This is a genomic window from Rhodococcus sp. 852002-51564_SCH6189132-a (assembly GCF_001665495.1).
Classification (GTDB): domain Bacteria; phylum Actinomycetota; class Actinomycetes; order Mycobacteriales; family Mycobacteriaceae; genus Rhodococcus; species Rhodococcus pyridinivorans.
Genome location: NZ_LZMJ01000039.1, coordinates 1 through 44,043 on the forward strand (window position 1 = coordinate 1; position 44,043 = coordinate 44,043).

At 69.0% G+C, this 44,043-nt stretch carries 39 protein-coding genes, 1 tRNA gene, 1 other RNA gene and 2 pseudogenes; 24 read left to right on the top strand and 19 right to left on the bottom strand.

From position 1 onward, the window contains the following. Window positions 1–141 precede the first annotated feature (141 nt). The 3 genes and pseudogenes from A5767_RS09770 to A5767_RS09780 all read right to left on the bottom strand — a co-directional run. Complete coding sequence (locus A5767_RS09770) at window positions 142–2,289, bottom strand: 3-hydroxyacyl-CoA dehydrogenase NAD-binding domain-containing protein (RefSeq protein WP_197483228.1); 2,148 nt, start codon at window positions 2,287–2,289, stop codon at window positions 142–144. Between the two features lie 23 nt (window positions 2,290–2,312). Next, window positions 2,313–3,527, bottom strand: coding sequence for an acetyl-CoA C-acetyltransferase (locus A5767_RS09775; protein WP_064852190.1), 1,215 nt, complete (start codon window positions 3,525–3,527; stop codon window positions 2,313–2,315). A 591-nt stretch (window positions 3,528–4,118) separates the two neighbouring features. Continuing rightward, a pseudogene (locus A5767_RS09780) lies at window positions 4,119–5,113 on the bottom strand (FAD-dependent oxidoreductase); the annotation flags it as partial. 16 nt (window positions 5,114–5,129) lie between these two features. Here A5767_RS09780 and A5767_RS09785 point away from each other — a divergent pair. Further along, the gene (locus A5767_RS09785) at window positions 5,130–5,846 is read left to right on the top strand and encodes a GntR family transcriptional regulator (protein ID WP_019290267.1); all 717 of its coding nucleotides are present in this window, start codon (window positions 5,130–5,132) and stop codon (window positions 5,844–5,846) included. An 8-nt stretch (window positions 5,847–5,854) separates the two neighbouring features. On the opposite strand, the gene A5767_RS09790 is transcribed toward A5767_RS09785, so the two are convergent. From A5767_RS09790 to A5767_RS09800, 3 genes are all read right to left on the bottom strand, one after another. Further along, window positions 5,855–6,505, bottom strand: coding sequence for a response regulator (locus A5767_RS09790; protein ID WP_019290268.1), 651 nt, complete (start codon window positions 6,503–6,505; stop codon window positions 5,855–5,857). Then, window positions 6,502–8,433, bottom strand: coding sequence for a sensor histidine kinase (locus A5767_RS09795; protein ID WP_064852191.1), 1,932 nt, complete (start codon window positions 8,431–8,433; stop codon window positions 6,502–6,504). The genes A5767_RS09790 and A5767_RS09795 overlap by 4 nt, the downstream gene beginning before the upstream one ends. Window positions 8,434–8,503: 70 nt before the next feature. Next, window positions 8,504–9,199, bottom strand: a complete 696-nt coding sequence (locus A5767_RS09800; RefSeq protein WP_064852192.1) for a hypothetical protein — start codon at window positions 9,197–9,199, stop codon at window positions 8,504–8,506. A 622-nt stretch (window positions 9,200–9,821) separates the two neighbouring features. Here A5767_RS09800 and A5767_RS09805 point away from each other — a divergent pair. Then, window positions 9,822–11,420 (top strand): FUSC family protein, encoded by a 1,599-nt coding sequence (locus tag A5767_RS09805; RefSeq protein WP_033097930.1) that lies wholly within the window; start codon window positions 9,822–9,824, stop codon window positions 11,418–11,420. Window positions 11,421–11,460: 40 nt separating this feature from the next. Here the strand turns inward: A5767_RS09805 and A5767_RS09810 are convergent, their stop codons facing one another. Continuing rightward, a complete protein-coding gene (locus A5767_RS09810) occupies window positions 11,461–13,059 on the bottom strand; it encodes a hypothetical protein (protein ID WP_064852193.1) in 1,599 nt (532 codons plus the stop codon). Window positions 13,060–13,385: 326 nt separating this feature from the next. On the opposite strand from A5767_RS09810, the gene A5767_RS09815 reads away from it, so the two are divergent. Then, the gene (locus tag A5767_RS09815) at window positions 13,386–14,858 is read left to right on the top strand and encodes an MFS transporter (RefSeq protein WP_082937649.1); all 1,473 of its coding nucleotides are present in this window, start codon (window positions 13,386–13,388) and stop codon (window positions 14,856–14,858) included. Here A5767_RS09815 and A5767_RS09820 read toward each other — a convergent pair. Then, the gene (locus A5767_RS09820) at window positions 14,845–16,497 is read right to left on the bottom strand and encodes a PucR family transcriptional regulator (RefSeq protein ID WP_064852194.1); all 1,653 of its coding nucleotides are present in this window, start codon (window positions 16,495–16,497) and stop codon (window positions 14,845–14,847) included. The two genes, A5767_RS09815 and A5767_RS09820, sit on opposite strands and share 14 nt — an antisense overlap. Window positions 16,498–16,825: 328 nt before the next feature. On the opposite strand from A5767_RS09820, the gene A5767_RS09825 reads away from it, so the two are divergent. The 8 genes from A5767_RS09825 (at window position 16,826) to A5767_RS09860 (ending at window position 23,617) form a co-directional block, all read left to right on the top strand. Continuing rightward, window positions 16,826–17,275, top strand: a complete 450-nt coding sequence (locus tag A5767_RS09825; protein ID WP_006552488.1) for a GlcG/HbpS family heme-binding protein — start codon at window positions 16,826–16,828, stop codon at window positions 17,273–17,275. Window positions 17,276–17,316: 41 nt separating this feature from the next. Beyond that, window positions 17,317–18,036: a TenA family transcriptional regulator gene (locus A5767_RS09830; protein WP_064852195.1), complete on the top strand. Its 720-nt coding sequence runs from the start codon at window positions 17,317–17,319 to the stop codon at window positions 18,034–18,036. Between the two features lie 84 nt (window positions 18,037–18,120). Continuing rightward, window positions 18,121–18,507 (top strand): Rieske (2Fe-2S) protein, encoded by a 387-nt coding sequence (locus tag A5767_RS09835; protein ID WP_051121625.1) that lies wholly within the window; start codon window positions 18,121–18,123, stop codon window positions 18,505–18,507. Then, complete coding sequence (locus A5767_RS09840; protein WP_064852209.1) at window positions 18,504–19,727, top strand: NAD(P)/FAD-dependent oxidoreductase; 1,224 nt, start codon at window positions 18,504–18,506, stop codon at window positions 19,725–19,727. Before A5767_RS09835 ends, A5767_RS09840 begins: the two co-directional genes overlap by 4 nt. Continuing rightward, complete coding sequence (locus tag A5767_RS09845) at window positions 19,724–21,178, top strand: aldehyde dehydrogenase family protein (protein ID WP_064852196.1); 1,455 nt, start codon at window positions 19,724–19,726, stop codon at window positions 21,176–21,178. Before A5767_RS09840 ends, A5767_RS09845 begins: the two co-directional genes overlap by 4 nt. Window positions 21,179–21,217: 39 nt before the next feature. After that, on the top strand, window positions 21,218–21,574 hold the full coding sequence (locus A5767_RS09850) for a Rieske (2Fe-2S) protein (RefSeq protein WP_006552493.1): 357 nt from the start codon (window positions 21,218–21,220) through the stop codon (window positions 21,572–21,574). Further along, the gene (locus A5767_RS09855) at window positions 21,571–23,169 is read left to right on the top strand and encodes a gamma-glutamyltransferase family protein (RefSeq protein WP_064852197.1); all 1,599 of its coding nucleotides are present in this window, start codon (window positions 21,571–21,573) and stop codon (window positions 23,167–23,169) included. The genes A5767_RS09850 and A5767_RS09855 overlap by 4 nt, the downstream gene beginning before the upstream one ends. A 28-nt stretch (window positions 23,170–23,197) precedes the next feature. Beyond that, on the top strand, window positions 23,198–23,617 hold the full coding sequence (locus A5767_RS09860; protein WP_006552495.1) for a RidA family protein: 420 nt from the start codon (window positions 23,198–23,200) through the stop codon (window positions 23,615–23,617). A 79-nt stretch (window positions 23,618–23,696) separates the two neighbouring features. Here the strand turns inward: A5767_RS09860 and A5767_RS09865 are convergent, their stop codons facing one another. Further along, window positions 23,697–24,275: a DUF2231 domain-containing protein gene (locus tag A5767_RS09865; protein WP_033097936.1), complete on the bottom strand. Its 579-nt coding sequence runs from the start codon at window positions 24,273–24,275 to the stop codon at window positions 23,697–23,699. Window positions 24,276–24,405: 130 nt separating this feature from the next. Between A5767_RS09865 and A5767_RS24145 the strand changes: the two genes are divergently transcribed. From A5767_RS24145 to A5767_RS23700, 3 genes and pseudogenes are all read left to right on the top strand, one after another. Continuing rightward, window positions 24,406–24,585, top strand: coding sequence for a DUF1016 N-terminal domain-containing protein (locus A5767_RS24145; protein WP_235367226.1), 180 nt, complete (start codon window positions 24,406–24,408; stop codon window positions 24,583–24,585). Window positions 24,586–24,620: 35 nt separating this feature from the next. Next, a pseudogene (locus A5767_RS24150) lies at window positions 24,621–24,686 on the top strand (hypothetical protein); the annotation flags it as partial. Window positions 24,687–24,925: 239 nt separating this feature from the next. Then, window positions 24,926–25,186: a PDDEXK nuclease domain-containing protein gene (locus A5767_RS23700; protein WP_138841422.1), complete on the top strand. Its 261-nt coding sequence runs from the start codon at window positions 24,926–24,928 to the stop codon at window positions 25,184–25,186. Window positions 25,187–25,219: 33 nt separating this feature from the next. Here the strand turns inward: A5767_RS23700 and A5767_RS09880 are convergent, their stop codons facing one another. Next, complete coding sequence (locus tag A5767_RS09880; protein WP_064852210.1) at window positions 25,220–27,514, bottom strand: DNA polymerase III subunit gamma and tau; 2,295 nt, start codon at window positions 27,512–27,514, stop codon at window positions 25,220–25,222. 131 nt (window positions 27,515–27,645) lie between these two features. Between A5767_RS09880 and A5767_RS22590 the strand changes: the two genes are divergently transcribed. Further along, window positions 27,646–28,290: a PadR family transcriptional regulator gene (locus A5767_RS22590; protein ID WP_082937651.1), complete on the top strand. Its 645-nt coding sequence runs from the start codon at window positions 27,646–27,648 to the stop codon at window positions 28,288–28,290. 4 nt (window positions 28,291–28,294) lie between these two features. Here A5767_RS22590 and A5767_RS09895 read toward each other — a convergent pair whose 3' ends face one another. Next, window positions 28,295–28,984 (bottom strand): GntR family transcriptional regulator, encoded by a 690-nt coding sequence (locus A5767_RS09895; RefSeq protein WP_006552499.1) that lies wholly within the window; start codon window positions 28,982–28,984, stop codon window positions 28,295–28,297. A gap of 124 nt (window positions 28,985–29,108) precedes the next feature. Between A5767_RS09895 and A5767_RS09900 the strand changes: the two genes are divergently transcribed. From A5767_RS09900 to A5767_RS09910, 3 genes are read left to right on the top strand one after another with little or no spacing between them, the layout of a single operon-like run. Continuing rightward, window positions 29,109–30,005 carry a sulfurtransferase gene (locus tag A5767_RS09900; protein ID WP_064852200.1) on the top strand — a complete coding sequence of 299 codons (897 nt, stop codon included), beginning with the start codon at window positions 29,109–29,111 and terminating at the stop codon, window positions 30,003–30,005. A 59-nt stretch (window positions 30,006–30,064) separates the two neighbouring features. Beyond that, entirely contained in the window at window positions 30,065–30,910 is an 846-nt protein-coding gene (thiM, locus tag A5767_RS09905; protein ID WP_064852201.1) for a hydroxyethylthiazole kinase, read from the top strand. Next, entirely contained in the window at window positions 30,910–32,016 is a 1,107-nt protein-coding gene (locus tag A5767_RS09910) for an LLM class flavin-dependent oxidoreductase (RefSeq protein WP_064852202.1), read from the top strand. The genes thiM and A5767_RS09910 overlap by 1 nt, the downstream gene beginning before the upstream one ends. A gap of 21 nt (window positions 32,017–32,037) precedes the next feature. On the opposite strand, the gene A5767_RS09915 is transcribed toward A5767_RS09910, so the two are convergent. The 5 genes from A5767_RS09915 to ffs all read right to left on the bottom strand — a co-directional run bounded on the left by A5767_RS09915 (window position 32,038) and on the right by ffs (window position 36,580). Then, a complete protein-coding gene (locus A5767_RS09915; RefSeq protein ID WP_006552503.1) occupies window positions 32,038–32,814 on the bottom strand; it encodes a trypsin-like peptidase domain-containing protein in 777 nt (258 codons plus the stop codon). Continuing rightward, window positions 32,811–33,383 carry an HhH-GPD-type base excision DNA repair protein gene (locus A5767_RS09920; RefSeq protein WP_006552504.1) on the bottom strand — a complete coding sequence of 191 codons (573 nt, stop codon included), beginning with the start codon at window positions 33,381–33,383 and terminating at the stop codon, window positions 32,811–32,813. Before A5767_RS09920 ends, A5767_RS09915 begins: the two co-directional genes overlap by 4 nt. Before the next feature lie 22 nt (window positions 33,384–33,405). Beyond that, window positions 33,406–34,755, bottom strand: coding sequence for a hypothetical protein (locus A5767_RS09925; protein ID WP_231912051.1), 1,350 nt, complete (start codon window positions 34,753–34,755; stop codon window positions 33,406–33,408). 390 nt (window positions 34,756–35,145) lie between these two features. Next, window positions 35,146–36,438, bottom strand: a complete 1,293-nt coding sequence (locus A5767_RS09930) for an aminotransferase class I/II-fold pyridoxal phosphate-dependent enzyme (protein WP_033097939.1) — start codon at window positions 36,436–36,438, stop codon at window positions 35,146–35,148. A gap of 47 nt (window positions 36,439–36,485) precedes the next feature. Further along, window positions 36,486–36,580, bottom strand: an RNA gene (gene ffs / locus A5767_RS09935) — signal recognition particle sRNA small type. Window positions 36,581–36,697: 117 nt separating this feature from the next. Here ffs and A5767_RS09940 point away from each other — a divergent pair. Both A5767_RS09940 and A5767_RS09945 read left to right on the top strand, forming a co-directional pair. Continuing rightward, window positions 36,698–36,785, top strand: a tRNA-Ser gene (locus A5767_RS09940). 85 nt (window positions 36,786–36,870) lie between these two features. Beyond that, window positions 36,871–37,134 carry a hypothetical protein gene (locus A5767_RS09945; protein WP_006552507.1) on the top strand — a complete coding sequence of 88 codons (264 nt, stop codon included), beginning with the start codon at window positions 36,871–36,873 and terminating at the stop codon, window positions 37,132–37,134. Between the two features lie 23 nt (window positions 37,135–37,157). Here the strand turns inward: A5767_RS09945 and A5767_RS09950 are convergent, their stop codons facing one another. Then, a complete protein-coding gene (locus A5767_RS09950) occupies window positions 37,158–38,213 on the bottom strand; it encodes a GmrSD restriction endonuclease domain-containing protein (protein ID WP_082937652.1) in 1,056 nt (351 codons plus the stop codon). 139 nt (window positions 38,214–38,352) lie between these two features. Between A5767_RS09950 and A5767_RS09955 the strand changes: the two genes are divergently transcribed. Continuing rightward, window positions 38,353–39,018, top strand: a complete 666-nt coding sequence (locus tag A5767_RS09955) for a YoaK family protein (protein ID WP_064852204.1) — start codon at window positions 38,353–38,355, stop codon at window positions 39,016–39,018. Window positions 39,019–39,071: 53 nt separating this feature from the next. After that, window positions 39,072–39,656, top strand: coding sequence for a TetR/AcrR family transcriptional regulator (locus A5767_RS09960; protein ID WP_024102753.1), 585 nt, complete (start codon window positions 39,072–39,074; stop codon window positions 39,654–39,656). 53 nt (window positions 39,657–39,709) lie between these two features. Here the strand turns inward: A5767_RS09960 and A5767_RS09965 are convergent, their stop codons facing one another. Together A5767_RS09965 and A5767_RS09970 are read right to left on the bottom strand one after the other, a co-directional pair. Then, entirely contained in the window at window positions 39,710–40,447 is a 738-nt protein-coding gene (locus A5767_RS09965; protein WP_006552511.1) for a 3-hydroxybutyrate dehydrogenase, read from the bottom strand. Beyond that, window positions 40,444–41,832 carry an MFS transporter gene (locus A5767_RS09970; RefSeq protein WP_064852205.1) on the bottom strand — a complete coding sequence of 463 codons (1,389 nt, stop codon included), beginning with the start codon at window positions 41,830–41,832 and terminating at the stop codon, window positions 40,444–40,446. The genes A5767_RS09965 and A5767_RS09970 overlap by 4 nt, the downstream gene beginning before the upstream one ends. A gap of 123 nt (window positions 41,833–41,955) precedes the next feature. Between A5767_RS09970 and A5767_RS09975 the strand changes: the two genes are divergently transcribed. Together A5767_RS09975 and gluQRS are read left to right on the top strand one after the other, a co-directional pair. Then, window positions 41,956–42,855 carry a LysR family transcriptional regulator gene (locus tag A5767_RS09975; RefSeq protein WP_064852206.1) on the top strand — a complete coding sequence of 300 codons (900 nt, stop codon included), beginning with the start codon at window positions 41,956–41,958 and terminating at the stop codon, window positions 42,853–42,855. Window positions 42,856–42,864: 9 nt separating this feature from the next. Continuing rightward, the gene (gene gluQRS, locus A5767_RS09980) at window positions 42,865–43,797 is read left to right on the top strand and encodes a tRNA glutamyl-Q(34) synthetase GluQRS (protein WP_019290296.1); all 933 of its coding nucleotides are present in this window, start codon (window positions 42,865–42,867) and stop codon (window positions 43,795–43,797) included. Window positions 43,798–44,043: the final 246 nt, after the last annotated feature.

Consider the following 44,043-nt stretch of genomic DNA (forward strand, 5'->3'; position numbering starts at 1 on the left):
ACCCACAACCCCCCGCCCCCGCCGCGCCCCCGGGGGGGGGCCCCCCCCCCCCCCCCCGCGCCCAAAAAACACCCCCGCCCCACGGCCCGGGCCCCCCCCCGCGGGGGGGGGGGCCCCCCTTCCGTGCAACCGTCGTGTGCGTCAGCTGCGCAGCGACGCCGGCGGGTTGAAGCGCTCGCCGTACTTGGCGGCGAGTTCCTCGGCGCGCTTGACGAAGCCTTCCTTGCCACCCGGGTAGCCGACGATGTACTGAGCGACACCACCGGTCCAGGCCGGGAAGCCGATGCCGAAGATCGAGCCGATGTTGGCGTCGGCGGTGGTCTCGAGAACACCCTCGTCGAAGCACTTCTGGGTCTCGATCGCCTCGGCGAAGAGCATGCGGTCGATCAGATCCTGCAGCGGCACATCGAGGGTCGCCTCGGTCTTGAAGTGATCGCGCACACCCTGCCAGATGCCCTGACGCTTGCCGTTCTCGTCGTACTCGTAGAAGCCGGCCTTCTCGAGACGACCCGGACGACCCTGCTCGACCATCCAGTCGACCACGTCGAGTGCGGGATGACGCGTGGTGCCGAGCTTGGTGTCGCCCTGCTTGGCGGCCTCCTCGGATTCCTTCGCGATCTTCTGCATGAGCTTCATGTTCAGCTCGTCGGTCAGCTGCAGCGGCGGAGCCGGGTAACCCGCCTGCGAACCGGCCTGCTCGATGGTCGCGGGCTCGATGCCCTCGCCGAGCATGGCGATGGCCTCGTTGACGAAGGTGCCGATCACACGCGAGGTGAAGAAGCCGCGACTGTCGTTGACGACGATCGGAGTCTTGCGGATCGCGAGCGTGTAGTCGAACACGCGGGCCAGGGCCTCGTCGGAGGTCTTCTCACCCTTGATGATCTCGACCAGCGGCATCTTGTCGACCGGCGAGAAGAAGTGGATACCGATGAAGTCCTCGGGACGCTTGACGCCGGTCGCGAGACCGGTGATGGGCAGCGTCGAGGTGTTCGAGCCGAGCAGCGCGTCGGGATCGACGATGTCTTCGATCTCCTGGAACACCTTGTGCTTGAGCTCGGTGTTCTCGAACACGGCCTCGATGACGAAGTCGACGCCCGCGAAGTCGGCGGGGTCGGCCGTCGGCGTGATGCGGTCGAGCAGAGCCTTCGACTTCTCCTCGGTGGTCTTGCCACGCGAGAGGGCCTTGGCCTCGATCTTCTCCGAGTAGTTCTTGCCACGTTCGGCGGCCTCGAGGGTGACGTCCTTGAGGACGACGTCGAAACCGGCCTTGGCGGAGACGTAGGCGATGCCGGCGCCCATCATGCCCGCGCCGAGAACGCCGACCTTCTTGATCTCGCGCTTCGGCACGTCCTTAGGACGCGAAGCGCCCGAGTTGATGGACTGCATGTCGAAGAAGAACGCCTGGATCATGTTCTTCGCGACCTGGCCGGTGGCGAGTTCGACGAAGTACCGCGACTCGATGGTCGACGCATTGTCGAAGTCCACCTGCGAGCCCTCGACGGCGGCGGCCATGATGGCGCGCGGAGCCGGCATCGGGGCGCCCTTGATCTGCTTGCGCAGGTTCGCGGGGAAGGCCGGAAGGTTCGCGGCGAGGGCCGGGCTGGAAGGGGTGCCGCCGGGGATCTTGTAGCCCTTGACATCCCACGGCTGGATGCCGCCCTCGGGGTTGGCCTTGATCCATTCCTTGGCGGCCGGAACGAGTTCCTCGACGCTACCCACGACGTCGTGGACCAGGCCGATCTCCTTGGCCTTGACCGCGTTGTACTTGTTGCCCTGCAGCAGAACCGAGAGCAGCGCCGTCTGGATGCCGAGCAGGCGCACGGTGCGGGTGATGCCACCGCCACCGGGGAGCAGGCCGAGGCTGACCTCGGGCAGACCGATCTGCACGCCCTTGACATCGGCAGCGATGCGGCGATGCGTCGCGAGGGCGATTTCGAGGCCGCCACCGAGAGCCGCGCCGTTGATGGCGGCGACGACGGGCTTACCGAGGGTCTCGAGACGACGCAGGTCGGCCTTGATGCCCTGAACCTCGTCGAACGCGACCTGCGCGTCGTCGGGGCCGATTGCGATGATGTTGCGCAGGTCGCCGCCGGCGAAGAAGGTCTTCTTCGCGGAGGTGATCACCACACCGGTGATGGAGTCCTGCTCCTCGTACAAACGGTCGACGGTGGCCTTCATCGACGCCTTGTACAGCTCGTTCATCGTGTTGGCGCCCTGGTTCGGATCGTCGAGTGTCAGCACAACGATGCCGTCGGCGTCCTTATCCCAGGAAATCATGTTGTCGCTCACTGTTTTTCGAATTCCTTCCGGTGTCAGACGCGCTCGATGATGGTGGCCACACCCATGCCGCCACCGATGCACAGGGTGACGAGGGCGCGCTTGGCTCCGCGGCGCTCGAGCTCGTCGATCATGGTGCCGGTGATCATGGCGCCGGTGGCGCCGAGCGGGTGGCCCATCGCGATGGCGCCGCCGTTGACGTTGAGCTTCTCGTCCGGGATGTTCAGGTCCTTCTGGAACTTCAGGACGACGGAGGCGAACGCCTCGTTGATCTCGAACAGGTCGATGTCGTCGACCGTCAGGCCCGCCGAAGCGAGAGCCTTGTGCGCGGCCGGCGTGGGGCCGGTGAGCATGATCGTCGAGTCGGCACCGGAGGTGGCCGTGGCGACGACGCGGGCACGCGGGGTCAGACCGAGGTCCTTGCCGGCCTGCTCGGAACCGACGAGCACGAGTGCCGCGCCGTCGACGATGCCCGAGCTGTTGCCGCCGTGGTGGACGTGATCGATCTTCTCGACGAAGTGGTACTTCTGCTGCGCCACGGCGTCGAAGCCGCCCATCTCACCGATGGTCGCGAACGACGGCTGCAGCTTGGCCAGACCCTCGAGGGTCGTGTCCGGACGCATGTGCTCGTCCTGATCGAGGATGGTCAGGCCGTTCTGGTCCTTGACCGGCACGACCGACTTGGAGAAGTAGCCGCCCGACCAGGCTGCCGCCGCGAGCTGCTGCGAACGCAGTGCGTAGGCGTCGACGTCCTCGCGGGTGAAGCCCTCGATGGTCGCGATGAGATCGGCGGAGATGCCCTGGGGAACCAGGTAGCTGTCGTAGTTGGTGGCGGGATCGAGCATCCACGCGCCACCGTCGGAGCCCATGGAGACACGCGACATGGACTCGACGCCGCCGGCGAGAACGAGCTCGTCCCAGCCGGAGCGGACCTTCTGCGCAGCCATGTTGACGGCCTCGAGGCCCGACGCGCAGAACCGGTTGATCTGCACGCCGCCCGTGGTGGCCGGCAGGTTCGCGATGGTGACAGCGGTGCGGGCGATGTCGGCACCCTGATCGCCGACGGGGCTGACGACACCGAGGATCAGGTCGGAGATACGGTTCTCGTCGAGATCGGGGAATCGAACACGCAGCTCGTCGATCAGGCCCGTAACCAGGGAGATCGGCTTGACGGAGTGCAAAGAGCCCGTCTTCTTGCCTCGGCCGCGTGGTGTTCGGATGGCTTCATAGATGAATGCCTCGGTGGTCACAGTGCGCAGGTTCCTTCCCGTGCTTGCGGAGCGACAGCACCCACGGCCCTGCAGAGGGCCGCCGTGCCCAACCTCTCCTACGATAGAAGCGGGCACCCCTCGGCCGTAAGGACCGAAGCGATCGGTGTCCGTGACCGAACCGAACGTCCGCAAACCCCTTACGGGACCACCGCCGCCCGCAGGCGCGGCGCCGCATACAGGACTTCTCGCAGCGCATCGAGGGGGACGGGGGTGCCGACGAGCCCGCGAGCACGAGGCGCCCGCCCACATCGAGGCGCGACACCAGCGACGCGATCGCATCCGCCGAACCCGAGAAGTCGAGACGGACGTCGTCGGTACCCGTGCGCAGCAGGGCGGTGAGGATCATGTCGGGGTAGGGGCATCCGCGACCGGCGCCGGCGGGTGTGAGAGCGAGGTCGTGCCAGCCGAGTACATCGAGCAGCCTGACCTGGGTGGATCGGCTGAATCCTGTGGTGAGTACGACTTTCACGCCGGCCTCACGCAGCTGCGTGATCGCCTTGCCGGTGCCCGTGCCGGGGGCGGCGGCGACGTCGCCCTGGTCGACGAATCGGGGCGTCCGGTTCCGGGATGTCAGAGGCCGAGCAGGTCGGCGGTCTCCTCGCCGAGATAGAGGCCGAGGGTCATACCGCGGCCACCCGGGCCGGCGACGACCCATACGTCTTCGTCGGCCTCCGCGCGGTGCACGAGCGCGTGGGGTCGATGCACTGGCTGTACACCCCGGCCCAGCGCCGGACGACGCGCGGCAGTCGGCGGCCGAGGAACTCCTCCGTCACTGCGACGAGGTGGTCGTAGGGTTCTTCGTCGACGTCGAAGTCGAACGGTTCGTCGTAGGCGTGGGTGTCGCCGGCGGTGAGGCCGCCGTGCAGACGCTGGACGCACAGCAACTGCATGCGATGCTGCGCGGCGACGGGTCGTTGCTCCTCGGAGGCGGTGAGCTCGTCGAGGGCGGTACCGGCGAATCCCGGGTAGTAGCGCAGGCTGTCGCCGTCGGCGATCGACGTGGTGAGGTCTTCGCCGAGCGGTGCGGTCTGCATCATCTGCAGCCGGACCCTGCGCAATGGCAGGTCGCGGGCGAGGCCACCGAGTGTCGCGCCGGGACAGACGAGAACGAGGTCGGTCTCGTGCACGGTGCCGTGGTCGTCGCGCACCTGCACGGTCCCGCGGGCCGTGCGGGAGACGTCCCGGGCCTCTGTGGACAGCAGGAACCGGTAGCGGCCCGAGATGGCGAGATGTTGCCGGATCGCCGGGAGCGCGATGCGGGATTCGACGGCAGCGTCCGTGCTGCATTGCAGTGCCGCGAGGAAGTTACCGCGTAGCGCGGGGTTACGGCGGCGCGTCTCGTCCGCATCGAGCAGGGCGAATCCCCGTCGCTGCGCGTCGTCGCGTGCGACCGCTTCCTCCGCGACGGCGACCTCGGCGGCGGTGCGCGGCAGCGTCAGCGAACCGTTCGCGCGGAAACCGACGTCGGGAACGCGGGCGCCGAGGTCCTCCCACAGCTCGCGGGACCGCAGGGTTAGGGCCGGTTCGTCGAACTCCCGGTGAAACAGTTGGTATAGACCGGAATTCGGTTACGCTGGATGTGTGGCCACCGTCGTTCGCGAAGCGCGCACTCTCAAGCACCAGATCGTGCGCCGCCAGGTCGAGTGCCTCCTCGACCAGCTCAGCGTGGGAGATCAGGTCCCCTCCGAACGCGATCTCGCCACCCGGTTCGACGTCGCCCGCGAAACCGTCCGCCAGGCACTGCGAGAACTGCTCGTCGACGGCCGCATCGAACGGCGGGGCCGCAGCACCGTCGTCGCCGGCCCGAAGATCGTCCAGCCCCTCGTCATCGGTTCCTATACCGAAGCCGCCCTGCTCGAAGGGCGCAGCGCTGGGCGTGTGCTCGTCGCGTGGACCGACCTCGTCGCCGACGACGAACTGGCCTGCCGCCTCGGTCTCGAACCCGGCGATCCCGTCCTCGAACTCGAACGTGTCCTGCTCGCCGACGGAGTGCATGTCGGACTCGAACGCACGCGCCTTCCCGCACACCGCTTTCCGGATCTGCGCCGGACGCTCGATCCGTCGTCGTCGCTGTACGCCGCGATCCGTTCCTACGGGATCACGTTCGCGCGGGCGGTCGAGCGGATCGAGACCACGCTGCCGGATGCGCGCGAGGCGGCGCTGCTCGACGCCGACACCCGCACACCGATGCTGCTGCTCGAGCGGATCTCCTACGACGAGAACGACGTCCCGATCGAGCATCGCCGGTCGCTCTACCGCGGCGACCGGATGTCGTTCGTCACGACCGTCACTCCCTGAGCAGCAGGTCAGTCGACGCCCAGGCCTGCTTCCCGCGCACGGACGATCGCGCTCGCCCGGTCGGCTGCACCGATCTTGCCGAGGATGTTGGACACGTGGTTGCGCACCGTCTTCTGGCTGAGCACGAGTCGGCGGGAGATCGCGGCGTTGTCGAGTCCGCGGGCCACGAGGTCGAGGATCTCCCGCTCCCGTCCGGTCAGATACGGGAAGACCGCCGACGTGTTGCGGGAGGTCGCGACCGCCGCAAGGGCTTTCGCCGCGACCGCCGCACCGACGATCATCTCACCGTCGGCCACGGCCCGGATCGCCCGTTCGACCCCCGACGGATCGGCCCCTTTGACGAGATAACCCGAGGCACCGGCACGGATGGAGGCGATGAGGATGTCCTCGTCCTCGTGCATCGTGACCATCAGGATGCGGGTGCCCGGCGACTTCCGGAGGATGCTGCGGGCCGCGTCGATCCCCGATCCGTCGCCGAGTTCGATGTCCATGAGCACGACGTCGACATCGCCGGTCACGACCTCGAGGGCCTCCCCCACCGAACTCGCCTGGCACACGACGTCGATCCCGTCGAGAGTGCCCAGCAGTGCCGCCATACCGAGGCGGAAGACGGGATGGTCGTCGACGACCGCAACGCGTATCGCTCCGTTGTCGCTCATGATTCGGACCAGGGTAGCCGCGCCCGCACCACGACACCGCACGGGTCGCCGGGTTCGATGCCCACCGTTCCGCCGACCTCCCGGGCCCGTTCCCGCATGCTCTGCGTCCCCACACCGATTCGTGCGTCGGTCGCGAGTCCTCGTCCGTCGTCGACGATGTCGAGGGCCAGCACGTCGCCCTCCGCCGCGACCCGCACCGTGCATTCGTCGGCACCGGAATGCCGTCGCGCGTTGATGACCGCCTCGGAGGCGATGCCGTAGGCGGCCCACGCGATCGGCCCGGACATCCCGGCGGGGAGGTCGGACCGCAGGTCGACGCGGAATCCCGCGCGGGCGTGGGTGATCACGAGTTCATCGAGTGCGGCGGTGAGGCCGAGTTCGTCGAGAACCGGGGGCAGCAGACTGCGCGAGAGCTCGCGGACACCGTCGACTTGCCGATCGAGTTCGCGGAGCAGCTCGTCGACGAGTCCGGCCGCGGCGTCCGGGTCGGTGGTGACGAGATTGCGTGCGCCCTGCAGGCCGAGCCGCACCCCGGCGAGCGACGGGCCGAGACCGTCGTGCAGTTCGCGGCGGATGGTGCGGCGTTCCTCGAGTCTCACCTCGGTGAGGCGGCGACGCGCGTTTTCGAGGTCCTCCGCCGACCGCAGTACGACGAGCCCGGCGTCGACGACGGTCGCGAGTTCGGTGAGCGCCCGCCGGCTGCGTGCCCCGAGCGATTCGCCCGGAGGTGCGGTGACGGCGAGGGCGGCGTCGCCGTTACCGACCGGAACCTCCTCGACGGGTCCGGTCGCGGTCCCCCAGCGTGCGATCACGTCGCCGCCGCGGCGCACCTCGACCGATTCGAGACGCAGTGCGGTGCCGATTCCGGCGGCGAGTTCGCCCAACAGCAGGTCGGGCGAATCGGCACCGGCGAAGTGCCGCCCGAGGATCCGGACGGCGCGTGCCGGGTCGACGCCGTCGCCGTAGACGAGGCGGTGCACCTTCCGGCCGAGCCACATCCGCACCGGCTGCACGGCCAGGGCGACGGCGGTGGCGGCGACCGCCTGGGCGAAGACCGATTCGTTCGGGAGCACCAGCGACACCGCGACCGTCACCGCGAGATAGGAGGTGACGAGCACGGCGGTGAGACTGCCGGCGAGCGCGGCGCGACCCACCGCGAGGTCGATGCCCCAGAGTCGTTGGCGCAGCACGACGGCAAGGATCGCGACGGGATAGAAGGCCTGCGTCGCGAGGTGGAGCAGCGGTGTGAGCATCCACGGCACGTCCGGGACCGCCAACGGGATGTACGAGGCTGTCATCAGGGCACTGCCGAGCGCGAGCCATCCCGTCCCGGATCGTTCGCCCGCCGAGGCGTGACGGCGACGCCACTCGACGTGCCCGGAGGTCAGGAAACCCACGGCCACAACGGGTCCGACGAACCAGATGTCGGCGATGTCGGTGAAGGTGCGCGCCCAGAAGAACCAGGCGATCGTCAGGACACCGACGCCGATCCCGGCCCGCACCGCGGGATCGGCCGGGCGGTCGCGGACGAGCCACGGCACCACCAGGAACAACGCGAGTGTCCCGGGGATCCAGGTGGTGTTCTGCAGCGGACCGAGGAATCCGACGGGCAGTTCGGGGCGGACGAGGGCGAGCTGGGTCCAGCTGTAGGACATCGCTGCCACACCGACGCCGATCGACGCGACGGCCAGCAGGATCGGCACGGCGTGGATCCGGCGGGCGAGGATCACCCCGGCGACCGTCCCGTAGACGGCGGCTCCGACGACGTCGACGAGGAAGAACAGCTGGTCGGAATCGAGCGCGGGCCGTGCCGCGACGAACACGACGACGGCCGCCACGGCGAGCAGCCAGGAGACGACGGCCACGACTGCGGCGGGTACCGGAGCCCCGGTACCCGCCGATCCGGTCGTCGTGACGGTGTCCTTCATGGTGCGGTGAGTATGCACCGCCGTGTCCTTGACGCGGCAGGTATACGCCGCTGGGCCGCTCGCAGTGGCACTAACGTGCACGCCGGTCCGCGAGGGCGAAGCCGACTCCGGCCACCAGCACCCACACCGGGCCGGTGAAGCCGGCCATGTACTGCAGTGGGGAGATGCCGAGGAGCAGTGTCAGACCACCGAGAACGATGCTCGCCCAACCGATCCACCGGGGCGCCGCGCGGTGATGCAGGACCGCGACCGCGACCGCGACGCCGCTGACACCGGCACCGACCCACAGCCATGGGATGGTGCCCATCCAATGCGAGGCGAAGACCGCCACCTCGGGCACCATCTGATCGGTGTTGCCGAGGCCGAACAGCAACTCGGTGTCGAGTCCGGTGCCCATGAGGGTCGCGACCGAGGTGAGCACGAGACCGAATGCCGCGACCGTCGGCACGAGGCTGAATTCCGGAGTGCCTGCGCGCAGTCGGCGCTGCAGTCCGGCGGCGAAGACGAGCAGCAGCGTCGTCGACACCATCAGCGTCAGGTGCATGACGAGCATGGGCGTGCGCTGCCCGGCGAACTCGGTCATGATCGCCACCGCGTTGCCGGCGGTGCGCTCGTTGTATGCCGCGCTCATCGCCATGCTCGCCTGGATGCCCACGACGCCGGCGAGGCCGGCGACCGCACCCGTCCACGCCCAGAGCGAACCGAGGCCACGACGATCGGGAGCGATCGGCGCGAGGGGTTCGGTCTCGGTGCCGAGAGTGTTCATGAAGGTCCCTTCGGATCGATGCGACGCCCTGCGCGTCGTAAAGGAACGATCCGGTGCCCGATGTCCCGGGTGGAAGGGACGACTGTCCCGACCTTCCGGGATCGCCGCCGGCGTCCCTCGTCGGGCAGACGTCGTGCACCTACCACAACCGAGGGGAGGTTGTGTGCGATTCTCCCGACGGAAACGCACACAACCCCCCCCACGACCGAGGATGCCGACGCGGATATTTCCGTGGGCTGCCGGATCCGCGTCGCCCCGAATTCACTCAGGGATTTCGGGTGCGGCGCTCGTCCGCCGAATGAAGAGCGGCGACGGACGCGAAGGCCGCAGCCAGTACCAGTAACAACAACACAACATTGAGTGCCATGGAATGTCCTTTCACGGGGCCGGGTGAATTTCTCCCGACTTCGAAACAGGCGCTCCCCTCTTCTATCCTATTTACGAGAAGTATGCGAGTCGACGCATTTTCCACCGGCGAATTCGATACGTTCGTAATTCGCACGCCGCGGAATTCCGGGTCGGATATTTCGTGGGAAGTACGGCGGATCAGCCCAGTGACCTGCGCCTCATGTGCGCCTGCCGGCGGTAAGCAGTGCCCCGTCGGTTCCTAGGGTGGTACGACGTGGCGGAAGCGAGCGGAGATCATCGGGTCGTCGACCTTCCGCTGCCCACCCCCGCCCCGTTGCGGACGGCGATGCTGTCGGTTCCCCGGCAAGGACGCCGGTGGCCCGGCGCCGCGCGCGCAGCCGCCACGGTCGCGGTGCCCGGTCTCGTGGGCGTCGCTCTCGGATTCGGCGCCGTCTCCGCCATCGCCACACTCGGCGCTTTCGCCGTCGTCTACGGCGAGCAACGCCCCTATCGCGTCCGTGCCCGAGCGGTCGCCGTCATCGGGACGGTGCTCGTGACACTGGCGACGATCGGTGCCCTCGCAGGTTCGGTCGTCCACCACGAACTGGCCGCGGGCGGGTCGGCGTGGTGGTACCTGGTGGTCGTCGCGGCGATGACCGCGACCGTCGCGGTGTGCGCCTTCGTCGTCGACGCCCTGCGGATGGGTGCGCCCGGCGCCTTCCTGATGTTGCTGTCCCTCGAGATCGCATCCGCTCTCCCCGCGCTGGGAGTGTCCGTCCCGACGGTCTCGGCGTGGACCGCGATCGGCGCCGGAACGGCCGTCGTGGCCTCCATGTCCGGTGCCCCGTTCCGGCCGCGAACCCCGGAACGCACCGCCGTGGCCGCGGCGGTCGCTGCCGTCGACGCGGTCTTCGAGGAGAACTCACCCGGCAATCGCCGCGCCGCGGTCCACGATCTGCACGCGGCCTGGCAGTGCCTGCACGACGCCGGACTCATCGATTCGGGGCATCCGCTGGAGCAGACGCTGCGCGCGGCGCACCTCCGATGCGCGGAGACACTGGACGAGCGTCCGCGGGACGAGGCAGTTCCCGAGGACGATCTGCGACTGCGGACCCCGCTGCGACGCCCCTCCGTGCGGTACCGCCTCGCGCGCGCCGCGCACCTGCGCAGCCGGTCGGCGACGATCGCGGTGCGCCTGCTCGTCGCGGGACCTCTCGCCGGGACGATCGCCATCGCGCTGGGCGTCGGACGTCCCGACTGGGCGGTCATCACGGCCGCGATGATCCTGCATCAGGGACCGGATCGGATCCTCGGCTCCTACCGGGCGGCGCACCGCTTCCTCGGCACCGTGCTCGGACTCGTCCTGGTGGCCTGCCTGACGCCTTTCCATCCCGGTGGTGTCGCCCTCGTCGTGGTGCTGGCCGCGGTGATGGCCGGCACGGAAATGTTCCTGGTGCGGAACTACGGCCTGGCGATGGTCTTCATCACCCCACTCGTCGTCGTCCTCGGCGGGTTGGGTGCCCCCGGCGATCTGGTGACGGTCGCGCGCGACCGCTTCCTCGAGACCGTTGTCGGCGTCCTCGTCGCGCTCGCGGTGCTGTGGGGCGTACTTCCCCGGGCCCACCGTCGCGTCCTCGACTTCGCCGACGGCCGCGTCCGCGACGCCGTCACGAGGATCGCCGCGTCGACGGACGTCCGCGAGCTGCCCGAACTGCGCCGCGACCTCGAGTTCGACCTCCACGCCTCCACCACCGCGGCCGTCATCGCCGCGCACACCGAGCCGGCGTGGACCCGGGAACGCTGGATCGAGCACCGCCGTCTCCACGAACTCGGCTACCGGATCCTGACCCTCCCGGAACGACCGGGCCCCTGAAGCAGGGACCCGGTCGCTTCCGTCGGAATACGCGCCGTCGTCAGAACACCAGGACTGCGAAGACGGTCGAGAGGATCAGCCCCGCCATCACCGGCAGGAAGCACTTGCGAGCGAGATCGAGCACGGGCACCCGGGCGAAACCGGCCACCGCGACCAGCGAGGACCAGGCGATGATGACGCCGCCACCGGCCCAGATGTTGCCCATCTGACCGATCGCCGCGAGCGTCGAGGGGTCGACGTCGACGGCCGGTCCGAGAGCACCCGACAGCGCACCGGTGAGGGGCAGTCCGCTGAATCCGGACCCGTCGAGCCCGGCGACGAGGCCGATGAGCAGGATGCCGAAGGACGTGATGAAGGCGTTCTGCGGAAGGTGCGACTGCACCGTGGTCACGAGGTCGAACAGGATAGCCGGGCCTGCGGCGTCGGCGGAGATGCCGAGGATCGGTCCCGCGAACTCCGGATTGCCGATGAAGAAGAAGCCGGCGATCGGGAGGACGCAGCCCATGGCCTTGAAGGCGAAGACCAGGCCGTCGACGAGATGGTCCGAGGTGGTCTCGAGGAAACCTCCGCGGTCGGTCGACGCTGCGGCGGCGAACAGGATCAGCGCTGCGATCCCACCCACGATCGCGGCGGCGTCACCACCCTGCAGTGGCGGCACGACCTCGGTGAACTTGCCCAGCATCAAGTAGACGATGAACGCGAGGTAGGCGAGCGGCACGAGCATCGCGAACGCCTTCGCGGTACCGCGGCGTTCCTTCTCCGCCGCGGAGTCGGGGTCGGCGATCGGGTCGGACGGCGCCACGAGCACCGCCGTGGCCGTCGCCGCCTGCTCTCCGCCGCCGCTGGGGCCACCGGCGGGTTCCGGCCGACGCGGAGGACGGGAGCCACCCCCGTCGCCCGAGGAGTCGTCACGGGTCTCGCCGATGCCGCGGTCGGCTGTGTCACCGATGCCGCGGTCGGCTGCGGCCTCCCACTCGACGAGGAGGTCGGGGGACGGTGCACGCCAATGCCGCTTCTGCACGAGGTAGGTGATCAGCAGAGCCGTGCCGCCGACGATCAGGGACAGGACCATGGCTTTGTCCGCCACGGCGTCGGCCTCGACGCCGGCCGCCGATGCGGAGATACCGGGCGCCACCTTGATGATGTAGTCCGAGGACAGCGCCATGCCCTGGCCGCAGATCGCGATGACCATGCCCACCGACAGCGGGGACATGCCCGCGCGGATCGCGACGGGGATGAGCACCGCGCCGACGAGGGGCACGGCCGGGGTGGGCCAGAAGAACAGGGAGATCACGTAGGTGACCGCGGCGAGGACGAGGAAGCTGCTGGTGCCCGCACGCATGACCCGCCGGAACGGCGCGACCATCATCCGGTCGGCGCCGAGCTGGCGCAGCGCGCCGAGCATGGCCGTGACCATCGCGATGATGAGGAAGATGTTGAACAGTTCCTTCGCCGCGACGAGGCTCGCATTGAAGATGGCCGACAGTCCCGTGACGATGCTGCCGGAGAACGTCAGTGCGGTCAGGAAGGTTGCGACGACTGCAGGAACGACGATGTTCTTCCGCAGGGCCATGGTGGCCAGGATGACGAGGATGCCGGCCAGGTAGACCCAGTGCGCGGCGGTGAGTTGTACGTCCAAGGCGATTCCTTCGACAGGGGGTGGAACGAGTCGGGCTGTGTTCGTGGACGGTGAATGGGAACTCGATGTATTGGGGGAACTTTCCGCTACGGCCCGTGCTCGGTCAACGAGAACGGTGCACAGTGCCCGCCACGCTAGTTGTGCACTGTGTTCCACTTTTGCGATTTCGTGACGACGAAGCGCTCCGGTGTGAAATATTGCTACGAACATGTGTCGCGCGCCCCGCGCCGCCCTCACGACGTCGTCGAATATGCACCCTGCACCGGCTCACGCGGATCCGATGTGCACCTTCACTCCGCGATGGCGATGCATCCGACGGTAGCGCAGTGCGAAAGTGGTTCGACGGTACGAACCGTGCCGCGCAGTTCCCCGAGGTTCCGGAGAGTTCGATGACCACTCGCACCGATACACCGGCAGCGCCGGCAGCCGAGACGGATACGGGCACTCCCCTGGCCCTGTCCGCCCTGCTCGCCGGAACCCTCGTCGGGACATTGAGCAACAACATCATCAATGTCCCACTGCCACAGATACTTTCCGACTTCGACGCGAGCCTCGAAGACGGCGCACTCCTGGCCGTCGGCTTCCTTCTCACTTTTGCTGCGACAATGCCCCTTGCAGGGTACATCGGTGACCGATACGGTCGGCGTCGCGTCTACTGCGGTGCCCTGCTCGGCACCGCGATCTGTGCGGCCGGAGCGGCGACGGCGCCGACCCTCGAGATCCTCGTGGTCTGGCGCGCCCTCGGCGGAGTCGCGGCGGCTGCATTCGCGCCTGCTGTCATGGGGTTGATCGCGTGGCTGTTCGGCGCGCATCGACGCGCACGCGCGGTGGGCGCGTGGGCCACCGTGAACGGACTCGGTCAGGCCATCGGCCCCACCCTCGGCGGTTTCGTTGCGGGACATTGGGGTTGGCGATGGGTATTCGTCCCGATGATCCCGATTGCACTGATCGGTCTTGCCGGGACGTTGCGCTGGATCCCGATCTTCCCCGGCCGCCGGATGACCCTCGACGTGCCCGGTGCGATCGCACTGACCCTCGGTTCCGCCGGAGTCGTGCTGGGACTGAGCATGTTCGGACAAGCAGGTGTTCCCACGTCCGTCGCGGGGATCGCCCTGGCGGTCTCGATCGTCGTACTGGTCGGTTTCGTCGTGCACTGCTTACGCGCGGACGTGCCGTTCGTCGACGTCCGACTGTTGGTCGAGAGCAGATTCGCGCGGAGCGCGGCCGCCGCCTTCGCGCAGATGTTCTGCCTGGGCGCCGCTCTGCTGGCGGTGCCGCTGCGGTTGCACGCGACGGGCGCGTCGACGGCCACGGCCGGGGCGATCCTGTTCGCACTGCCCGCAGTCATGGCGGTCCTCGCACCGGTGGTCGGCCGCACTGTCGATCGCGTCGGCGGACGGCGCATGTTGCGGGCGGGACTGGTGGTGCTGCTCGTCGGTCAGATCGCGCTTGCCGTCGTCCTCTCGGCGGACGAACCGCGGCTGTGGCTCGTCGCGACCGTCCTGGCGATCACCGGTGCCGGCATCGCCGCCGTGCAGACCCCCGCGGCGGCCGGCTCGACGCGGTCCCCGGCGGGCGAGCGCGGGACGGGCCTGGGGGTGTTCAACCTGATCCGCTTCGGCGGCTCCGCCGTCGGGGCCGCGTGGGTGACCGTCGCGCTCGGTTCGTGGACGGTCGGACCGCTCTTCGCGGTGTGCGCCGTGGTCGTGTGCGCGGGGTTCGCCGCGTCGTTCCTGGGGGCCGACCCCGAGGATCACGCACCGACCGGCTCCGAGTCGACCGCTCTCAGCGGTAGTTGATCTCGTTCTCGACCGAGGTGCGCAACCGGTCGAGAAGCTCGAGGCGGACGGCGAGCCAGGCCGTGAACTGGTTCTCCGGCAGCCGGACGTCCATCCCCATCGCACGGGAGATCCGGTCCAGCTTCGACAGCATCGTGTTGCGGTGGACCGACAGCTCCCGCGCCGCCGCGTTGACGTTCCCGCCGGCCGCGAGATAGGCCAGCAGGGTGTCGTACAGGTCGGTGCCGGGCTTGAGCGTCCCGAATACGTCGCCGACGAATCTGCGGCTGCGATCGGTCTCGGCGACCAGCTCGAGCACACCGTAACCCCGCAGGTCGCGGTAGGCCACCGAACCCGACATCCCGAGCCGCTGCCCGATGCCGAGCGCCACGCGGGCCTGCCGGTAGCTCTCCCGGATCTGGTCCGCGCCGACGGCCGGAGCGCCGTGGGCGACGGGCACCGGACGCACGCGCCGGCGGGACAGGTCCTGCGACACCGCGTCGGCGTATTCGGCGATCTCGAGTTCGACGTCGCTCGGGTCGCGGTAGCGGAGCGACCGCACCACCACCAGGACGTCGCCGATCACCGTGACATACGAGCGCACCGACGGGTGGGGCAGGACGCTCGCGGCGTACCGGGCCAACCGCAACAGTCCACCGGATTCGTCGCCACCCGGACCGGCCGGGTTCTCCCCGTAACCGGGCGCGACGAAGACCGCGAACGACGAGGTGAGATCGATGTCGTGGTACTCGGCGCGCGCCTGCATGTCGTGCTGGCTGGTGAAACTGCCGTGCACCAGCGCCTGCACGAAATCGCCGCGGGCCCGTTCCTCGGCCTCGTCGACACTGCGTTGCCGCAGCATCTCCGATCCGATGATCGCCGTCGCCTGTTCGGTGACGACCGCGTGCTGGGCCAGCTCGTGCGGTCCGGGAGACGCGCCCGAGGCGAGCACGACCACCCAGCCCTCGAACCGTTTGCCGAGCCGGATGGTGCTGGCCGTGCACGTCCAGGGTGTGCCTCCGACGACCTCCTCCAGCACGCGGGTGTCGTGGGGGGCGTGACGTTCCGCGGCCGTCACCGTCGACAGCTGCTTGTGCAGTAGCTCCGAGATCTCTTCCGCCCGAACGGCATCCACGCCGTGGAAGGCGACGGCCTGACCACGTGCATCGAGTGCGATCGCCGGATGCTGTGCGAGCGCCGAGACCTCCTTGACGAGCAGGGTCAGTCCCGCGCCGCGGTGCAGCAGACCGGCGAGCGTCGAGTGCACGTGCGCGGAATAGCGCATGACGTGCACTTCCTGCATCAGCGACCGCTCGGCGAGCAACCGGTTGAGTGCCGCGAATCCGACGGGCAGGTCGAGTTCGATCACCACCAGTCCTGCCGGCCAGGACATTCCGGCGGGCACCGCGCCGTCGACGACCAGGGCCGCCGCGTCGCGGGCCGCGAGCGCGGACAGGGCGTGCGCGCTGTCGGCCAGTGCCTCCGGCCGCATGTACACGGCGACGCCGGTGAGATCATCGAATCGGCCGACGACCTCGCCGAACGGCAGCACCCAGGTGAGCGCCCGGTCGAGATCGGCCTCCCGATCCACGACCCGGGCGCCCTCCATGAGCGGTTCGTCGAGCAGCCCTCGGACTGTCAGACGCGGGCTCGATTCCATGGGGACCTGCTTCCATCGGGAGCATCGGCGGGCTGTGAGGGGGTGGGCCCGTCGACACCGTGGCGGTGTGCACTTTCTACACCAGATACCAGAGTCATGCGTCCCAGACGCATGTGCACTGTGTACACCGAATCCCGAAAACGACGGTGATCCTGACTGTCCCCATCGGCGCACGGCCCTGTTAGAAATGAGCCACGCCGGACACACCGCTCCACCGCTCCGGCACCCGCCGACACTTCAGCGACGCGACATCGGCGGGACGCACACGGATCCCGACGCGGACCAGGAATCGTCCGACTCTCCGACCCGACTCCGAAAGTGGAGACCAATGCATCGAATCCACCGCATCACCCTCGACGACGCACTCCCCCTGCTGGCCGCCGGCCGCGCGAAGGCCGAGGAGATCGGCGTGAAGCAGACCCTCTGCGTCTGCGACGAGAGCGCGAACGTCATTGCTCTGCACCGGCTTCCCGGCGCCCGCCTCACCGGCGTCGAGATCGCCATGGCGAAGGCGTTCACCGCCGCCGGCCACGAGCGCGCCACCCACCTGTTCAACGAGGGTCCCAACGGACCCGCACTCCCCGGCAACGAAGCGTTCGGCATCAGCCACATGCTCCCCGGGAAGTTCGCGATCTTCGTCGGCGGCTTCCCCCTCGTCTACGACGGACAGATCGTCGGCGCCGTCGGCATCAGCGGCGGCAACGGCGAGCAGGACAAGGCGGTCGGCGCCGCCATGATCGCCGAATTCGAAGCCCTGACCTCCGCGATCAACGCCTGATCACATCCCCCCGCACGACCTCCTCATCGAAAGGCATCATCATGACCGAACTGCTCGGACGCGACGAATTCCGCGCCGCACTCGAAGACGCCATCAAGGGACGCGAAGCGAAGAACGCATCGTTCAGCAAGGCGTGGGCCGAGGGCAAGCTCGAGAAGCACCACTTCGCCCGGTGGGCCGAGAACCACTACCACTACGTCGGCCCCTTCGCCGACTACCTGGCGAACATCTACTCCAACACCCCCGATCACTTCACCGACGCCAAGGACTTCACCCTCCAGAACATGTACGAGGAGGAGCTGGCCGACATCCGGCACACCGACCTGCTCATCAAGTTCGCCGAGGCGTGCGGCACCACCAAGGAGCGCGTCGAGGATCCGAACAACATGAACGCGGTCACCCGCGGACTGCAGGCCTGGTGCTACGCGGTGTCGCAGCGCGAACACTTCGTCGTCGCCACCGCGGCCCTGGTCGTGGGCCTCGAATCGCAGGTGCCGAGCATCTACAAGAAGCAGATCGTCCCGCTCCGCGAGGTGTACGGCTTCACCGAGGACGAGATCGAGTTCTTCGACCTGCACATCACCTCGGACGTGGTGCACGGTGAGCGCGGCTACCAGATCGTCCTCGACTGCGCCGACACCCCGCAGCTGCAGCAGCGCTGCCTGCAGCTCGTTCGCTGGGGAGCGGAGATGCGTTTCTCGTACACGAAGGGCCTGTACGACGCGTACGTCGCCCCCGATCTGGAGCTGGCGTCCGCCTGATCCGATGCGCGGGAGCGGAAGTCGCTCGCGGCTTCCGCTCCCGGTCTCGCACACGAGCGAAGGAGAAGCATGTCCACCGAAATCATGGGCAGCGGGACCGCCGGCACCGACACCGCCGCGGAGTCCCCGACCTGGGTCGCCGTCGCCACGGTGAAAGAGGTGACCCGCCGCCGCAAACTCCGCGTGGAGGTCGACGGCCTCGCGATCGCACTGTTCCATGCGAACGACCGCATCTACGCCTTCGCCGACCTGTGCATCCACCAGGACCGTTCGCTCGCGAAGGGCACGCTCCTGCACGGCCGGGTCATCTGCCCCGGCCACCAGTGGCGCTTCGATCTCGAGACCGGATACGAAGAGGACCAGGACCTCTGCCAGCCGGTCTATCCCGTCCTCGTGCGCGACGAGACCGTCCTCGTCGACCCCACCCCGCGTCCGGCACCGGCCGCATCCGGAAAGGAGTGCTCGGCATGACCGTTCGCACCGTAGTCACAGTGGGCGCCGGCCAGGTCGCCGCCGTCGCCGCACGCACCCTGCGCCGCCGCGGCTTCGACGGACGCATCGTGCTGCTCGGCGACGAGCAGCACGCCCCCTACCAGCGCCCACCCCTGTCGAAGGAATTCCTCGCAGGCCGCGAAGGAGTCGACTCCCTCGCACTGATGACCCGGAAATGGCTCGACGCCAACGACATCGACATCCGAACGGGTGTGTCGGTTCAGCGCATCGACACCGCGACCCGCACCGTCGAGTTCGACGGCGGCGAGATCGCCGCCGACGCGATCGTCCTCGCCACGGGCGGACGCCCCCGCACCCTCACCACCACCGGATCCCGGCCCGATCTCGTCCACTACCTGCGCACCCTCGACGACGCGACCGCCCTCGCAGCCCGCCTGACCCCGGGTTCGAGTCTCGCGATCGTCGGCGGCGGCTTCATCGGACTCGAGATCGCGGCGACCGCAAGATCTCTCGGCGTGACGGTGACGGTCCTCGAACAGGCCGAACACCTCCTCGGAGGCATCCTCGGCGAGCAGGTCGGCCGGCACTGCGCCGAACTGCACCACCGCAACGGTGTCGACCTGCGCGCCGGCACGGGCGTCGCCTCGGTGACCACCTCCGATGATGGCGTGCGGATCGAGACCACCACCGGGATCGTCGAGGCCGACGCCGTGGTCGTCGGCATCGGCATCGTCCCCAACACCGACATCGCGGCGGCGAGCGGACTCGCCGTCGACGGCGGGATCGTGGTCGACGCCACCGGGCGCACCTCGGTCGAGAACATCTACGCGGCAGGCGATGTCGCGAAGCGGTTCTCTCCGCGCGAAGGCCGGCACGTGCGCGTCGAACACTTCGACAACGCGAACCGCCAAGCCGCGGTCGTCGCCGACGCGATCGTCGGGCGGCAGTCGCTCTCCGACGACCCGCACTGGTTCTGGTCCGATCAGTACGACACCAACATCCAATTCGCCGGATCATCTTCCGGAACAACCGAACTCGCCGTCCGCGGTGACACCGACAGCGGAGAGTTCTCGGTCTTCTACCTCGCCGGCGACGTTCTGACCGCTGCCTTCGCGATGGACCGCGGCGAGGACATCATGGCGGCCCGCGAACTCATCGGCCGCAGGGTCGACGCAGCGCTGCTCGCCGACGAGGACACCGATCTGTGGGAGATGTACGAGGAGGTCGAGCCCGCATGACGATCACCGGACTGAACCACATCGACGGCAACTGGGTACCGGCCGCCTCCGGCGCGGTCTTCGAACGCCGCAACCCCGCCGACGAGACCGATCTGATCGGCACCTTCCCGGACTCCGACGCCATCGACGTCCGCAACGCCGTCGATGCTCTCGACAAGGCCGCGCCCGAATGGGCCGCCGCCCCGCCCGAACGCCGCGCCGCGATCCTCGAAGCAGCCGCCGACCACCTCGCCGCACACTCGGCCGAACTCGTCGACGAACTGATCCGCGAAGAGGGCAAGACCCGCGCCGAGGCGTCGATGGAGGTGACTCGCACCCCCATGAACCTGCGCTTCTACGCAGGTGAGGCACTGCGCGCCACCGGTGCGACCTTCCCGGCACCGGGCTCCACGACCATCTACACCGTGCGCGAACCGATCGGGATCGTCGGTGCGATCACGCCGTGGAACTTCCCCCTCAACATCCCCTCCCGCAAGCTCGGGCCCGCGCTCGCCGCCGGCAACACGGTGCTGTTCAAGCCGTCCGAGATCACCCCACTGATGGGACAGCGACTCGTCGAGGCCCTACTCGCCGGCGGTCTGCCGGCGGGCGCGATCGCACTCGTCCAGGGCGACGGCAAGGCCGGTGCGGCCGTGTCCGGCGACGAACGGGTCGCGGCCGTGACCTTCACCGGGTCCACCGAGGTCGGACGCGCCATCCACCGCAGCGTCGGCCCCGACCGGCGCGTGCAGCTGGAGATGGGCGGCAAGAACCCCGTCGTTGTCCTGGACGACGCCGACCTCGACGCCGCGGCCGCGCTGATCGTCAAGGGCGCCTTCGGATTGTCGGGCCAGGCGTGCACCGGCACCAGCCGGGTCGTCGCCGTCGACGCAATCCACGACGAGTTGCTCGAGAAGGTCGCCGAACGCACCCTCGCACTGCGGGTGGGACCAGGTTCGGGTGCCGCCGTCGATGTCGGCCCGCTCGCGGGTCGCGGTCAGCTCGACAAGTTCCTCGAGTACGTCACCATCGGCACGGACGAAGGCGCACGGCTCGTGTGCGGCGGCGTGCGATGCGAGGACGACGCGCTGCGAGACGGATTCTTCGTGCGGCCCACAGTGTTCGCAGACACCGCCCCGGGGATGCGCCTGCTCACCGACGAGATCTTCGGCCCGGTCCTGGCCTTCCAGCGCGCCGGCTCCTTCGACGAGGCCCTGGCTCTGGCGAATGACACCGCCTTCGGGCTCAGCGCCTCGGTCGTCACCCGGAGTCTGTCCGCTGCACAGCGTTTCATCGCCGGGTCGCGGACCGGGCTCGTGAAGGTCAACCAGCCCACGACGGGAATGGCCATGAACGCGCCGTTCGGCGGCTACAAGCAGTCGAGCACGCAGACCTTCAAGGAACAGGCCGGCCCCACGCTCATGCAGTTCTACCAGTCCGAGAAGACCGTCTACCTGTCCCCCGACGCCTGACCGGCGACACCGACCCTCGACAAGCCTGGAGGAAAGACCATGGAGTTCAAGCGAGTGGCCCGATCCGGGCAGGTGCCCGAAGGCATCGTCCGCCGGTTCTACGCCGAGGACTACGAGTTCGCCATCTCCCGACTGGACGGCAAGGCGTACGCGACGTCCAACTACTGCTCACACCTCGACTGCCTGCTGTCGTCCGGCAAGCTCGTCCAGGACGGCATCGGATGCTCCTGCCACGGAAGCGCATTCGACCTCGAGACCGGTGAGCCGATCTGCCCGCCGGCCACCGAGCCCATCAAGACCTATCCGTGCGAGGAGCGCGACGGCGAGATCTTCGTCGGGATCGACCCCGCCGAGCCGCCGGAAGGACCCCGTCGACGTCGGATGCGGTCGGCATGAGTCGGCGCGCGACACGACCGGCGACGCTCGCGACCGGAGGCATGGTCGCGTCGAGTCATCCGCTCGCGAGCCTCGCCGGGGTCCGCGTCCTCGAGGACGGTGGCAACGCCGTCGACGCGGCCCTGGCGATGGCGGCGGTCACGTGGCTGACCCTGCCCGGGCAGTGCGGCATCGGCGGCGACGCGTTCGCCGTGGTCCGCGAGCCCGACGGGTCGGTGTGGACCGTCAACGGCAGCGGTTACGGACCCGACGGCGGTACACCGGATTTCTACCGGGCACGGGGACTCGACACGATCCCGCTCGACGGGGCGCTCGCCGTCGCCGTTCCCGGCGCACCCGCCGCGCTGGCGGCACTGCACCGGCGGGGAGCGAGCAGGTCGCTGCCCGAGCTGTGGGCGCCGGCAGCCCGGATCGCCGAGAGCGGCCTGCCGTGCTCGGCGAAGACCCGAACCGACGTGCAGACCGCTCTGCATGCGATCCGCGGCGACGCCGGACTCGCCTCGGTGTACGCACCGGGCGACCGGGTCCCGCGCCTCGGCGACGTGCTTCCCCAGCCCGATCTGGCCCGCACGATCCGTGCCCTGGCCGAGGATCCGGCATCGTTCTACACCGGCACGCTCGCCGAACGCTGCGTGGCTGCGCTGCAGGGGGGCGGAGCACCGTTCAGCGGCGACGAATGGCAGGCCGGGGCGTCAGTGGACGCGGAGGCGGCGCTCACCGGCAGCTATGCCGGTCACGTCGTGCACCAGACCCCGCTCCCCACACCGGGATGGATGGTGCTGCACCAGGCCGCCCTGTGCGACGACGCGCTCGGCACCCACCCTGTGCTCGGCGCGGCATCGATCGACCGGATGGCCCGCGCGGCCACCGTCGCCTTCGAAGACAGGCTCCGCTGGTGCTCGTCGGACAACGACGGGGTCGCACGGGTGCTCGATCCCGCGAACATCGCAGCCGGTCGCGCACGGATCGACGGGCGTGCACCGGCCGAGGCGTTCGCCGTCTCCGCCGGGGACACGACGTCGTTCGTCGCCGTGGACTCCGAGGGGCGGGCGGTGTCGTTCATCCACTCGCTGGCGTTCACCTTCGGAGCGAAGCTCACCGTGCCCGGCACCGGCATCGTGCTCAACAACCGGCTCGGTCGCGGTGCCTACCTGATCGACGGGCATCCGAACGAGGTGGCGCCGCGCCGCAAGCCCCTGCACACACTCAACGCGTGGATCGTCACCGACTCGGCGGGCGAGCTGCGGCATGTGGGCAACACGCCCGGCGGCGACGGCCAGGTGCAGTGGAACATGCAGTTGCTGTCGCACCTGCTCGACCACGGTCTCGACCCCCAGGAGGCGGTCTCGGCGCCGCGCTTCACCGTCTTCCCGGGATCGGACGCCGACGTGCTCGGCGAACCGACCGCATTGCGGATCGAAGGCGACGTCGCCGACGGTGTGTGCGACGAACTGCGCCGGCTCGGTCACCGGGTGGAGATGCTCGAACCACTCGACGCCGAGGGCAGCGCGCAGGTGATCTCGATCGACGACCGCGGGGTGCTCTCCGGCGGCAGCGATCCACGACAGGAGGGGGTGGCTCTGGGTGTCCTCTGACATTGCTTCGCAATGGGTGTCCACTGATGTGACCGCTGTCGCACCGCGTCCGCAGGGGCGATACGTCCCGGCCGTGTTGGCCGGCGACACCGTCCGCACGGCGGGCATGACCCCACGGCGAGACGGCGAGCTGATCCTCACCGGACGGGTCGGCGCGGAGGTCACCGTCGAACAGGCCCGGGCCGCCGCGGTCGTCGCGGTGGGCAACGCGTTGGCAGCGATCCGCGCGACGCTGCCGGAGGGCACGTCGTTCCGGCCGGTCGAGATGGTCGTCTACGTCGCGAGCGCGCCCGGTTTCGTCGATCTGTCGGTGGTCGCGGACGGCGCGTCGGACCTGATCGAACGCGAACTCGGTGTGGATGCGCTACCGGCGCGCACCGCCGTCGGCGTCCACACCCTGCCCGGCGGGGCACCGCTCGAGATCGCGCTGACCGCCGTGTGCGGATAGACGGAGGTTCACAATCCTGGTGGTCGACCATCAGGGTTGTGAGCCTCGTTTCTCGGTTGTGAACCTCGGGGACGAGTGCTCAGCGCTTGGCGCCGATGTCCTCGAGTTCGGCTGCAAGATCGACACTCTCGGACGGTCGCTGCCACCGATACACTCCGCCACCCTGGGCGTAGGAGAGGTGACCGCCGAGAGCGCCACCGACTCCGACCGCGCCGAGACCGATCAAAGTCCACATCGTCCCCGCCCGGTCGTGGCGGGCACGTCGCGCGCGATAGGACGTCGCCATGCAGATCACCCCGATCGCGTTGGACACGGCGTGCACCGCACCGACCCTGCGCTGAGGGGCATCCTCCAGGGTGGAGAAGTCGGTGTAGCCGGTGACGATCGTCGGGACCGCCGCGCCCAGTCCCAACGCGACGAGTCGCCGGGACGCGGTGCGCTGCCCGGGCAGCGCGTCCAACGCCGCCGCGGACACCCACGACCCGATCGGGACGGTGACGAGGAGCGGATGGACGGGGTGTCCGAGCCAGGAACCTCGGAGCAGGTCGTCGACGACGGAGCCGTCGAGGACTCGCCGTATGCGCTGCGCGATGCGCTCGGCGGGCCGATCCACAGCGTCGAACGATTCGACGGCGCGCAGGAGTTCGTGCAGGTTCATGATGAGGCGATACCCGTCGGCAACAGATACGAATCGCCGGGTGAGCGCGATGCGACGGCACCCTTCGATCGCTGGCCATGACGACGTCGGCATTCGTATTTCTGTCGTATCCCGAGGGCACCATGTGGCCGTGACCGAGAAGACCATCGGCTTCCCGAGGACTATCCGCAATTCCTGGACGAACTCGAAGCACAGGTTCGTCGACCAACTGGCCAGGGACCTGCGCTCCGAGTTTCCACACATGCGCGGTCTCTCGCGCCGCAATCTCTTCTACATGCGGTCCTTCGCGGACGCCTGGCCCAGGAAATAGTGCAACAGCCTGTTGCACAATTGCCATGGGGACATGTGACGGTCCTTCTCGACAAGCTCGACAACCGAGAGCTTCGCGACTGGTACGCAGCTCGCGCAGCAGAACACGGGTGGTCGCGTCACGTTCTGACTCATCAGATCGTCGGGCAGTTACATCGCCGTGTAGGTGCCGCGCCGTCGAATTTTCCGGACCATCTTCCTCCACAGGACTCCGACCTCGCACAGCAACTCGTCCGCGGCCCGTACATCTTCGATTTCCTCGATCTCGACGAGCGGGCCGCGGAACGAGACCTCGAAGCGAGCCCGAGTACGCCGGCAAACTCGGTTTCTACGTCTCCTGGGTGGACGAGAACCTGCGAGTCGCGGACCGGCACGCACCGACCATCGGGATCCTGCTGTGCGCGGGTCGCAACGACCACGTGGTGCGCTATTCGCTCGCGGGCACGACCGCTCCCTTGGCGGTTGCGAACTACACCTACGACACCCTGCCCGAACCCATCCGCGAACTTGTGCTTACCGACAGCGAACTCGCCGACGCGGTCGATGCGACCTGGGACGAGCTCACGACGGACCGCACCGACGGAGACAATCTGCAGACCTGACACCGTTCGTCGGCCACTCCAGGCCCGGTACGACTACTTCTCGTCGAGCGGTTTCGCTCCCAGCACGTCCTTGAGCAGCTCGATCGCGACTTCTTCAGGATCGCGGCGCGTCGACGGGTCGCCGGGCGTGGCGGCCTCGGCGAACATCTCCTCGACGTCCGCCTCCGTCATCTGCGACGGGTCGGGCGGCGGCGCGTCGTAGCCGGGGCCCGGGTCGTCGGGAAGGTCGGGGGCTTCGGGCGGCGGGATGTCGTCGACGCTCTCCACGGACGGACGCGTGAACGTCGGGGCAGCCGACGGTGCGGTCGCCGGTCGCTGCGGCGCGGCGGGGGCTTCGGCGGGTGCGGGCGGCGCGGCATTCTTCGCCTGGCTCGGCCGGGAGAAACGCGGTTGACCCGCCGGACGCGAATTCTTTTCGGGTGCCGGGGTTCTGGCAGGCGCCTCCGCAGCAGCGGATCCGTGGACGCAGGTGACCTCGAACTCTCCACCGAAGACCGCCTTCAGCGCATCGGCGATGACCGTGGCGTTGCGCGCGTCGGCGAGTCGCTTCGCGAGCGGAGCGGAGTCGTGCACGAGCACGACGCGGGTGCCGTCGACCGATCGGACGGTGGCGCCCGAGAGCATCACCTCGACGGTGCGGCTGCGTTCGCGGACCTTCGCGCGCACCTCCGACCACACGCCCCGCATCTGGGCTGCGTCGGGACCGCCTGCCGCGCGGGCGGGTTCGGGCTCGGGTTCGGGAGCAACCGGCTCCTCGGGGGCGGGCGGCGGAACCTCCTGCGCGGCAACCTCGTCGGGCACACTCTGCGGCTGTGGAGCCTCCGGGACGACGGGAGGTTGCGCGGCGGCGGGAGGCGGTGTCGGGGCAGGTGCCGGCTGGGCCGGTTCGGGCTGCACCGGTGCCTGCTGGGCAGGGGGTTGCTGGGCAGCTTCCGGCTGCGGCTGAGCAGTCTCGCGGGGCTGAGCAGTCTCGCGGGGCTGAGCAGTCTCGCGGGGCTGAGCAGTCTCGCGGGGCTGAGCAGTCTCGTTGGACGGTGCGGCAGGCGCCGCCTCCGCTGCCCGGCGCTGGGAGGGACGCTGGAAACGTGCCGCGGGTTCGTCGGGCGAGATGGGCGGTGCGGCAGGCGCGGCGGGTACTGCCACCGGCTTCGGCGCGACACCTCCCGCCGGGGCTGCGACGATGCCCTGCTCGAGTCGTTCGAGGCGTTGCAGGACAGCGGTTTCCGCGTCGGACGCCGCGGGGAGCAGCATGCGCGCGCACATCACCTCGAGCAGCAGACGCGGCGACGTCGCACCGCGCATCTCGCCGAGCCCGGCGTGCACGATCTCGGCGTAGCGGGTGAGGGTGGCCGGGCCCAGGCGGGTCGCTTCGTCGCGCATCCGCTCGAGGACGTCGCCGGGTGCGTCGACGAGTCCGCGCTCGGCGGCGTCGGGGACGGACTTCATGAGGATGAGATCGCGGAGCCGTTCGAGAAGATCGACGGCGAAGCGACGCGGGTCGTGCCCGGCGTCCATGACCTTCTCGACGGTGCCGAACAGCGCCGCGCCGTCGCCGGCCGCGAGCGAATCGACGGCCTCGTCGATGAGAGCGACGTCGGTGACGCCGAGCAGCGACAGGGCGCGCTCGTAGGTGACGCCCTCGGGGCCGGCACCGGCGAGGAGCTGGTCCATCACCGACAGCGAGTCGCGGGGGGATCCACCGCCGGCACGGATGACCAGCGGATAGACCGCGTCCTCGACCGGCACGTTCTCCTGGCCACAGATCTGCTCGAGCAGACCCCGCATCGCCGTGGGAGCGAGGAGCCGGAAGGGATAGTGATGCGTGCGCGACCGGATGGTGGGCAGCACCTTCTCGGGCTCGGTGGTCGCGAAGACGAAGATGAGGTGCTCCGGCGGCTCCTCCACGATCTTGAGCAGGGCGTTGAAGCCCTGCGTGGTGACCATGTGCGCCTCGTCGATGATGAAGATGCGGTAGCGCGATTCGGCTGGAGCGTAGAACGCGCGGTCGCGGAGTTCGCGGGTGTCGTCGACACCGCCGTGGCTCGCGGCGTCGAGTTCGGTGACGTCGAGGTTGCCTCCACCGCCCGGGCCGAGCGACACGCACGACCGGCACGTTCCGCACGGAGTGGACGTGGGGCCGGTCTCGCAGTTGAGCGAGCGGGCGAGGATGCGCGCCGAGGACGTCTTGCCGCATCCACGAGGACCCGAGAACAGGTAGGCGTGGTTGATGCGGCCCGTGTCGAGCGCCGTGCTGAGGGGCACGGTGACGTGCTCCTGCCCCACCACCTCCGCGAAGGTCGCAGGTCGATACTTCCGGTACAGAGCCACGCGCCGAGCGTACCGGCGGCTCCCGACATGCACGGAGGTCGGTCCGTTGACATCTGTGGCCGAGACCACTGTTGCGTTAACGATATATCGAGATCTATCGTGACCGTATCGACATAGAAGGAGACGCACAGATGCTAACCCACGAACATCCCCGCGGCCGTCGCCGCGCCATGCACGATCGAAATCTTCCCGGCGGCCCGTTCCGCGCCGACGGCCCCCGCCGTCGCGGACACCACCCGCACGACGAACCCGGCTTCCGGCCGCACCGCGGTGGCGGCGGACGGGGACACGGCGGCCCGCGAGGAGGACGACGCGGCCGAGCACAGCGAGGCGACGTCCGCGCGGCCGTGCTGCGCCTGCTCGGCACCGAACCGATGCACGGCTACCAGCTCATGGAAGCGATCGCCGAACGGACAGGCGGCGCATGGCGCCCCAGCCCCGGCGCGATCTACCCGACGATCTCCCAGCTCGAGGACGAAGGACTCGTCACCGTCGAGAAGGAGGGCGGACGCAAGCTCGTCTCACTGACGGATGCGGGCCGCACGTACATCGACGATCCGGAAAACGAGCTCCTCGACCCCTTCGCCGCTCACGATCCCGATTCCGACGCCCCCGACCTGCGACTCGCACTGCGCGAACTGCAGGTCGCGACGCGGTCGGTCGCGATGGGCGGTTCCGACGCCGAGGTCGCCGCGGCACACGCGGTCCTCACCGGAGCCAAGAAGTCGCTGTACCGGATCCTCGCCGGCGACATCGACACGTCCGATCAGGAGTGAAGGCTCAGCCGCGGGCGAAGAGGCGGATGCGCTGCTCGCGGCTGCGCTCGAGATGAGCACGCATGTGTTCGCGGGCCGCGGACTCGTTCCGCGCCCGCAAGGCGTCGAGGATCTGCGCGTGCTCCCGGTTGAGCAGATCGGGCTCGCCGTAGTTGGACGGCGGCCCGGAGTCGTAGATCCGCAGCTGGGTGGTCAGACGCACGAGCAATGTCGTGATCGTCGTGTTGTGCGCGGCCTGCCACAGCGCCTCGTGGAACCGGAAGTTCCCGATGCGCACCGCGCCGTCGTCGGTGGCTGAGCAGCACGAATCGTGCAGTCGCTCGAGCCGGGCCATGTCGAGATCGGTGTGCCGGATCGCCGCGGCGCCGGCCGCCTCGGATTCGAGCGCGACGCGCGCCGCATAGATCTCGATGACGTCCTCGGGGGTGCCCGAACGCACCCGGAAGCCGCGACTGGCCCGTTCGAGCAGACCGTCGTGCGCGAGCCAGTTGAGCGCCTCGCGGATGGGGGTGCGGGACGCCCCGTAGGTCTCGCTGAGCTGGGTCTCGTGCAGAGCGGCGCCGCGTGGGAACTTCCCCGCGAGGATGTCCGAGCGCAGGCGCAGGTACTGCTTGGAGGTCTGGTCGTCGCGCCCGGTGGGCGATTCGACGAGAAGAGAGCTCTCCAGCTCGGCCGTCGCGTCCTGCTCGGTCATCTACACCCTCCGTAGGCATGCCGTTTACGTGCGCCGATTATGCCACCGTGGACTTACGAATACTTGCGTATACGTTATTCGTCGTTTAGCGTCGCTCCTCGAACACGACGAGAGGACCCAACGCGTGACCGAGGCGGCTTTCCGGGACGAACAGGTGCTGATCAGCGCCGAAGAGCTCGCGAGCGACCCCGGCGCCCACACGGCCCTGCACGCCACGGTCACCTTTCCGAAGCCCCGTTTCGACGGCGACTACCGTCCGGAATCCGGCTACGCGACCTGGCGCGCCGCGCACATCCCGGGCTCCGTGCACGCCGACCTGCTCGGCGGATTCAGCGCCCCCGGCACCGACCTGCATTTCTCCCGCCCCGCCCCGGACGACCTCGCGGCCGCCCTGGCCGAACTCGGTGTGACCCCCGACACCGACCTCGTGATCTACGACGACGGCGGCATGACCTGGGCGTCCCGGTTGTGGTGGATGCTGCGCAACATCGGTGTCTCCGCCCGCGTCCTCGACGGCGGCTTCGCCCGTTGGACCGCACTCGACCTGCCCGTGGAAACCGGCGACGCCGCCGAGCGCACTGCCATCACATCCCGGACCGGGCTGCCCGACCACGGCCTGTGGCGCGATCGCGACGACGTGCTCGCCGTGGTGTCCGGTGACGCACCGGGCACCCTCGTCTGTGCGCTCGACGCCGAGCAGTTCGCAGGCACCGCCACCACTCGTTACGCGCGCCGCGGGCACATCGGCGGGAGCCGGAACCTGCCGGCCAAGAGCCTGCTCGCCGACGGCGTCCTGCGGAGCACCGATCGGATCGCCGAGCTGGCCGAGCAGGCCCTCGCCGATACCTCCCGGCCCCTGATCCTCTACTGCGGTGGCGGCGTCTCGGCCTGCCTGGTGGCGCTCGCACTGGTCCGGACGGGCCACGACGACATCGCCGTCTACGACGGATCCCTCAAGGAGTGGACCGCCGACCCCGCACTCCCCATGCGGACACTCGGAGAAGGGAAGGGCGACGCATGATGCGATGTCCGCGATCCTGACCCGCTTCGTCCCCTCCCCTCCTCCCGACAGGATCTCCCGTGACCACGACCCCCACCGTCGATGATCTCGCCGTCACCCTCGACGCCCTGCGCGCGCAGACGCCGCTGGTGCACTCGCTGACCAACATCGTCTCGGCCAACTTCCTCACCAACGTGCTGCTCGCCGCAGGCGCCAGTAACGCGCACATCGACAACGCCCACGAGGCAGGCGATTTCGCGCGCATCGCCGGTGGAGTGCTCGTCAACCTCGGCACGCCCTTCGACGAGACCTCGGTGGCCTTCACCCGCGCGGCCGAGGCCGCGCACGACGCCGGCACCCCGTGGGTCCTCGATCCCGTGGGCGTGGGCGGACTGGCGTGGCGCACCTCTCTCGCCGCCGACCTGCTGAAGTTCCGTCCCACCGCGATCCGCGGCAACGCCTCCGAGATCATCGCGCTGGCCGGTCTGGGCGGTGACACGCGCGGCGTCGACAGCGCCGACGAGGCCGCTGCTGCCGTGCCTGCCGCGCTCGCGCTGCTCGACCGCGCGGACGCCGTGTCGGCCTCCGGTCCCGTCGACTACCTCGTCGCCCGCGACCGCGACGGCGGGATCGTCGGATTGCGCATCGCCGGTGGCAGCGCCATGTTGCCGCGCGTGACCTCCACCGGATGCTCCCTCGGTGGACTCGTCGCGGCCTATCTCGCGGTCGCGGAGACCCCTCTCGTCGGCCTCGCGGCCGCCCACACGCACGTCGCCGTGGCGTCCGAGATCGCCGAGGAGAACTCCACCGGCCCCGGCTCCTTCGCCGTCGCCTACCTCGACGCCCTGTTCGCCGTGGACGCCGGCACGCTGCGCGCCCGCGCCCGCGTCGAACCGTTCGAACTCCCCTCGAAGGACACGAAGTAATGCCCATCAAGACCTTCTGGTATCTCACCCAGGCCGACGGCGACTACCCCTGGAGCCCCGGCGGGTTGTACCCGGTGGACGGGCAGCGGCAGATCGAACTCGCGAAGACCATCGACGACGGCGGCTTCGAAGGTGCGCTCGTCGCGACCTGGCCGAACGACCCCTTCATCTCGGCGACCTGGGCTGCGGCGCACACCAGCCGGATGAAGTTCCTCGTCGCGATCTACGCGAACATGATGCCCGCGCGACTGCTCGCCGAGAAGGCCCTGACCTTCGACGCGTTCAGCGGTGGCCGCCTGATGATCAACTCGGTCAACGGCCGGGAGAACATCCTCACCAAGTACGACATGAACGTCGAGCACGACCGGCGGTACGAGCTCGGCGAGAAGTACTGGGACGAATTCCGCCGGATCTACGCCGAGGGCACCGAGTCGAACTTCCCGAACACCCCGTTGCGTATCGACGCGCCGGCCGACCGTTCGGTGCCACTGTGGGGCACGGGCGACTCCCCCGCCGGCCTGCAGAACGCCGGCAAGATCCTCGACGCCTATCTGATCATGCTGCGTGAGACCTCGTTCGTCACGCAGAAGTTCACCGCTGCCCGCGAATCCGCTGCTGCGGAGGGACGCGAGTACACCGACTTCGGCGCACTGTCCGGTGTGATCGTGCGCCCGAGCCGGGACGAAGCGATCGAGCGGTTCCGGTCGCTGTTCGAGAAGGCCGGCATCGAGCAGATCCAGGACGTGCTCGACCGGGCGGTGCGCCGCCGCACGCACGGCAAGCAGGATCTGAAGACCTTCACCGCGCGCGACGCGCAGCGGCAGGGCTGGGTCGACACCATCAACGCCGGCAAGCTGCCCGAACCCGAGGACCTGTATCTCGGCGACGGCCTCTACGCGGGCATCACCGCGTGGTCACCGCTGGACATCTTCGCCACGGGATCGTCGGCCGTCTACTACGTCGGCGACCCGGACGAGATCACCGGCCATGTGCGCACCCTGCGCGACGCGACCGGACCGACCTCCCTCATCCTCGCCGGATGGCCGCTCATCGACGAGGCGAAAAACGTTGCCGAACACCTGATTCCACGTTTCGAGAAGCTCTGACGGTAACGCGGACGGGATCGGTCAGGGGGTGTCGACGAGACGGAACCCCGAGCCGATCCCGTCGCGCGCGTCGATCTCGGCGAGGATCCGGTCGGCCCGCTGGTAGGCGGCGAACCTCGTGTCGGGAACCTGCCGGTCGTCGGAGACCGCGGTCTGCGGGAACCGGTAACCCACCGACAGTCCCATCCATTCGCCCGTCTCGGTACGCACGAGCGGCCCGCCGGAATCGCCCGGTCGCATGAGCAGCGGCGAGGACATCAGGTTCCCGTCCACCCGCACATCGCCGGTCGCGCAGGCCACCGACGTGCTCCGCCCTGCCGCGCAATGTGTTCCGGCCGGCAGCTCGCCTTCGCCGAACGCCGCGACCGATTCGAGCACGACTCGCTCTCCCCGGTCGTTGGGCACCGACGTGTTCGATCCCCGCACGCGGGTCTCGTCGAGCAGGACCACCGCGTAGTCGGCGATCTCGTCGGTGGGAAATCCCAGCTGATCGACCGAACCCGTACTCGCGACGTCCGTTTCGGTTCCGATCGGCCCGCGGTGCTGCTCCTCGACCTTCCAGACGGGCGACGATCCCGTCTGATAGCAGTGCCCCGCCGTGATCGCGACGAGCCGACCCGCGTCGTCGTGCCCGACCGCCGCCACCGAACACCAACCCGGTGTCGGCTCCGCGGAGAACACGATCCCGTCGCCGGGCCGGAGGACGACCCGGTCGTCTCCCCCGCCGGCCGAGGCCACGCCCACGGTTCCCCCGGCGAAGGCGACGGCGGCGCCGCACACCGCTGCGACGCGTCTCATGACTTCTTCGCTACCTTCATCGACTTCTTGAACTCGCGCACCTCGCGCAGCGACTGCTCGTCGACGACGTCGGCGATCGACCGGCGCGCATCCTCGTGCCCATAGTCGCCGGCGGCCTCGCGCCATCCCTCGGGCCGCACACCCATCTGCTTGCCGAGCAGCGCCAGGAAGATACGTGCCTTCTGGTCGCCGTAGCCCGGCAGCTTCTTCAGCCGCCGCAGCACTTCCTTGCCGTCCGGGTCGCCGGACGTCCACAGTGCGGAGGCGTCGCCGTCGTAGTCCTCGACGATCGCCGCGCACAGCGCCTGGATCCGCTGTCCCATCGACTTGGGGAACCGGTGGACGGCCGGTTGCTGCGCGCACACCGCGACGAACTCGTCGGGGTCGGCCGACGCGATGCGGTACACGTCGAGACCGCCGAGACGGTCGGCGAGCTTCTTCGGTCCCGCGAACGCGACCTCCATCGCCACCTGCTGGTCGAGCAGCATGCCGATGAGAAGCGCCAGCGGGTTCTCGGCCAGCAGTGCGTCGGCGTCGGGATCTCCGACCAGGTTCAGCGTCGAGGACATGCAGACGATCATGCCCTGCGCGTCAGGGGCGGCGCCACACGACCACCGCGATCACGATGCCCAGGGTGAGCGCGATCGACGTGGTCAGAGCATGCAGCCAGTGCGGGAACAGCGTCGGTTGCGAGGTGTCCGGAACGGCGGCCAGGGCGGCGAACAACGCCACGACGGCGATGACCGACGCCGCCGCGGACCAGCCCTTGGCCAAGCGGGTATGCCTCGCACCGCGCAACTCGGCACTGCGCAGCAGGGCGTGCTCGACGATGTCCACGGCCTCGGACAGTTCCGCGTCGAGTTCGGCCAACTCGTCGGCGACCCGGCCGGCCATGAGTGCTCGCAGCTGGGTGGGTTGCGTCCACGAGTGGAACCGGTCGTCGTGGATCGATTCCTTGCGCAGCAGGGCCCGTTCCATCCGGCGCGCCTGCATGATCGCGATGTCGTCGAGGACCGTGGCCAGCCGATCGCCGCCGAGCCCGTCGGGGTGGCGCAGATGCTCCATGGTCGTCCAGTAGTCGGCGGAGGCCCGGGCCCGCACCGCCACCCACGGGATGAGCCCGTAGATCATCTCGCGGGTGCCGTGCCCGACATAGTCGCTGCCGAGAGCGGTGGCCTCGAGGTCGAACAGCACCGCACCGGAGTCCTCCCGCACGGCGATGGTGGCTCCCGGCTGCACGGGCCGGTCCACCAGCGGAACCCGGTCCCACTTCCACAACACACCCCAGGACCGTGCCGCCGTGCGGGCCTCCGGTCCGATGCGCGGGCCGTCGACGAGCGAGCGGACGCGTTCGCCGCCGCTCGAGACCACTTCCACGACCATGCCCTCGGCGACCTCGCGATCGCCGACTCCCCGGTGGCGGTGGACGACGAGTTCGTGCAGGGGCTGATAGGTCGTCGGCGCACACAACCGCCTGTTCAGTCCGGGAAACACGTCGTTCAGGCAGGCGTCGGCGGTCAGTTCGAAGGGCGCGAGGAACTCGCCGAGCACCGGGCGCAGACCGGCGCCGTCGCGGTCCTGCAGCGGGTCGCTGCGCCAGTCGACGAGCGGCGACCCGTGGTCCGACAGCGATTCCAACGCCAGGACGAGACCGTGGCCGGGGACGTCCCACAGCGACACGCACGTCGCGGGGTGTCCCACATACGGTCGGGTTGTGTCCGGCGCCTCACGCAGCGACCCCGTCGACGCACCGAACGAGATCTCCGGTCGTGTCGGGTCGACGACGTGCCGGAACGCGAGCAGGCACGGCGGACGCACACCGTGGTCCGTCTCGGGCTGCTCGGCGATGCGTGCCGGCAGGAAGGGCTCCACCTTCTCGACGGGTGGGACCCGCGGGGGCGTCTCGGGCGCCGCCTCGATGTCGAGCGCCAGTAGGAACACCTTCAGTACACCGAGACACCCCGTGACAGATCCGACGGCCGATACGCCGACTCCGGAATTCACGAGAGCGCGGTTTTCCATCACACTCACCACTTCCGAACCCGCCGCACGGTATGCGGCGACCCTGACCAGCGAGTATGTCAGGTCGGTAGGGGAAAGCAAGTCGCGGTGACGGCGAGCACCGAGAATGCCCCGACCAGGGCCGATCCGAGTTGTCCACCGCCCGTCCACGTGTTGTGCACAACTTTATCCACAGGCTGGGAACAAACTCACACCCGGAGTGCAGATTCTTGTCGACGGAGGTACGCAACAAAGAATCGAGGCTCGCAACGCCGGCAGTGACTGCCGATGTTGCGAGCCTCGTCCTCGCGTTGCGTACCTACCCACGCACTACTTGTCGGCGAGCGCCTTCTCCGCTGCGGCCAGCAGCACGCAGGTCGCGACACCGTCCATGGCCTTCTCGAGCTCACCGAGCGAAGGGAAGCTCGGTGCGAGGCGGATGTTCTTGTCCTCGGGGTCCTTCTTGTACGGGAACGCCGAACCGGCACCCGTCAGCGCGATACCCGCCTCCTTCGCCAGGGCGATGACGCGGGCCGCCGTGCCCTCGACGACATCGAGGCTGATGAAGTAGCCGCCCTCGGGCTCGGTCCACGACGCGACCTTCGACGTGCCGAGACGCTCCTCGAGGATGCGGCGCACGAGCGCGAACTTCGGCGCAAGGATCTCGCGGTGCGTGGCCATGTGGGCACGCACACCGTCGGCGTCGCGGAAGAAGCGCAGGTGACGCAGCTGGTTGACCTTGTCGGGACCGATGGTCTTGATGCCCAGGTACTTCTGGTACCAGGTGAGGTTCTCGGTGGAGCTGCCGAAGAAGCTCACGCCCGAACCGGCGAAGGTGATCTTCGAGGTGGACGCCAGCGCGAACACGCGGTTCGGGTGACCGGCCTGCGCGGCCAGACCGAGGATGTCGATCGCGGGCGCGAGGTGCTCGGTGAGCGGGTGCACCGCGTAGGCATTGTCCCAGAAGATGCGGAAGTCGGGAGCGGCCGTCGGTATCGACACCAACTCGCGGGCGACCTCCTCGGAGTACACCGCGCCGGTGGGGTTCGAGTAGGTCGGCACAGCCCACATGCCCTTGATCTGCGGGTCGTTCGCGACGAGATCGGCGATGAACCGCACGTCGGGGCCGTCCTCGCGCAGCGGCACGGGGATCATCTCGATGCCGAGCGACTCGGTGATCGCGAAGTGCCGGTCGTAGCCGGGCGCCGGACACAGGAACTTGACGACCGACTCCTGCGACCACGGGCGCGGCGAGTCGACGGTGCCGTGCAGCAACGACCAGACGACGAGATCGTGCATGATCTCGAGGCTCGCGTTATTTCCTGCGACGAGGTTCTCGACCGGGATGTTCAGCAGCTCGGCGAAGATCGCGCGCAGCTCGGGCAGGCCGGTGAGGCCGCCGTAGTTGCGGGTGTCGGTGCCGCTGCCGTCGCGGAAGTCGTCGGCACCCGGCAGCGACAGCAACTCCGCGGAGAGGTCGAGCTGCTCGGGCGAGGGCTTGCCGCGGGTCAGGTCCAGCGTCAGCTTCTCCGACTTCAACCGTTCGTAGTTGGCGGACTGGCGCTCGTGCTCTGCAACGAGTTCCTCATGGCTCATCAACCCGTACTGGGTCTGCGTAGGCATGCGGAGGGACCTTTCACCGTGCACGGTGACACGGGCATCGGCGGAAATTAAGAGGACCCCGCGCACCCGGCAGAGCCCGTTGACCCTTGCTGCCTTCCGGCCCTGGGGGAGTTCACAGGATGCGCGCCGCGCGGGATCCATCGGCAAGTGTAGAGGAACGAGCGCCCCGGCGGCGAACCCGCCCCCGCAGCACCCCTGGAATCAGGGTGCGACGTGCCCGTTTGGCAAGTTGGGGTCTCCATTCGGTATGCTTCCCCACGGAGGATTCGCCTAGTGGCCTATGGCGCTCGCCTGGAACGCGGGTTGGGTTAACGCCCTCAGGGGTTCAAATCCCCTATCCTCCGCCACGGAACCCCGTGGGGCGCACAGCGTCCCACGGGGTTTCTGCTTTTCCGGTCCCCCTGTTCGCGTACCGGGCCGATCTCGGGCACGATGCGTCTCGTGACCGCGGACGACAATTTCCCGCTCGGCGGCGACGCCGACCACGAGCAGGCTTCGGTCTGGGTGGAGATGCTGGACCGGGAGATCGACGAGGTGTCCGCAGCCATCGAGAAGACCGAACAGAAGGCCCTCGCCGAACACCGGGTGGGGGCCGTGGACCGGGCGCGCCGGTTCGACGCCGAGGTCGAGCGGCTGGGCGCCCAGCTCCGCGAGCTGCACCGCATGCGCCGCAATCTCACCCACCGCTTCAGCTGACCGAGAGATCACGGCGGTGTGTGCTACTCGCAGGCGACGCCGTCCCCGTCACCGTCCATCTTCGGCCGGTAGCCGGGCTCTCCCACATACAGCGGTGCGGCTCCCGCGGCCCGGGCCGCCGCGCAGTTCTTGTAATACACCTCCGCCGGAGCAGGGGCCGGCTCGGCGGGGGCGGGCGCAGGTGCAGGTGCAGGTGCAGGAGCCGGCGAGGGTGCCGGCGCAGGTGCGGGCGCCTGGCGCGTCGTCGTGGTGGGCGCGGGTGCAGCTGCGGGAGCCCCACCTCCGCATTCGGTGAGGACCCGCGCCATCGCGTCGTGCTCGGCCTGCGTCACCCACAGGCCGTAGATCGCCTTGACCTCGATCTGCCGCGCGACATACGTGCAGCGGTACGCGCGGTTCGGCGGCAGCCAGGTGGCGGCGTCGCCGTCGCTCTTCTGCTGGTTGGTCGGCCCGTCCACGGCCTGGAGGTTGCGCGGGTCGTTGGCGAAATCGGCCCGGGTGCCCGCGTCGAGTTGCTGCGCGCCCTTCTGCCACGCGTCCGACAACGCGACGACATGGTCGATCTGCACCGCGGTCGAGGTGTCCTGCCCGCGGGTGAACGCGATCGTCGTACCGGTGTACAAGTCGTTCAGGGTTCCCGACGCGACGACGCAGTCGCGGGTACCGGGCCGGTAGACGATATCGACGAGGTCGCGTCGCAGGATGTCGTTGCGGGTGTCGCAGCCGTTGCCCCCGAACTCCACCGACACGTCATCGCTCCACGCCTGGCCGAACAGGTCGCGGCTGTACCCGGTCTTGGGCGCGCGCCCCTTGATCGGCAGGGTCGCCAGCCGGGCCAGGGCCTCCGACGAATCCGCCGACGCTGCCGGGTTCGGTGCGGTCGTCGAGGTGGAGCGCGTCGTGGTGGGGGACGGTGTCGTCGTGGGGGTTTCGGAGCTCGGCACCGGGGACTGTTCGGAAGTCGCCGCCGGAGCGACGGAAGTGTCCTCGGTGGTCGAATCACAACCGGTGAGGGTCAGACCCGCGACCGTCGCGACGACGAGCAGGGACAGCCGGGACGACAAGCGGGGCAAGGACATCGAGGGAACTCCTGAGAACGACGGCGCCGGACGGCTCCCCTTGTCCATCGCGCCCACGACGCCCGGTCGTTACACCACGTAAGCATCCGGGAGCCGACGTGGTCGGCATCCCGGAGGGAACGGTTCCTACTATCGTCTGGTGGTCGGTTACGGCAGGCAGTTGCAGGGACTCGCGATCGCGCTGTCCTCTCTCGCAGGGTTCATCGATGCCCTCGGGTTCATCACCCTGGGCGGTGTGTTCGTGTCGTTCATGAGCGGCAACTCCACGCGCTTCGCGGTCGGCACGGCCGACGGTGCGTGGCAGACGGTGGCGCTCATCGGCGGTGTGCTCGCGCTGTTTGTGCTCGGAGTGATTCTCGGCAGCGTGGTAGCGGAACTGACCGACCGAGACCGGCGGACCCGCAAGACCGCCGTCCTCGCGACGGTGACCGTGTTGCTGACGATCGCCGCCGCGGCCGTCTTCGTGGACTGGACGCCGGTCGCCGTGATCGCGATGACCTTGGCCATGGGAACGGAGAACTCGGTGTTCCGGCGGCTCGGGGAGACGACCGTCGCCCTGACCTACATGACGGGTGCGCTGGTCAAGATCGGGCAGCGGATCGCGGCGGCGTTCTTCGGTGGTCCGCGCTGGAGCTGGCTGCCCTATCTGGGCCTGTGGGGCGGCCTGGTGACGGGCGCCGTTCTCGGCGCGCTCGCCCACCGGGTGCTGGGGCTGCACGCCCTGTGGATCGCAGCGGCGTTCGCAGCCGCGCTGACGGTGTCGGTCCGTTTCCTCTCAGATCGCGAGCTCACCGACGGGGCGTGATTCCCGCCTCCCCGTACGTTCGTATGGTGGAGAGCTCGGCTACGGTGCTCCCCATGCGCACGCGCCCCTACATCACCACCAGCCCCACCAGGCTTGCTGCGGCCCTGCTCGACGTGGCCGCACGCAACGGTCTCGACGCGGCGAGTGTGCGGGAGGTGGCCAACGAGGCAGGGGTCTCGATCGGGGCGGTGCAGCACCATTTCCCAACCAAGGACGAGATGCTCGCGTACTCGTTCCGCACGCTCTCGGACCGGGTGCTGAACCGGCTGACGAACGTCGATCCCGACATCGATCCGGCGCGCACCCTGTTCTCCGCGCTCAGCCAGCTGCTCCCCCTCGACGAGGAACGTGGCAGCGAGGTGCACGTGATGTCGGCGTTCGCCGTGCGGGCGGTCACCTCCCCCACGCTGAGCGCCATCCGCACCGCCACCCTGTTCACGATCCGCACGGGCATAGCGCGCGTATTGATCCGCGCCGGTACACCCGACCCGGAGACCCGGGCCGCTCTGCTGCTCTCGGCCGCGAACGGGCTCGCACTCGACGCGGCGGCGAGCCCCGAGCTCTACCCGCGCGAGTATCTGACCCACGCTCTGCACGCCCAGGTCCAGCTCGTCCTCGACGGCGCCGACGCGCACTGACCCGCGCCCCGGAATCCGGGACGCGGGTCGGTGATTGCAGTCGGACCGTCCTGTCAGTGGGCCGACCAGCCGCCGTCCATCGTGTACGACGCGCCGGTGACCATCCCGGCTTCGTCGGAGGCCAGCCACGACACGAGCGAGGCCACCTCCTCCGGCTCGACCAGCCGGGTCACCGCCTGATCGGTGAGCAACACATCCGAGAGCACGCGATCCTCCGGGATGTCGTGCGCGCGGGCCTGTTCCGAGATCTGCTTCTCCACCAGCGGGGTGCGGACGTAACCCGGATTGACGCAGTTGCTCGTCACGCCACGGGGACCGCCTTCGAGCGCGACGACCTTGGAGAACCCCTCGAGGCCGTGCTTGGCGGTGACGTACCCGGCCTTGAACGCCGACGCCCGCAGCCCGTGGACCGACGAGATGTTCACGATCCGGCCGAAGCCCCGCTCGTACATGCCGGGCAGCGCGGCCTTCACGAGCAGGAAGGGCGCCTCGACCATGAGCGTCTGGATGCGGCGGAAGTCGGCGAGGGCGAAGTCCTCCACCGGCCGCACCACCTGGATGCCGGCGTTGTTGACGAGGATGTCGACGTCGAGGCGGAGACCGTCGAGGCCGTCGGTGTCGAGCAGGTCGACACCCCACGCCTCTCCCCCGATCTCGTGGGCGAGCGTCTTCGCGGCGACCTCGTCGACGTCGGCGACGGTCACGCGGACTCCCTGCCGGGCGAGGGCGCGAGCGCAGGCCGCCCCGATCCCGCCGACACCACCGGTCACGAGTGCGGTGCGGGCCCTCATGCCGAGATCCTGGCGTTCTCGGCGGCCTTCTTCTGGGCGACCGTTTCCGCGTCCGCGGCGTCGATGTCGCGCAGCGAGATGCCCTTCGTCTCCCGGGCCACGATCACCGCGACGATCGTGATCAGCGACGAGCCGAGCAGATAGAAGGAGATCGGGACCGACGACTCGAAGCGGCTGAGCAGACTCGCGGCGATGATCGGGGCGAGCGACCCTGCGACGATCGAGGTGACCTGGTAGCCGAGGGAGACGCCCGAGTAGCGCATGCGGGTCGGGAACATCTCCGCCATGATCGCCGGCTGCCCCGCATACATGAACGAGTGGAAGACGAGTCCGATGACGATCGCCGAGATGATCCACGCACTGTTGCCGGTGTCCATCATCGGGAAGGCGAGGAAGCCCCAGGCACCGGCGGTGACGGCACCGATCATGTAGACGGGACGGCGTCCCAGCGTGTCCGACAGTCGTCCGACCATCGGGATGATCACGAAGTGCACGGCGTGTGCGGCGAGCATCCACCACAGGATGTGGCTGGTGTCGGCACCGACGACGATCTTCAAATAGGTGATCGAGAAGGTGACGACGAGGTAGTACATGACGTTCTCGGCGAACCGCAGGCCCATGGCCGTGAACACGCCGCGCGGGTAGCGCTCGAGCACCTCGAAGACGTTGAACGACGTCTCCTTCAGCTTGTCGGCCTCCTGCTGCGCCTCGAGGAAGATCGGGGCGTCGGTGACCTTGGTGCGGATGTAGTAGCCGATCAGCACGATGACGGCCGAGAGCCAGAACGCGACTCGCCAGCCCCACGACAGGAAGGCCGATTCGGGCAACGTGGTGGTGAGGACGAGCAGGACGATCGTCGCGAGGAGATTGCCCATCGGCACACCGGCCTGCGGCCACGACGACCAGAATCCGCGCGAGCGATCGGGGCTGTGTTCGGCGACCAGCAGTACCGCGCCGCCCCACTCGCCGCCGACCGCGAAGCCCTGGATGAACCGGAGCGTCACGAGCAGTGCCGGCGCCCAGTACCCGATGGCACCGAAGGTCGGCAGGCAGCCCATCAGGAAGGTCGCGACGCCGACCATGATGATGCTGGTCTGCAGCAGCTGCTTGCGTCCGAACCGGTCACCGAAGTGGCCGAAGACGATCCCACCGAGCGGCCGGGCGACGAAGCCCACGGCGTAGGTGACGAACGCCGCGATGATCGCGTCGAGTTCGTTGCCGCCGTCGGGGAAGAAGACTTTGGCGAAGACGAGGGTCGCGGCGGTGCCGTAGAGGAAGAACTCGTACCACTCGACGACGGTGCCCGCCATGGACGCACCGACGACCCTGCGCAATGCCGACGGTGAACTCTCCGGTCCATCCGTTCGTGCCTGTTCGACGCTCATGCCTGCACCCTCCCGGGACGCTGTGTGACGGGGAACACTTCCAAACACATATGCCGAGTATCGGTACGCACATTTGCATCCACAATGACGCGATTCGCAGATGCGATCTGCAAAACTGCACACATGAGCGTGCCCTCGGCCGATGACCTCCTCGTCCTGCTCGCCGTCGGGCGCAGTGGCAGGTTCACCAGCGCCGCCGACGACCTGGGCGTCAACCACACCACGATCTCCCGGCGGATCGCCGCGCTCGAGCGCAGCCTCGGCGGTCGCGTGCTCACGCGGTCGGCGGCGGGATGGGAACTGACCGACCGCGGTCGCGAGGCGCTCGAGGCCGCCGAACGCATCGAGGCCGCGGTCGGAAGTCTGCGGAACCCCCGGGGTGAGCGCCGCCTCGAGGGCGTCGTGCGTATTTCCGCCACCGACGGCTTCAGCGCCCACATCGCCGCCCCGGCCGGCGCGCTCGTGCGGCAACGCCATCCGGGTATCTCCGTCGAGATCGTCGCGACCACCCGTCGCGCCTCACAGCAGCGGTCCGGCATGGACATCGAGGTGGTCGTGGGACGCCCGCAGGTGCATCGGGCCGAAGCGCACCGTCTCGCCGACTACAACCTGGGCCTGTATGCCTCGCGCGATTATCTCGCCACGCACGGTTCCCCGACGTCGGTCCGCGACCTGCGTGAGCACACCCTCGTGTACTTCATCGATTCGATGCTGCAGGTCGACGATCTCGACGTCGCGCGGCGCATCGCCCCCGACATGCAGGATTCGATCAGCTCGACGAACGTGTTCGTGCACGTCGAAGCGACCCGCGCCGCCGGAGGACTCGGTCTGCTGCCGTGCTTCATGGCCGATCGGCACCCCGATCTCGTCCGGGTCCTGCCCGGCGAGGTCGAGGCGCGTCTGGCCTACTGGCTCGTCGCACGCTCGGAGACGCTGCGGCAGCCGGAGGTCGCGGCCGCGGTCACGGCGATCCGGGAGGTCGTGCACGCCCAGCGAGCGGTACTCCTGGGGGTCGCTCGATAGAGTGCACGGGTGTCACTTTCGGACGAGGACGAAGCAGGAGCGGGTCGCTTCGCACCGAGTCCCTCCGGCGACCTGCACTTGGGCAATCTGCGCACCGCCGTCCTGGCGTGGTTGTTCGCGCGGTCGACCAACCGTCGGTTCCTGGTCCGCGTCGAGGATCTCGACCGGGTGCGTCCCGGCGCGGAGCAACGCCAGCTCGCGGATCTCGCGGCGATCGGTCTCGACTGGGACGGCCGGGTGGTCCACCAGTCCCGCCGCCGGCGCCTGTACGACGAGGCGATCGCGCGACTCGAGCAGGCCGGTCTGACCTACGAGTGCTACTGCACCCGACGCGAGATCCTCGAGGCCACCTCCGCACCCCACGCCCCTGCGGGCGCCTATCCGGGCACCTGCCGCAACCTCACCGACGAGCAGCGGGCCGAGCGCCGGGCCTCCGGCCGCGCCCCCGCGATCCGGTTGCGGGCGACCGAGGAGTGGTTCACCGTCCACGACCTGCTGCACGGAGATTTCACGGGCATCGTCGACGATCTCGTGTTGCGCCGCAACGACGGAACCCCCGCGTACAACCTCGCAGTGGTGGTGGACGACGCCGACCAGGGCATCGATCAGGTGGTACGCGGAGACGACCTGCTCACTTCCGCGCCCCGGCAGGCCTGTCTCGCACACCTTCTCGGACTGTCGGAACCCGTCTACGCGCACGTGCCGCTCGCGCTCGACAAGGAGGGTAAGCGACTGGCCAAACGGGACGGCGCGGTGACACTGGCCGATCAGCTCGCGCTCGGTCACACGGCCGCCGACGTGCTGGGCACGATCGCCGTGTCGCTGCGGCTCGCCGACCCCGGCGAGCCCGTGTCGCCGGAACTGTTGCTGGACCGCTGGAATCCCGTGCGACTCCCCCGGGATCCGTGGGTGTTCACCCCGTCGGAGGAAGGCATCCGATAGGACACGATGCGGACATAGCGGATGCGGACCCGAGATGATGTCCGTACTCTCTCGGAAGTGTCCGATCCCGGAGACGAGAGGCAGCCATGACCACCGGTGGTTACGACCCGAATCAGGATCCGAAGAACCCGGGTGGTTATCCGCCACCCGGAAGCTATCCGCCGCCCTCGGGCGGTGGCACTCCCCCGCCGGGTGGGAACTATCCGCCGCCCGGCAACTACCCCCCTCCGGGGAACTACCCCCGGG

Excerpts from the sequence above, each read along its gene's own strand:
- A5767_RS09790 (WP_019290268.1), bottom strand. The coding sequence starts at position 6,505 with ATGAGCGACAACGGAGCGATACGCGTTGCGGTCGTCGACGACCATCCC.
- A5767_RS09795 (WP_064852191.1), bottom strand. The coding sequence starts at position 8,433 with ATGAAGGACACCGTCACGACGACCGGATCGGCGGGTACCGGGGCTCCG.
- A5767_RS09800 (WP_064852192.1), bottom strand. The coding sequence starts at position 9,199 with ATGAACACTCTCGGCACCGAGACCGAACCCCTCGCGCCGATCGCTCCC.
- A5767_RS09820 (WP_064852194.1), bottom strand. The coding sequence starts at position 16,497 with ATGGAATCGAGCCCGCGTCTGACAGTCCGAGGGCTGCTCGACGAACCG.
- A5767_RS09825 (WP_006552488.1), top strand. The coding sequence starts at position 16,826 with ATGCATCGAATCCACCGCATCACCCTCGACGACGCACTCCCCCTGCTG.
- A5767_RS09830 (WP_064852195.1), top strand. The coding sequence starts at position 17,317 with ATGACCGAACTGCTCGGACGCGACGAATTCCGCGCCGCACTCGAAGAC.
- A5767_RS09835 (WP_051121625.1), top strand. The coding sequence starts at position 18,121 with ATGGGCAGCGGGACCGCCGGCACCGACACCGCCGCGGAGTCCCCGACC.
- A5767_RS09840 (WP_064852209.1), top strand. The coding sequence starts at position 18,504 with ATGACCGTTCGCACCGTAGTCACAGTGGGCGCCGGCCAGGTCGCCGCC.
- A5767_RS09845 (WP_064852196.1), top strand. The coding sequence starts at position 19,724 with ATGACGATCACCGGACTGAACCACATCGACGGCAACTGGGTACCGGCC.
- A5767_RS09850 (WP_006552493.1), top strand. The coding sequence starts at position 21,218 with ATGGAGTTCAAGCGAGTGGCCCGATCCGGGCAGGTGCCCGAAGGCATC.
- A5767_RS09855 (WP_064852197.1), top strand. The coding sequence starts at position 21,571 with ATGAGTCGGCGCGCGACACGACCGGCGACGCTCGCGACCGGAGGCATG.
- A5767_RS09865 (WP_033097936.1), bottom strand. The coding sequence starts at position 24,275 with ATGAACCTGCACGAACTCCTGCGCGCCGTCGAATCGTTCGACGCTGTG.
- A5767_RS22590 (WP_082937651.1), top strand. The coding sequence starts at position 27,646 with ATGCTAACCCACGAACATCCCCGCGGCCGTCGCCGCGCCATGCACGAT.
- A5767_RS09895 (WP_006552499.1), bottom strand. The coding sequence starts at position 28,984 with ATGACCGAGCAGGACGCGACGGCCGAGCTGGAGAGCTCTCTTCTCGTC.
- A5767_RS09910 (WP_064852202.1), top strand. The coding sequence starts at position 30,910 with ATGCCCATCAAGACCTTCTGGTATCTCACCCAGGCCGACGGCGACTAC.
- A5767_RS09915 (WP_006552503.1), bottom strand. The coding sequence starts at position 32,814 with ATGAGACGCGTCGCAGCGGTGTGCGGCGCCGCCGTCGCCTTCGCCGGG.
- A5767_RS09920 (WP_006552504.1), bottom strand. The coding sequence starts at position 33,383 with ATGTCCTCGACGCTGAACCTGGTCGGAGATCCCGACGCCGACGCACTG.
- A5767_RS09930 (WP_033097939.1), bottom strand. The coding sequence starts at position 36,438 with ATGCCTACGCAGACCCAGTACGGGTTGATGAGCCATGAGGAACTCGTT.
- A5767_RS09945 (WP_006552507.1), top strand. The coding sequence starts at position 36,871 with ATGCGTCTCGTGACCGCGGACGACAATTTCCCGCTCGGCGGCGACGCC.
- A5767_RS09950 (WP_082937652.1), bottom strand. The coding sequence starts at position 38,213 with ATGTCCTTGCCCCGCTTGTCGTCCCGGCTGTCCCTGCTCGTCGTCGCG.
- A5767_RS09960 (WP_024102753.1), top strand. The coding sequence starts at position 39,072 with ATGCGCACGCGCCCCTACATCACCACCAGCCCCACCAGGCTTGCTGCG.
- A5767_RS09965 (WP_006552511.1), bottom strand. The coding sequence starts at position 40,447 with ATGAGGGCCCGCACCGCACTCGTGACCGGTGGTGTCGGCGGGATCGGG.
- A5767_RS09970 (WP_064852205.1), bottom strand. The coding sequence starts at position 41,832 with ATGAGCGTCGAACAGGCACGAACGGATGGACCGGAGAGTTCACCGTCG.
- A5767_RS09975 (WP_064852206.1), top strand. The coding sequence starts at position 41,956 with ATGAGCGTGCCCTCGGCCGATGACCTCCTCGTCCTGCTCGCCGTCGGG.